Source organism: Pseudomonas sp. NPDC089530, assembly GCF_050280705.1.
In the GTDB taxonomy this organism is placed as follows: domain Bacteria; phylum Pseudomonadota; class Gammaproteobacteria; order Pseudomonadales; family Pseudomonadaceae; genus Aquipseudomonas.
This window is the reverse complement of record NZ_JBNNVU010000004.1, coordinates 115,344-165,573: the sequence shown is the minus strand read 5'-3', so window position 1 is coordinate 165,573 and position 50,230 is coordinate 115,344. Positions and strand designations below refer to the sequence as shown.

The window sequence follows — 50,230 nt, the reverse complement described above, 5'->3', positions numbered from 1 at the left end:
CCAACAGGACTACGACATCCCGGTGTCGATCAACCTGCCGACCCACCTGCTCAACAGCCATGACCTGGCGGATCGCCTGTTCGACTTCGTCCTGGAGCACCAGGGCATACCCGGGCAGATCTGCTTCGAACTCATGGAGTGCTCGGTGCCTCAGGACATCAGCAACTTCTATGCGGGGGCCTGTCGCTTGCGCATCAAGGGCTTCGGCCTGTCCCAGGACGACTTCGGCAAGGGTTACAGCTCCTACATGAACCTGGTTTCGACCCCCTTCACCGAACTCAAGATCGATCGCGCCCTGGTCCAGGGCTGCCACGCCAACGAGGAACTGACCAAGGCCTTGACCAGCATCATCGCCCTGGGCCGTCAGCTGGGGCTTACTGTGGTCGCCGAAGGCGTGGAAAGCGCCGAGGAGCTGGCACTGCTGCGCAAGATCGACTGCAGCCAGGTCCAGGGATTCCTGATCTCCCGCGCCGTCCCTCCCGAACAGTTCCAGGAACTGCTGGTCAACGATGGCCCGGCGGCCAGCTACTGACGACATTGAGTTCTCCCACCATCAAAAGACGGCAGTTCATCACTGACAAGGGGTCATTTATCGGTAAAATCCTGGCTTTTTTACGCTTTTCCGGACGACCAGCGATGAAACAGAGGGACATGCTTCTTGAGAACCTGACGCGCAGCTCGATTCGCCTGAGCAAGGGCTTGCTGGTTTTTCTCGGACTGACCCTGTTGCTGATCGGCATCAGCTACTGGTCGGTCCACAAGATGCTCAAGGAGCAATACAGCACCTTCGAGTTTCACTTCACGCGGCTCATGGAGAACATCCAGGAACATGAAGACTTTCTCCGCGGTACCGCCAGGTACAGCATCGCCGGGCAACTGAAGGCCGACCCGCGCCGCACCTACCAACAAACACCCCTGCCCGAACAAGGCCCGAATGTCTATGAAGGCCGCGAGTTCCCCTTTTCCATCCCGTTCAGACTGAACGCCGACCGGTTGCACCCAGGACCTGACGAGCTGGCGAAGATGCTCGCCCTTGGCGGCCATCTGACCGACTACTACAGCACCTTCTGGTCGATCTCCCACTATCAGTCGCCCCTGGTGTTGCTGTTCAACGCCGATGACAACTTCGATATCAGTATCCCGGCGGCCTGGCACTCGCGGGGCACCCTGGACGAGAAAAAAGTCCCTGCGCAGACATTCGTCCAGCATGTATTTGAAAAACTGCAGGCGGAAAAAACCGCGCACAAGGACCTGGAGCGGGTGCACTGGAATTCCTTCGAAGCGCCTTCGCCGGTCGACGCGCCCCTGCGCCTGATGGCCTACATGGACGTCAAGCTGGACCCGCAGCAGGTGCTGATTCAGGGCGCAGGCCAGGAAGTCAGTATCGTTTCGCTGCTCAACATGAATCAGGTCAACAACATCGAACGCATCATGGACTGGTCGCTCTACGACCATTTCACCCTCGTCTCGCCTTCGGGAAAATTGCTCATCGGCTCAGCGCAGCCGGATGCGGCGCTGCATGACGGCCTGAACATCGGCACCGCGGGCCTGGTATTCAAAGTGTCGAGCGACAGCGCCAAAGGCTGGACGGCGTTCTACAGCGTCACTTACCGGAACTACTTCGAATCCACCCTGTGGCCGATCCTGGCCTTGCTGGTGTTGCTGATCGGCATGCTCGGCGGTGGCTGGCGGATCAGCCGCTGGTACCGGTCGCGGATCGTCGCCCCCGCTTATCAGTCCCATCGACGTCTCGTCGAGAGCGAGGCGTTCAGCCGGGCGGTGATCGATAGCGCGCCCATCGGGCTCTGCGTGGTACGTCGCTCGGACTTCAAGATCCTGCTGGAGAACCAGAAGGTCCAGCAGTGGCCAGGCAGCACCCAACGACTGCAAGGGCTGTTCGAACAGAAGATGGCCGATACCGGCGAAACCTACCTGGATATCGATGGCGCACACCTGCAACTGGGGTTCGTGCCGACCCGCTATCAAGGCGAGGACGCCCTGCTCTGCGCCTTCAACGATGTAACCCGGCATATCGAGGGAGCGGCCGAGCTGGAGCAGGCCCGCCGCTACGCCGATGCCGCCAACGAAGCCAAGACCCTGTTCCTCGCCACCATGAGCCACGAAATCCGTACGCCGCTCTATGGCGTGCTCGGCACCCTGGAACTGCTTGGCCTGACGCGCCTGGATGCCCGGCAGCGCGAACACCTGCAGACCATCCAGCGCTCGTCGAGCACCCTGTTCCAGTTGATCAGCGACGTCCTGGACATCTCCAAGATCGAATCCGGGCAGATGGCGATCGAGTCCAGCTCGTTCTGCCCGCTGCAGATGATCGAGGACACCTTGCATACCTATGCCGCCTTCGCCGAACAGAAAGGCTTGCTGCTCTATGCCTGCATCGATACGGCGCTCCCCGACCTGCTGCTGGGCGACCCGATGCGGATCCGCCAGGTCCTCAACAACCTGATCAGCAACGCGATCAAGTTCACCGATAGCGGGCGCGTCGTGCTGCGGGCCAGGCTCCTAGGCTGCGAAAATGGCCAGGCCAGCCTGGAATGGCAGGTCACCGACTCCGGCATCGGCATTTCGCCGGCGCAGCAGGAGCGGCTGTTCGATGCCTTCTACCAGGTGCGCGATGCCAGCAGCGAAGCGGGTGCCGGTCTTGGCCTGGCGATCTGTCACTGGTTGGCCGACATGATGGGCGGCCAGATCCGCGTGGTCAGCGAACCTGGCCTGGGCAGCAGCTTCTCGTTCCAGCTGGGGTTGAAGGTCATGCCAGGGGTGTTGGCCGGCTGCGCCGATATCCTGCCGACGAAACACCCCGTGCTCGTGCGCGCTCCCGCCGCGGAACTGGCGCAAAGCACCTGCGACTGGCTCAACCGTCTCGGCGTCGCCGCCAAGCCGTTGCCGAACCCTGTCGAACCGGCGCGACAGGCAACCCTGCTGGTGGATATCCTGCCGTCGGACACCTCGCCCGCCTGGACCGGCCCCCGGGTCATCGGCCTTGCCGGCGATCACCACCTCGCGCCACTGCCGCCCGGAGACTGTGCGGTGGATGGGCATGACGTGCGCGCCATCGCCCGGGCCGTCTCGCTGACCTTGCACGGCAAGTCCACGACCAGGCCCGGCGTTGAAGCCGACGGGGGCAAGCGCCTCGATCTGCACATCCTGGTGGCCGAGGACAATGCGATCAATCAGGCGATCATCAAGGAGCAGCTTGAAGCCCTGGGCTGCCGGGTGACCACCGCCGCCAATGGCCAGGAAGCCTTGCAGCTCTGGCAGCCCCAACTGTTCGATCTGGTGCTGACCGATGTGAACATGCCGTTGCTCAACGGTTATGAACTGACCCGTGCCCTGCGCGAGCGGGACCGGCAGATCCCGATCATCGGGATCACCGCCAATGCCCTGCGCGAAGAAGGCAACCGCTGCATGGCCATCGGCATGAATGCCTGGATCGTCAAACCCTTGAGCCTGCAGACCCTGCACCACTACCTGTCGAACCTTTGCGCCAAGGCGCCTGCCCCGGATCCGGAACCGATGCCCCCAGAACTCCCTGCCTCCACGACCGGCGACACGATGATCGAGCTGTCGGCGAAAATGCGTGAACTGTTCATTACCACCATGCGCCAGGACGTCCAGAGCGTGACGGACGCACTCCAGGCCCAGGACGCGAAGAAGCTCGCCGAACGCTTGCACAGTGCCGCCGGGGCACTGGGTGCGGTGCAACTGGCGACGCTGGCGAAAAACTGCGCCGAGCTGGAATCCCGGATCCTGCAGGACGCCATTACCCCTTCCGTGACTGTCGAGGTGGAAAGCCTGATCCAGAGCTTGACGAATATTCTTAATGCACTTGACTGAGGCGCGACAAGATTTCATGAACGCAATCCCTTACTCTTCCTCCTCACCAACCGGCGCATTACGAGTGGCTAGACATGGAAAAATTTAAAGTAGTCATCGCCGACGATCACCCGATTGTGCTGCTCGGGGTTCGCGAGTTGATGGAGCGAGAAAAAAACTTCGAGATCGTCGGCGAAGCCATCAGTTCCCAGGGCCTGATCGAGCTGCTCGAACAACAGCCGGTCGATATCGTCATCACCGACTACAACATGCCGGGGGACTCGCCTTATGGTGACGGCCTCAAGCTGATCGAGTACCTGAAGCGCCACTACCCGCGCCTGCAGATACTGATCCTGACCATGATTTCCAACCAGTTGATCCTGACGCGTCTGCATGAGCTGGGTGTGGTCGGGGTGATCCAGAAAAGCCAGCTGCACAATGAAATCCAGGTGGCACTCAAGACCATCGTCGAACGGGGCTCCTATCAGAGCCTGGAGCCCGCGCCCACCTCGGTCATCGAGTCCAACGCCAGCATCGACGACCGGATCTCCATGCTCTCGCCCAAGGAGTTCGAGATTCTGCGCCTGTTCGTGGCCGGCAAGAGCGTCAGTGAGATTGCCCGCAGCCAGAACCGCAGCTCGAAGACCATCAGCGCGCAGAAGATTTCCGCCATGCGCAAACTGGAAGTCGAGAGCGATCAGGACCTGCTGACGTACTGCATCGGCCGCAACGTCTTCAATTGAGCCCTGCCCCAACCCGCCACGACACAAGGCCCGAACGTCGATGACAGCTGCTGACCTGCTTGACCTGCAACAACTTCAAGGTGCCTGGGAACAGGTAGCGTTCGAGGACAACGGGGTCATCGATCCACCCGACGAGCACGGCGCACCAGGAGCCCTGACCCTGATTTCGGGGCAAGGGTTCCGCGTGGTGACCCTGGAAGGCGAGCTGCTGCTCGCCGGGCGTTTTACCCTCGATGCCAGCACTCAACCCAAGTCCATTACCTGGGTCGACTCCATCGGCGCCGATAGCGGCAAGCACTTGCCCGCCAGCTATCAGCTGGAAGGCGATCACTTCGTCTTCATCGCCGCGGACGAAGGCCAGCCGAGACCCACCGTCTTCCGCACCGGCCCCGGCCAGACCCTGCGCCGGTTTATCCGCGCAGTGCAGGATGCAACCCCCTCCGACAACCGCTGAGAGCCACTCATTGGCCAGCGGGCCCGGCAGGTGCATCGAGCGCCCACCAGCCCGGTAGCAATTGCCGGACCCGGGGCTCGGCGAAGCGGTCGTCGATCAGCATCACCACGCCACGGTCCTGCTGGCTGCGGATCACCCGGCCCGCGGCCTGCACCACCTTCTGCAGGCCCGGGTACAGGTAGGTGTAGTCGTAGCCGGCGCCGAAGATCGCCGCCATGCGCCGCTTCAGTTGCTCGTTCACCGGGTTCAACTGGGCCAGGCCCAGGGTGGCGATAAAGGCGCCGATCAGCCGCGACCCCGCCAGGTCGATGCCCTCGCCGAACGCCCCGCCCAGCACGGCGAAACCCACCCCCTGGCCATCGGCGTCGAAACGCTCGAGAAAGCCCTGGCGTTGCCCCTCGTCCATCCCTCGGGACTGCTGCCACAAGGGAATCTCCGGGTGCCGTTCGGCCAGCAGGCTGGCCACCTGCTGCAGGTAATCGAAGCTGCTGAAAAACGCCAGGTAGTTGCCGGGGCGCTGGCGGAACTGGGTGGCGATCAGCTCGACGATCGGCGCCAGGGAGGCCTGGCGCTGGGCGAAACGGGTGGAGATGCGACTGACGATCCGCACCTCCAGCTGCTCCGCACTGAACGGCGACGCCACGTCCATCCACACCGTGTTGTCCGGCAGCCCCAGCAGGTCGCGATAGTAGTGCCAGGGGTTGAGGGTCGCCGAGAACAGCACCGTGCTGCGCGCCGCACTCAGCCGCGGCGCCAGGAACCCGGCCGGCACCACGTTGCGCAGGCAGAGTTCGGACAGGCTGCGCCGGGCATTGAGCTCGCGCTTGCTGATATCGAACAGGAACTGCCGGTCGAACAGCTCGGCCACCCGGGCGAAGTGCAGCGCCTCGAAATAGAAACCCTGCAGCCGACTGTCCACCCCCTGCGGGTGGTCGTTGAGGTAGTCGCCGATCGCCGAGAGACACAGCGTCAACGCCTTGAGCAGCGGTGCCGGCGCCTGGTCATAGGCCTGGTAGGGCCGCCGCTGCTCCTTGTGCAGGGCATTCCATTCCCGATTGAGTCGTTGCAGGGGGTTCTTCAGCGCCTGCGGCGCAACCTGGCGCACGCTGTCCAGCTGGTACTGATCGAGACTGGCGCTGTACATCGAGCGCCCCCGCTCCACCAGGTTATGGGCTTCGTCCACCAGCGCCGCGACTCGCCACTGGTTGGCCTGCGCCAGGCCGAACAGCAAGGCGCTGAAGTCGAAGTAATAGTTGTAGTCCGCTACCAGCAGATCGCTCCAGCGGGCCATTTCCTGGCTCAGGTAATAGGGGCACAACCCATGTTCCAGGGCGATCTCGCGCAGTGCCTGCTGGTCCAGCAGCGGCACCTGGCTCGCCGCCTGGCGTGCGGCCGGCAGACGATCGTAGAAGCCCCTGGCCAGCGGGCAGGACTCGCCATGGCAGGCCAGCTCCGGATGCTCGCAGGCCTTGTCCCGGGCCACCAGCTCCAGCACCCGCAGCGGCAACCCGGGGCTGTGCTCGAACAGTACCCCGGCGGCATCCAGCGCCAGTTTGCGCCCCGGGGTCTTGGCGGTCAGGAAGAACAGCTTGTCCAGTTGCTGCCCGGGCATGGCCTTGAACATCGGAAACAGCGTGCCCAGGGTTTTGCCGATCCCCGTCGGTGCCTGGGCCATCAGGCAGCGCCCGGTGCTCACCGCCTTGTACACCGACTCGGCCAGCTGGCGTTGCCCCGGGCGGAAATCGGCGTGGGGAAAGCGCAGCGCCGCCATGGCCTGGTCCCGGGCGCTGCGATGGGCCAGTTCCTGTGCGGCCCATTGCAGGAACAGGCTGCATTGGCGGTTGAAGAACTGCTCCAGGGCCTGGGCGTCGTGCTCCTCCACCAGTGAGGTCTCGGCCTCGCTGAGGATGTCGAAGTACACCAGTGCCAGGCGGATGCTGCGCAGTTGCAACTGCTGGCAGAGAAGCCAGCCATAGATCCTGGCCTGGGCCCAATGCAGCTGGCGGTGGTTGGCCGGCATGCGTTCGAGGTCGCCGCGGTAGGTCTTGACCTCTTCCAGCAGGTTGGCGTCCGGGTCGTAACCGTCCGCCCGGCCCTTGACCGTCAAGGCGCCGAAGCGGCCTTCGAGCGCCACCTCGCTCTGGTAGTTCGCGTTGCGCCGCGCCGCCACCGTGCGATGGCCCTGGATGCCTTCCAGCGCCGTGGGCGACGGGGTGAAGCGCAGGTCGAGGTCGCCGGCCTTGGCGGTGAACTCGCACAGCGCCCGTACCGCGATGCGGTAGGTCACCCCTGCGGCTCCGCCCATTGCACGTAGCAGACCGCCACCGGCATCTGGTGCTGCTGGCAGAACTCCAGCCAGCGCAGTTGGTTGTCCTGCAGGCGGTCGCCCGGGCCCTTGACCTCGATCATCCGGTAGGTCTTCTGCCGCGGCCAGAACTGGATCAGGTCCGGCATGCCGGCGCGGTTGGCCTTGATGTCCTGCAGCAGGCGCTCGAACCAGTGCCGCAGGTGCTGTGCCGGCAGGCAGGCCAGGGCCTGTTCCAGCAGCTCTTCGCTGAGGGCGCCCCAGAACACGAATGGCGATTGCACGCCCCACTTGTCGAGGTAGCGCTGGCGAATGGTCTGCCTGTAACGCCCGTCGTCCAGCTCCGCCAGGCAGGCCTGGAACAGATCGGCGCGCCGGGCATGGAAATCCTCGCTCAACAGGTCTGCCGGCCCGCGCTGGAACGGGTGGAAGAACGCCCCGGGCAGCGGCGCGAAGATCGCCGGCCAGCACAGCAGCCCGAACAGCGAATTGATCAGGCTGTTCTCCACGTAATGCACCGGCGCCTCGGCCTCATGGAGGTGGGCCTGGACGTGGAATTCCACCGACAACTCCGGGTCGACCCGCGGCAGCTCGAGGTCCAGGCGCTGCATCGGGCGCACACCGCCCCGTGGCGTGGCCGGGCCACCCAGTTTGCGCCGTAGCCGCGGCAGCACCCGCAGCAGTTGCTGCTGTTCGGCCGCACTCTGCGGGGCCAGTCCGGCCGCCTCGGCCAGGACCAGGGCCTGGGGGTAGTCGCCACTGCGCTCCAGCACCCGGATCAGGCGCATTCGCGCCCCGGGGTAAGCGCAGGCCCGGTAGATCGTCTCAGCCAGCGGCCAGTCGGCGAGCCGCTCGCAGTGCTGGCCCAGCAGGAACAGCAGCTTGGCCTGGCGCCGTTGCAGCCAGGGGTTGTCGCTGGCGAACGCCTGGATGCCCGCCAGTACCTCATTCAGCGCCGCGCCGCTTTCGAAGCGCTGCCGGCAGTCCTCCAGGTACAGGAAATCCTCGACGTCGGCGCGGCTGCGCAAGGCCCGGGCGTCGTCGCCCAATTCGACCTTCTCGTAGGTGAAGATGCCCAGGTCGGCCAGGACGAACTCCGACCAGTCCTGGTACAGGTTGCCGAAGAACATCAGGCGCAAGCGGTCGCACAGCGCCATGACGGTCAGGCTGTACACCCCGTCTTCGAGTTCGGGACACCATTGGCCCAGGCTGCGCGGCTCGTCGAACAACGGCGCCAGCGCCTCCAGCCAGTCGGACTTGCGGCCCTTGGGCTGATCGATCGCGGCGCGGAAGCCGTGGAGGATCTCGGCCTTCTGCAGCAGGCCGAACAGCTCTTCCAGGGTCAGCGGCGCCTGTTCGTCGACCCAGCCCAGGCGCACCAGCGGCGCCGCCGCCGTCCGGGTGTCACCAATTTCCTCATAGGCCAGCCGGGTCGTGCGAAAATGACAGCCCTTGCGCATGATCATGCGCACCAGCAAGGCCTGGGATGGCTCGGCCAGGGCCGAGAAGTCGGCGATGAACCCACGCTCTTCGGGCGACAGCACATCGGCATAACGCAGTTCGAGCCAGGCCAGCACCTGCTGGAAGTTATGCAGGTAATAAAGCGGGTTTTCCAGGGGGTTGGAAGTCACGGGACAAGGGCGCCACAGAGAGATTGATACTGGTTATGCATACAGATATCAGGTGCCCCCTGGCCTGGCAAATGGTATTGGATCAGCGGCGTCAGAGGTTTTGCACTAGTTTTTTTGCACTAGTTTCTGCACTACCTCAGAACTTTCTGACTCTTAACTACACCAACGGGCGGATAGCCGTATAGTTGCGAGCCGCCAAACGTGGGTGGACTCACAGGATTCCTGAAGAGAGATTTGTCTATGAACGTCAAAAACCTGGCCCTGCCGTTGGCCGTTGCAGCCTTCCTGGCGCTGGGCGGCTGCGCCACGCCGACCGTGGTGACCCTGCAGAACGGCACGCAATACCTGACCAAGGACATCCCTAAAACCAAGACCAGCGACGGGTTCTACGAATTCGTCGACATCTCCGGCAAGAAGATCCGCGTCAAGGCGGATGATGTCGCCACCGTCCGCCAAGAGGACTGAGCCCTCGAGCCTGGTCGTCCTCAGGGCGACCAGGGCGCCGGGTGCTGCCCCGGCACGCTGTCATCGCAGGAAATGTAGCGCTGCTCCCCCCGTCGCTGCAGTTCCCTGCGCACTTGCCGACAACGCTCGAACTCTCGGGCCGCCGCATTATCGATACTGATATTGCCGGTGGTTTCAGGCTGCTTGCCCTCCCCCAGCGTCACGTTCACCCAGGGCTGTTCGGCGTCGATACGAAAGCGACTGTCCTGCTCAGGCTCCGCTGCCTGGCCCGGCACCGCCGCCGGTAGCTGCTCAGGGGTCACACCGAAGCGCTGCAGAATCGACTGCGCCGGCAGGTCCTCGGCCATTGTGCTGCCTGCCGCCAGGACCAGCGCCAGACCGATGCCATACCTCGGGTTATCACTCACCTTGCCTTTCTCCTGCCAATCACTTGAGCCTCAGCCGCGGCCTGGGCAGCGGCTGCCTGTCTGGATAACGCGTGGCCGGCCGCGGACTTTAATCGCCACCGAACGCGCTCGCGCCATCGCGCCGCCTGGCCAGGGGCCGGTACTTATCGACCGGTGGGCCATGGGCGGACAGGTATTGGAGTCATGTGCAGCGTGCCAGGTCACCCTTCGGGCCCCTGTCGGGCGACTTGCCACAAAAGCGCAGGCAGAGAGGACGCCAGACCGCGCAGGACAAACGCCCCGCCCTACGCGGCCCCTCTTCAAGCGATGGTGATGTTCGCGCCGTTGAGGCTGTCCAGGCTGACGCCCACCAGGGTCACCGAATCGCCGCCGAAGGTCAGCAAGGTGTCGCTGCCCACGGTGCTGGCATGGGCGCGCAAATCGGTGTTCGCGCCGACGCCTTCGACGCCGAGGAACACCAGTTTGTCGCTGCCCTGGTAACCCAGCACGCGGTCATGGCCGAAGTCGCCGCTGAACAGGAAGGTGTTGCTGCCCCCGCCCGACTCCAGCAGGTCGTTGCCCGCGCCTCCCACCAGCACATCGTTGCCCCGGCCGCCGATCAGGTGGTCGTCGCCGTCCAGGCCGAACAGCCAGTCGCCGCCGGCGTGGGCGGTCAGGGTATTGGCCGCCGCGTCGCCCTTCACCGACGAGGCGTACTGGGTCAGGTTGCTCCCCGCCAGCAGGCCCTTGTCGGTAACGCTGTGGGTCACGTCGTCCTTGAACAGGCCCCAGAGCAAACCCGGCTCCTTGCTGACGATGGCACCGATATCCCGGGTGATGCTGATGCCGCCATTGGCATCGCGCACATACAGGGTGCCGGCGCCGTCGTTGGCGAAGCTGAAGTTGTGCACCGACTGCTGCAGGTCCAGGGTGTTGTGGCCCTGGCCGCCCAACAGGATGTTGTAGCCACCGGCATCGCGGAAGGTATCGTCGCCGGCGCGGCCCTCCAGGTAGTCGTTGCCCTGGCCGCCCTGGATCAGGTCGTTGCCGTCGCTGCCGATGATGAAGGTGCTGCCCTTGTGGGTTTCGGCGTTGCGATTGAGGTCCTGGACCCAGGTGGTGGCCCGCGCCGGGTCCGACAGGTTGGCGACGACGATGGTCGAATCCTTGCTGGTCAGGTCGTAGAACTTCGACTCGAGGATCCGTGTCATGCCGTCGCCGTAACCGGTGGGCAGGTGCGTCAGCCAGGTGGGCACGTTGACGATGGAGAACGGCAACGCATTCCAGATCGCCGAGGCGTAGTGATCGTTGAAACTGACGATGTTGTTGGTCGCCGAGGCCTGTGCCGTGTCATGCACGCCAAGGGTCGACAGGTTGAACGAGGAACCGTCGAGGGCACGGAACACCGGATCGTTCTCGTAGCCGATATTCAGCACCTTGTCCCCCGCGCTCTGGGTCGGCGAGGCATAGGCCACGTACTTGGAATCCTTGAAGAAGCCCGACCAGCGTTCGCCGCTCAGGTCCGCCAGGCTGTTGACCGCCAGGCCGCCTAGGCTGTGGCCGCTGACCAGTACGTCCTTGCCGCTCAGGCCATTGGCCCGGGCGAAGGCCGCGACATCGGCGAGCAGCGAACCGAAGGCTTCGCCAGCGTAGTTTTTCGCGTAGTCCTTGGGCCCCAGCGCCGCCATCAGGTCGTTGATCGCGTCGCCGATGGTGTCGCCGATCACCGACTCACGGGGTCCGCTGGTGCCGCGAAAGGCGATGCCGATGGAGGTCAGGTGGCCCTGGCTGTCGTACTTGCCGAGGACTTCCACCTGGGCCGTGGTGTAGCCGGCCTTCTCTCCGTAGTAGGTGCCCCTGAAGTCGGTCTTGCCGTCGTAGCCCAGCTGGGAGGCGCCGATGGGCGTCCAGCCGGCCTTTTTCACCGCCTCCAGGGCGGCCTTTTCCGAGTCGGGGTTCCACGGCAGCCCGGGAATCACCCCTTGGGAATCGCTGCCGCCGATCAGTGCCGTCACCAGCGTGGCCGGCAGGCCGAGGCCGAAGCCGTTGTGCTGGTAACCCGTGGCAAAGCCGTTGTCGAGGTTGTGATAGGAATACAGCGTGATCGCCAGGGCGTCGGAAAACAGCGCCTTGGAATCTTCTGTGCCGAAGTTTTTATAGTCATACACACCCATGGTATTGCCTCTCTCTTTCGTTGTTTGACCAGTCCGAGATAGCTCACGCGAACGGGGCGTCTTACGCCGACGCCCCGCCCTTAGTGCAATGCCTGTTGTTGCTCTCTATTTATGCAAAGACGATCCCCGTGCCGGAGAGGCTGTCCGGAGCGATCCCGACCAGCGTGACGGCGTAGTCGCCGACGCTGAGCAGGGTGTCCTGGCCGCTCTGTGTCAGGTGCTGGGTGTAGTCGTAGCCCTGCCCCGCGCCCGCCACGCCCATGAACACCAGCTTGTCGCTGCCCTGGTAGCCATGGATGCTGTCGAAACCGAAGGCGCCGCTGAACAGGAAGGTGTTGGCGCCACCGCCGTGGGAGTAGATGACATCGTTGCCGGCGCCGCCGACAAAGGTCACGTCGCTCTTGTCGCTGCGCAGCACGTCGTCGCCACCGTGCCCGAACAACCAGTCGCCATTGACGCTGGCCACCAGCGCATTGCCGTAGGCGTCGCCATTGAGCGAGTGGTTGTAGGCGGTCAGCTGGTTGCCGGCCAGCAGGCCCTGGTCGGTCACGCTGTGGGTCACTTCCTTGCTGAACAGGCCCCAGGCGAACCCCGGCTCCTTGCTCACCAGCGCGCCGATGTCCCGGGTCATGCTGATGCCACCATAGGCATCGCGCACATACAGGCTGCCGTCGCCATCGTTGACCACGCTGAATTGACTCAGCGACTGCTGCAGGTCGAAGACGTTGTGGCCCTTGCCGCCGAGCAGGATGTTGTAGCCGCCGTCATCGCGGAAGGTGTCGTTGCCGTCACGCCCCTCGATGAAGTCGTTGCCACGCCCGCCCTTGAGCAGATCGTTGCCGTCGGTGCCGAAGATGAAGGTGCTGCCCTTGTGCGGCTCGGCGTTGCGGTTGAGGTCTTCGACCCAGGTCTTGCCACGGCTGGCCTCGGCCAGCGTGGAGACGATCAGCGTCGAGTCCTTGCTGGTCAGGTCGTAGAACGCGGAGTCGACCACCCGGTTCAGGCCATCGGCGTAACCCGCGGAACCGTGGGCTTTCCACGACAGCGGGTTGAGGATGCTCTGCGGCAGCAGGTTCTCCAGGGTCGAGGCGTAGTGCTCATTGAAGTTGACGATGTTGTTGGTCGCCGAGGCCTGGGGCTGGTCGTGGGCCCCCAGGGACGAGGCATTGAACGTGGTGCCGTCGAGCACCCGGAACACCGGATCGTTTTCGTAGCCGATGTTCAGCACGTTGCCGCCCGCGCTCTGGGTCGGCGAGGCGAACGCTACATAACGGGCGTCGGCGTAGAAGCCGCCCCAGTCAGTGCCGCTCAGTTCCGCCAGGCTGTTGACCCCCAGGCCGCCCAGGCTGTGGCCGCTGACCAGCACATCCTGGCCGCTCAGCCCCTGGGCCGCAGCGAAGTCGGCGACACTCTTGAGCAGGTTGTCGAAGGCGTTCTTGCTGTAGTCCCGTGCATAGCCCACCGGCCCGACCGCCGCCAGCAGGTTGTTCTTGATGTCGCCCAGGGTATCGCTGAAGCCCAGCCCGCCGGTGCCGCGAAAGGCGATGCCGATCGACAGCAGCTTGCCGGCCTCATCGTAGCGCCCCAGCACTTCCACTTCGGCGCTGGTGAAGCCGTCCTTCTCGCCGAAGAAGGTGCCTTGCGCCCCGACCTTGCCCTGATAGCCCAGTTGCCCCGCGGAAATCGACGTCCAGCCCGACGCCAGCGGCTGCCCGGTGGGGGCGTAGGCGTAGAGCGTCAGCTCCAGGGCATCGGCGTACAACGCCTTGCCCGCCTCGCCCGTGAAATTCCGGTAATCAAATACACCCATGTGTATACCTCGCTTTTATGGTCATTGGCCTGTATCGGCCTCAGAACTGCCAGTCCAGGGTCAGGCCGACCCCATGACTCTTGTCCCGAGAACCCAGCAGGCCGTTGTAGTCCAGGTTTACCCGGGTATCGCGCCCCAGCAGCAGCCCGGCGCGCGCCCCGACCACAGCAGCGTTACGATCCAGCGCAACGCTCTGTATGTTGAACGAACTGCCATTGGCAAAAGCCAGGTGCTGCTCCGAGTTGATGTCGCTGAAGTTATGCTGCCAACCCAGGGTACCGGCCAGCTCCAGCTGCCGGGCCTCGGCCAGGGCGAAGCGTTTGCTGGCGCGCAGGCCAAGAGTCGAGAGCACCGCGTCGCGGTTGTCGTCGCCGCCCTTGAGCGCCGTTGCCCCGCCCTTTTCGTGGAAGCTGTCGCTGCCCACATGCACGTAGGCCAGGTTGGCGAAAGGCTCCAGCGCCACGCCGGGCAGCGTCACTTGCCACGCCGCTTCGGTGAACACCTGGGCGGTCTGGGCATCGCGCTTGACCTTCTGCCGGTCCGAGAACTCGCCGTATTGCAGGTCGCGCTTCACATCGATGCGACTCCAGCTGTAGGAACCGCCGACGCTCAGGCGCACGGCATCCAGCTGATGGCCCAGGTAGGCACCCAGGTGATAGCTGTCCACCGAGGCCGAGGAATGGGTGCCGTCGCCCATGCTCAGGGAGCTGTCGCTATAGCCGGTGAACAGCCCGAGGCGGGTGTCCTCGGCAACCAGCCCGTCGACACCGACCAGCAGGCCGCCGATCGAGGTGGTGTAGTCGGCGTTGTCATAACCGCCGTCGGCCTTGCCCCAGGCGCCAAGTGCCTTGAACCAGACGTTGTTGTCGGCGGTGGTCGGCGCCGACGAATCGAGCAGGCCGTCCTGGCGCAGGCGGTCGCCCACGGCATTGCGCAGTTGGCGGCTGTCGTTGATCAGCAGCGTGCCGATGGCTGGGTGGATTTCCCCGGTCAGTTGCTGGAAGGCTTGCTGGGCGCTGGCGGCGTCCGCCGACAGCAGCAGGCTTTCGTACACCGGATTGCCCGCGCCCAACTGCTCGGCGGCGGCCGCCACGGAACGCTGGTTCGGAGTCAGGCCGACCTCGCTGAAGGACGTCCCGTTGCGCTGCACCTGCAACTGCACGCCGCCCGCGCTGTAGTCGAGGTTGCCACCGAGGAACAGGTAATTCGGCGCGATCGACGCGAAACGCCCATCGATGCCACCGGCGGCCTGCAGGATGTTGTACTGCCGGCCCAACAGGCTGCGCGCCTCGCTGGCGCTGAGCAGGGTCGGGCTGTTTTCCAGGGCCAGGGTCACGTTCGCCCCGCCGATGGTGGCCTTGCCGCCGGCAACGATCTGGTCGCTGCTGGTGGGCGACAGCTCCACCGCGTAGGTCGAACCCGGCTGCAGGGTCACGTCGCCCGCCACCTGCAAGGTGCCGATGGAGTTGCCCGGGGCCACGGTACCGCCACGGTTGGCGGTCAGCGACGCGATGCGCCCGTTACCACCGAGAATGCCGCTGTCGTTGACCGTCACGTTGGAGGCCAGCGTGCCATTGACGGCCAGGCGTCCCTGGTTGACCAGGGTCGGGCCGCTGTAGCTGTTGTTGCCGGTGAGCACCAGGGTGCCGATGCCCTGCTTGGTCAGGCCGCCATGCCCGGAAATGTCGTTGCGCCAGGTATCCAGGCCGCAATGCACGTCGGTGCACAGCCGCTGGGTCGGCTTGCCGGCATCCACCACCGCGCCGATGCCGGGCAGGTCGGCCACGAACTGGCCGGAACCGTAGGCGCCCTGGATCCGGAACTCCTCGGGAATGTCCGCCTCGGTAATGAACATGCCCGGGCCGTCGATGCCCTTGCGCAGGTCGATCATGCCCCAGCCGTACAGGGCGTCGATGCCCGGAGCGCCCATGTCGGTGGCGGTGGTACGCAGCACCGTGGCGATCTGCGAGCCGCTCATGTACGGGAAGCGCTCCATCAGCACCGCCGCCGCGCCCGCCACATGAGGCGCGGCCATGGAGGTGCCGCTCTTGTTGCCGTAACCGACGGTCATGTTGTCCAGGCTGGTGCCGCCGATCACCGCGCTGTAGACCCGGGTCCCCGGCGCCGAGACGCAGAAGCTCGCGGTGTAGCCGCAACGCGAGGAGAAGGTGCTGAGGGTGAAAGGGTTGGGGCTGCTGGTGTCCGGGTTCTTCTGCAACGCCGCCACCGTCATCCAGTTCGGGGCGATTTCCGGAACGAAATAGGCCAGGCCGGCGATGGCGTCCGGGTTGTTCAGGTTGTAGTCGTTACCGGCGGCGAAGATGGTCAGCACGCCACCGCGGGCGGCATCGATCGCCCCGCTGTAGGCGCCGCCCTGGCGGGTGCCCAGCAGCGGCCGGATCTGGTCGAACTGCAACTGGGCGTCCTGCACCGTGAAATGCGGGAACGCCGGGTCGCGGCCGCCCTGGTCGAAGCGGTCGGTGATACCGATGCCCCAGCTGTTGTTGATGATTCGCGCGCCGCTGTTCACCAGGGCGTCCCAACCGGCCCGGTACACCGCGCCGTCGTTGCCGAGAATGATCCCGTCCTCCGGGCCCGGGTCGCCGTTGTCGGCGCTGATGATCTGTGCGCCGTAGGCCACGCCGTGCATCGGCCCGCCATCGCGGCTGCCGGCGGCGATACCGCCGACGTGGGTGCCGTGGGAGCCAAGCTTGCCGTCGGAGCCCACCGAAGGCGTGCCGTCATAGCGAAAGGCGTCGCCGGCTTTGACCGGGATGTAAGGGTCGGTGTATTCGCGAATGCCGCTGGTGACCAGGGTGATCACCTTGTCGGCGCCGCTGAATTCCGGGTGCTGGGCGTACACCGGCTGGTCGAAGATCCCCAGCTTGACGCCCTTGCCGCTATAGCCGGCGGCATAGGCGTCTTCGGCATGGATCGCCCCCAGCCCCCACTCGGCATTGAATTCGGCGCTGCGCCAGCTACCGGGATTGCCCGCCTGGCCGCTTTCCACATAAGGCGCGGCCTGGGCGCCGCCCGCCACGGCCAGGCCGCAGATCAAGGCGCCACACGAAGCGCGCACCAGGCTGTTGGCTGCCGGAGCAGCCGCCATAAAGCTGTATTTCATCCGTACCGTCCTTAGTTTTCCTGCTGATCTTGGTTTTCTTGTTAAACGCAGTGCGCCTGTAGCCGGCGCCTGTTGCTTCATCGAGCAGCCGGCCCGCCAATGGCGGCCCGCGCTGTGCCGATAGGGATGGCCCTGGCGCCGCGACCTTGCGACGCCAGGCTGCTGTCAAAGCGTGGGCTCAGAACTGCCAGTTGAGGCTCAGCCCTGCCCCGTGGTGCTTCTCGCCGCTGGCCAGCTGGCCCTGGTAATCCAGGCTCAGGCGCAGGTCCCGGCTCAGGGCCAGGCTGGCCTGGGCCCCGACCAGCGCCGCATTGCGTGCCAGGGACGTGCTTTCGACGCTGAACGGCGTGCCGCCGGCGGCGAAGGCCAGGTGTTCTTCGGCCCGGGTATCGCTGAGGTTGTGCTGCCAGCCCAGGGAGCCGGACAGGTCCAGGCGGGTCTGCCCGGACAGCTCGAGGCTCTTCACGGCGCGCAGGCCCAGGGTGCTGAGCACGGCTTCGCGACTGTCGCTGCCGCCCTGCAATGCCGCGGCATCGCCCTTCTCCTTGAAGCTGTCGCGGTGCAGGTGCACATACGCCAGGTTGCCGAAAGGCTCCAGGGCCAGCGCCGGCAGGTCCAGGCTATAGGCCGCCTCGCCGAACACCTGGCTGGTGCGGGCATCGACCTTGGCTTTCTGTTTGCCGCTGACCTCGGCCCATTGCAGGTCGCGCGTGACGTCGGCGCGATGCCAGCTGTGGGCCGCGCCCGCGCTCAGGCGCCAGGCGCCCAGCTCGTGGCCGAGGTAGGTGCCCAGGTGATAGCTGTCCACCGAGGCCTTGGAGTGGGTGCCGCCGCCCATGCTCAGGGAGCTGTCGCTGTAGCCGGCGAAGGCGCCCAGGCGCGTGCTGTCGCTGAGCGCGCCGTCGGCCCCCAGCAGCAGGCCGCCGATGGAGGTGTTGTAGGCCTCGGTGTCGTGGTCGCCGTCGTTCTTGCCCCAGGCGCCCAGGACCTTGAGCCAGGCATTGCCCTGGCCCTGGGCCGACGCGCCAGGCACCTGCAAGCGCTCGCCCACCGCTTCGCGCAGGTAGCGGCTGTCGTTGAGCAGCATCGAGCCCAGGGCCGGATAGATCTCCCCGGACAACTGCTGGAATCCTTGCTGCGCCACCGCCGCGTTCGGCGAGCGCAACAGGCTTTCGTACACCGGGTTGCCGGCGCCCAACTGCTCGGCGGCGGCCGCCACGGCGCGCTGGTTCGGGGTCAGGCCGACGCTGGCGAACGAAGTGGCGTTACGCCCGATGCTCAGTTGTACCGCGCTGGCCGAGTAATCGAGGCTGCCGCCGAGGAACAGGTAGTCGGGCTGCACCGCGCCGAAACGGCCGTCGATGCCGTTGGCCGCCTGGAGGATCGAGTACTGGCGGCCGATCAGGCTTTGAGTCTGCTCCACGCTGAGCAGTTGCGGACTGTTTTCCAGGGCCAGGGTGACCCCGGCGCCGTTCAGCGTGGCCTTGCCCCCGGCCACGATGCGGTCGCTGCTGGTGGGCGACAGTTCCACCGCATAGGTCGAGCCCGGCTGGAAGGTCACATCCCCCGCCACCTGCAAGGTGCCGATGGAGTTGCCCGGGGCCACGGTGGCGCCGCTGTTGGCCAGCAGCGCGCCGACCCGCCCGGAACCACCGAGGGTGCCGCCGGCATTGACCGTGACCGCGGAGGCCAGGGAACCGTTGACCGTCAGCAGGCCGGCGTTGACCGTGGTCGCGCCGCGATAGCTGTTGCTGCCGCTGAGAATCAGTTGCCCGGCGCCGGACTTGACCAGGCTGCCTTGATACACCCGTTGCGCCGCGGCAGCGTCCCGGGCCATGCCGACCGCATAGTCGGTCTTGTCCTGCTGGCTGGCGCCGGCGCCCAGGCCGTGTTCCCAGCCCCGGTCCTTGAGGGTCTGTTGCCAGGCCGTATGCTCGGCGGCGTCTTCGCCCTGGCGCTGCAACAGCGCCTTGTCCGAGATGTCGTTGCTCCAGAGGTCGCGCTGCCCGGCGCCCAGGTTGGCGTCGAACGTTCCCAGCAACTGCCCCGGCCCGCGCATCGCCCGCTCCAGGTTGGGCACGCCCCAGCCAACCCGGCTGGTGGGCCCTTCGGTGACCGAGCCGTCCAGTTGGGTGGCGGTGGTCAGCAGCACCTCCAGGGCCTGCTGGTTGTTCATGTAGGGATAACGCTCCATCACCAGGGCCAGGGCGCCGCTGGCATGGGGCGCGGCCATCGAGGTGCCGGACTTGGTGGCATAGCCGCCGCCGGGCACGGTGCTGGAGATCAGCCGCCCGGGCGCGGCCACACACCAGTACTTGGCCGCGCCGCACTGGTTGTAGCGCTGCTGGTTGTTGGCATCCAGGCCGGACACCGCCAGCCAATGGCCTTCCAGGTCCGGCTGGAAATACGGCAGCGCCGCGCGCACGCTGGCATTGGCATAGCCGCTGTTGCCGGCGCTGAATACGTTGATCACGCCCTGGCGCGAGATATCAGCGGCCGCGTCCAGCCAGGTGCCCTGGTCGTAATGCTGGGCGTAGGCGGCCTGCAAATCCCCCAGGGTCTGGTAGCTGACACCCGGCGGCTGGCTGCCCCAACTGTTGTTGATGGCCCGCACCCCGGCATCCGCCAAGGCGCCGTAGACCGCCCTGAAGTAACGCGGGTCCGGGGTCGGGCCGAAGAGGAAACTGTCGTTCTTGTTGGTGTTGCCGACGTAGAGCTGGGCGTTGAACGCCACGCCGTGCATGCCGATGCCGTCGCGGGCCGCGGCCATGGTGCCGGTGACGTGGGTGCCATGGCTGTCGTTGTTGCCGTTGAGCACCCCGGAGACGCTGAACGGCGTGCCATCGACATAGGTGCCGGTGGCGGTGACGCCGTGGAAGCGGTCGGGCGAGGCTTCGCCATGGCTGGCGTCGAACCCTGAGTCCAGGGCGCCGATCTTCACCCCGCTGCCGGTGATGCCGGCGGCGTAGGCGGCACTGGCCCCCATGCGTTCCAGGCCCCAATCCTGGTTGTATTCGGCCGACTGCCAGCTGGCCGGCGAGCCCGGCTGGCCCAGCTCCTGATACTGCGCCTGGACCGCGCCGGGCAGCGCAGCAGGCAACAGCAACAGGGTGGAACGGAGCAACAACGAGCGGCGACTCAGCGCCTTGAGCTGATAAAAACGTCTATCCATGTGATGACTTCTCGTTTTTTGTTTTTGTCGAAAATGTCAGGTCGGGCCGTCCGCGGCCGCCTTTGATGTCAGTTCATGAGCGGGGCCTGAAGGCCTCGTCGACCCGAGCCAGGTCGTCTTCGCGCAGGGTGCCTGCGTAGAAGTGCAACTTGGTCCAGGCCATCAGGTAGTCGTAGCGGGCCTGCGCCAGGTCGCGGCGGGTGGTGTACAGCTGCTGTTCGGCGTTCAGCGCGTCGAGGTTGACCCGTTCGCCGCCGAGGATGCTTTGCTTGGTCGAGATCACCAGCGCTTCGGCCGAGGTCAGCGCCTTCTGATAGGCCCGCAGCTTGCTGACCCCGGACAGGCAGGCGCTGAACTGGCGCCGCAGCTCGATCAGGGTGGTGCGGGTCTGAGAGTCCAGCTCGTACTCGGCCTGCTCCATGGTCCGGCTGGCCTGGCGGGTGGCCGCCGACACACCGCCGCCGGCGTACAGCGGCATGCTGATTTCGATGCCGATGGTGTTGGTGTCGTAGCGCTGGTTGTAGGTGTTGCCGCTCTCGGACTCGACCTTGCGCGAGGTGGCGTAGGCGCTGAGCCGCGGCAGATGGCCGGCACGGTTGCGCTCGACTTCGTAACGCGCCACTTCCACGGCCTGGCGCTGGGACGCCAGGTTCGGGTTGTTGCTGATCGCGAGTTCATGCCAGGCGTCGTAATTGGCCGGCGCCAGGGTGAAGGACTCGAACTGCTCGTTCAACGGCTCCAGGTCGCGGATGTCCACGGTCGGCTCGCCGATCAACGCGCCCAACTCGCGCAGCGCCGCGTCCTGTTCGTCCCGGGCCTCGATCTCCTCGGCGGTGGCCAGTTCGTAGCGCGACTCGGCTTCGAGAATGTCGGTCCGGGTGCCCTCGCCCTGGCGGAACATGTGTTCGTTCTGCTGGAACTGCTGCTCGAAGGCCTTCTTCTTGGCCTGGGCGATGTCGATCTGGTCCTGGGCGAACAGCGCCTGGGTGTAGAAGCTCAGCACCCGCACCAGCAACTCCTGGCTCTTGCCGCGAAAGTTCTCGTCGGCGAACAGCGCCTGGGCCACGCCCTTGCGGTAGGCGGCATAGGCTTCGTAGTCGATCAGCGGCTGTTGCAGGGTGAAGGTCGAACCGTAGCTGCCATAGTCGCGGTTTTCGTGCTGGGTGCCCGTGCGGGTATCGAGGAGGGTGACCTTGGATTTGTTCTGCGCCTTGTTGTAGCTGTAGCCGAGCTTCGGCAGCAGCCCGGCGCGGCCGATGATGCGGTTCTCGAGGCCCGCGTCGCGCTCCTTGATCGCCCCGAGGAACACCGGGTCGTTGCGCAGGGCCTGTTCGTAGACCTGGAACGGCCCCATGGCGGCGTGGGCGCTGGAGCATGCCAGCAAGGCGACTGTGGCTCCGAAGATGGAAAGCTGACTCATGCGACGGAACATCCTTATTCCTCGGTCAATGCGGAACCTGCCCGGTCGAGCAGGGGTTTGAACAGGTAGTTGAGCAGCGAGCGCTCGCCGGTGCGGACGAACATTTCCGCCGGCATGCCCGGTTTGATCACCAGGCCGTTGAGTTTTTCCATGGCCTGGTCGCTGACGCTGCTGCGCAGCACGTAATACGGCACGCCGGTCTTTTCATCGACCATCTGGTCGGCGGAGATCAGGCTGACCTCGCCGGACACCCGCGGCGTGCGGCTCTGGTTGAAGGCGGTAAAGAGAATGTCCACCGGCAAGTGACCGCCGACCTTGTCGATCAGGTTCACCGGCAGGTGCCCTTCCACTTCCAGGCGCGTGTCCTGGGGCACGATCTCCAGCAGGTTCTCCCCGGGCCGCACCACAGCGCCCTCGGTATGCACCCCGAGGTTGACCGCGATGCCGTCGGCGGGGGCGAGGATTTCGCTGTGCTGCAGGTCGAAACCGGCCGAGGTCAGCTGTTGCTCCAGGGTCAGGCTTTTCAGCTGGGCCTCGGCCAGCTGGCTGCGTACTTCCTTCTGGTACTCCTCGCCGTGCTGCTGCAACTTGAGCTTGGATTCGAGGATGCCCTGCTCCACCCGCCCGCTTTCGCCGGTGTTCTGCGCCAGCTCCTGCTGCACCTGGGACAGTTGGCGCTGGTACTCCATCAGCCGGTTGCGCGGGATATAGCCGTTGTCCGCCAAGGGCTGCAGGTTGGCCAGCTGCTGGCGCAGGGAATCGGCCTGGCTGTCGAGGTCGGTGCGGGCGCGGCGCATCCCGGCCAGTTGCGCGGTGGCGCCGTCGATACTGGCGCGGATCCCGGCCTGTTCGCGGGCGAAGGCCTCGCGCCGGCTGCTGAACAATTGCCGCTGGCCTTCCAGCACCAGGGCCAGGGCCGGGTCGGGGTTGGCGCTCAGGACCGGGGGAAACTCCACCTGCTTGAGGTTGTCGCGCTCGCTCTGCCAGCGCGCCAGGCTGGCCCAGGCCATGCGGTACTGGGCCTGCAACGACTGCACATCGGCCTCGACCTGGGTCTGGTCCAGGCGGAACAGCGGCTGGCCCTGCTTCACCGTCTCGCCTTCGCGCACCAGGATCCGGCTGACCACCCCGCCGCTCATGGACTGCACGGCCTTGCGCTTGCCCGAGACCACCACCGTGCCCTGCACCGGAATCCCCTGGTCCAGCGGCGCCAGGGCGGCCCAGGTAAAGAAGCTGCCGGCGCCGACCAGCGCCAGCACCCAGCCCATGCGCGCGAAAAACCGCGCATCGCGCTCGGGACGCTCCGGCGCGTAGCCTTGTTCGATCATCATTTCGCTGTCCTTGCTCATGCGCCTGGGTTCCGTGTCGGTGCCTGGTACTGGCGGCTCATGCTCAAGCCGGCCGGGGCCGAGTTTTTCTGCTGCTGTTGTTCATGGGAGTGAGACTGGGCTTGCGCCTGGGCGCCGCCGGACAGCGCCTTGAGCACTTCCTGGCTCGGACCGAAGGCCTGCAGGCGCCCTTCGTTCAACACCAGCAGCTTGTCGGCCTGGGCCAGGGCGGAGGAACGATGGGTGACCAGGATCACGCTGGTGCCCTGGGCTTTCATCTGCGCGATGGCCGATGCCAGGGCGCTTTCGCCCACGGTGTCGAGGTTGGAATTCGGCTCGTCGAGCACCACCAGCTTCGGCTGGCCGTACAGCGCCCGGGCCAGGGCCACGCGCTGTTTCTGCCCGCCGGACAGGCCGCTGCCGTCCTCCCCCAGCTGGGTGTCATAGCCCTGGGGCAAGCGCAGGATCAGCTCATGCACGCCCGCCTGTTGCGCAGCCTGCACCACCTTTTGCGGGTCCGTGTCCTGAAAACGCGCGATGTTTTCGGCGATGCTGCCGGAAAACAGCTCGATGTCCTGGGGCAGGTAGCCGATGTGGGGCCCCAGTTCATTGCGGTTCCAGCGATGGATATCGGCGCCGTCCAGGCGCACCGTGCCGGCCAGGGTCGGCCATACCCCCACCAGCACCCGGGCCAGGGTCGACTTGCCGGAGCCGGAAGCACCGAGCACCCCCAGCACCTCCCCCGCGCCGAGGTTGAAACTGACCTGCTGCAGGGTCGCCAGGCGCTTGCCCGGCGGGCCGGCGCTGACCTGCTCGAAACTCACCTGGCCCTTGGGCGCAGGTAACGACATGGCCGTGTCGCTCGGCGGGAAGGCCTGCAACAGCGAGTCCAGGCGCTGGTAGGCCAGCTTGGCGGAGCTCCATTGTTTCCAGACGGCGATCAACTGGTCGATCGGGCTCAGCACCCGGCCCATCAGGATCGAGCCGGCGATCATCATGCCGGCGGTCATGTCGCCCTTGATCACCAGCAAGGCGCCCAGGCCCAGCACCAGCGATTGCAGGCACAGGCGCAGGGTCTTGCTCAGCGAGCTGATGACCGCGCCAGTGTCGCTGGCCTGGTTCTGCAGGCCGAGAAAGCGCGAATGCACCTCGAACCAGCGCTTGCGCAGCGCGCCGAGCATGCCCATGGCCTGGATGGTTTCGGCGTTGTGCAGATGGCTGGTGGCCAGTTGCGTGGACTTCTGCGAATAACCGCTGGCATCGCCCAGGGGCTTCTTGGTCATGGCTTCGTTGAGAAAGGCCAGGGCGATCAGCAGGATCGCGCCCACCGTGGCGAAGACCCCGAGCCAGGTGTTGAACAGAAAGATCACGAACAGGTAGATGGGGAACCACGGCGCGTCGAAGAAGGCGAACAGCGCCGGCCCGGTGAGGAACTGGCGGATATGAGTCAGGTCGCCCAGGGACTGCCCCGCATGCCCTTCGCCACGGAACAGGTTGCGCTCGAACGCCGCCTGGTACACCCGCAGGTTGAAACGTCGTTCCAGCTGGCTACCGATGCGGATGACGATGAAGCTGCGCACCACCTCCAGCAGGCCGATGAACGCAAAGAACCCGACCACCATCAGCGACAGCATCGCCAGGGTGGTTTCGTTCTGCGAGGAAAGTACCCGGTCGTAGACCTGGAGCATGTAGATCGAGGGGACCAGCATCAGCACGTTGATCAGGGCGGTAAAGCAACCGACGCTGATCAGGATGCCTTTGTAATCGCCCAGTGCCTTGAACAGCGGTGCAGTGGTCTTCGCCATCTTCATTGGTCTTTCCTGAGCTGTATATCCGTGCCATGGGCACAGGACAAATAAACTGCCCGTACTTGAGTCGGGACATTATTGGATTAGTGGGGCGTACAGGCGAACGAACTCTACCGCCAGACGAAACCGAGTTCTAGTTGTTTAGTTGTCTTTTAATCGAACGACGGACATAGCGTATATGGAATTTCCTTATACGCTTATCCATACAGATACATTTGAAGATGCATACAGCCGCGATTATTCAGGGGGTGCGCTGCAATATAATCGTTGCCCCCGATTTCAACGTGCCTTGATATAAGCCTTCTTTCTGGCGACTTAGAAAGATGATCTTCGAGCCCTCTTTGCCGGTCACGGCAATACCGTCCGGCTCGGGAAACCAGCCGATGGCCGCATCCCCCAGCCAGCCGGAAAGGCACTCGGCGCCGGCGCCCAGGGTGCCGTTCAGCTCGAGGTCCAGCGCACACCGATTGGCCGGTTGCGCCGGCTGCGACAGTTGCCAGTGCCCGGCCAGTTCCGCGGGGTCCGCCAATCTCAGGGTGCTTGCCATGCTTGTCTCTCCATAGAACATCATCAGGGTCGCGATCAGGTACGCGCCGGCCCTGGCGATCCAGGCAGTTCGAATCATAGGGGGTCGCTCCGGGCAAAGCTCCAGGCCGTTCGCCAGTCGTTGCAGGATCAGAGGGCGGCGCCTGGGGCGCCGCCCTCCTTCTTTCTATTACTTTACAAGGCTAAATCAGGCGACGATATCGGTGTAGGCTGCCTGGCCGACGGTGCTGACCAGGAAGTCCGCCACGCCGTGCCCGGAGAAGTCCACCGACAGGGTGCTGTTGCCACCCGAGGTGCTGAGGATCGCATCGCCGGCGCTACCGGTGAACGCGTTCACGAAGTGCAGCCCCGCGCCCTTGGTGATGCCGGTCAGATCGATCTTGTCCAGGCCGCTGACAAAATCCAGGATCTGGTCGGCCGCGCCCGGCGCCGAGTCCGAGCTGGCGGCGAAGACGAAGGTGTCGGAACCCGCGCCGCCCCAGAGTTTGTCCGCCCCGCCGGCGCCGTAGAGGATGTCGTTGCCGGCACCGCCCTTGAGCTCGTTGGCCACGCTGTTACCGATCAGCAGGTCGTTGCCCGAACCGCCGATGGCGTTCTCGATGATGGCGCCCTTGGCGATGGACACGTTGCCCACCATGCCGCCAACGTCGGAGAACGATGCGTCATTGAGGTTGATCTTCTGGTTCTGGGTGAAGCCGGAGAAGTCCAGGGTGTCCTTGCCGCCCGCATCCCAGACCGAGAACACCAGCTTGTCCGCCGACGAGGTCGCGCTGAGGAAATCGCGACCGGTGTTGGAGTTGAAGCCGTAGGTGGTGTCACCGGTACGGGTGGTGGTATTGGCGCCGTAGAGCTTCTGGATCGCCGCGATATCGTCCATCAGCGGGCCGGACGAATAGGCTTCGACGCCGCCCTTGCTGAAGTTCTGCTTGGTATTGCTTTCGCTCCAGTAGCTCATGACGCTGTAGCCGCGGGTGTCCTCAGCATAGGTCACATCGTTATAGGTCGGGTTGCCATTCCCGGCGTTGTAGTTCCCAGGGTGAGCCAGGCCCAGGGTATGCCCGATTTCGTGGGTCAGCGTCTGCCGCCCGTAGTTGTTGAGGTCCGGGTTCTTGTTCTGGGTGTAGCTGCTGTTGATCAGGTACCAGGAAGTACCGTCGTAGCCCGCGCCGGTGCCCGGCAGGTAGGCAAAGGCCGCCGCGCCGTCCTGGCCGCCGCTGTAGTTGCCGAAGGTCATGTGGCCGTCACCGCCGGAAGCCTTTTCGGTGAAGGTGACATTGGCCACGTCGGCCCAGGACTGCATGGACAGCACGGCCTGGGCTTTCTGCTGGGCACTGAACTGGCTGAACCCGGAGATGCCATGTTTGTACATGGTGTTCTGGGAGGCCGAGGTCAGGAAGGTATAGGTCAGTTCGATCTTGCCGTTGCCGTTGAGGTCTTGATAGGAGGCACCGTCGCGCAATATCTGGGTGGCTGCCTGATCGACCGAGAAGGAGGGTTTGCCATTGACCGTCATATTGCCACCACGGTCATACTGATGGCTGAAGCTATTGATCTGGTTATACGCCGAACTTGCTGCAGCCAGTGGGACCAGCTGTTGTTCGGCAGCGACAATAGCGTTCTCTTTTACTTTCGACATAAACACACTTCCTTGTAATCAATGGAACAGTTTTTGTCCGATAGAGACGGTCCCTGGCGAGAGCGTCCTATCACTCGCCCCAGTTGGGCGTATGCAACCTGACACAATTCGAAATCGGGCGTCCACTACTTTTTTGGCGCCCGATTCCGCTGTTCCAGCAAACTCCCGTAAACAATGACCGGCAAGTCGAAAGATTCTTTAAACCCCCATTTCCACGTCCAACTGTCCGACAATCTCAAATTTAAATATTAAATAAAGGTAAAGACTGTTTTGCCGACTACGTCGCAGTTTTTTAGTTCATGAAAGTCTGTTCCACCCAGTTAGTTTCATGGCATTCAACAGGGTTTCGCCGGTCAGGGCCGGAACCTGCGCCCCGCTGTCGGAGGTCATGGGTTCGCCCGCCAGCAGCGCATTGACGATGGCCTCCTCCACCGCTTCGGCGGCCGCGCTGAACAGCGCCGAGATGTAATCGTTGTTGAGCATCGCCAGGGGGGTGCTCAGGGGCACGCCCTGGCGTCCGTAGGCGGCGGGCGGCAGGTCGCGGTTGCCGGTGGCGAACGCCAGGAAGATATCGCCGCTGGAGTCTTCGGTGCCGCCACCGGTACGGGCGATGCCAATGGACGCCCGCTGCGCCAGGCGCTGGCACTGGTGCGGCAGCAAGGGCGCGTCGGTGGCCAGGATCACCACGATCGAGCCCATGCCCGGCGTGCCGCGCTGGGCGAACGGCGACGGGATATCGGTCAGTTGCCGCCCCACCGGATAACCGTCGACCCGCAGTTCGGCCCGCTTGCCATGGTTGGCCTGCACCAGCGCGCCGACCGTGTAGCCGCCCTGCTCCGCCGACACCCGGCGCGAGGCCGTGCCGATCCCGCCCTTGAACTCGTGGCAGATCATCCCGGTGCCGCCGCCGACCGCGCCCTCCGGCACCGGGCCGGACTCGGCATGGGCCAGGGCCTCGCGCACCTGTTGCGGGCCGACATGCTGGCCCCAGATGTCGTTGAGCAGGCCGTCGTAGGTCTCCATCACCACCGGCATGCACCAGTAGTCCGCGGGGTCCGCCAGGCTCGCCCGCTCCTCGGCGATCAGCGCGTCGCGCACCACGCCCACACTGTGCGTGTTGGTGATGGCCAGCGGCGTGGTCAGCAGGCCCGCCTCGCGGATCCACTCAAGCCCAGTGGCATCGCCGTTGCCGTTGAGCACGTGGCAGCCGGCGAAACAGGGTTGCAGCCGGGCATGGCCTTCCCGGGGCTGGATCAGGGTGACCCCGGTGCGGACCTGCTTGCCGTCGACCGTGGTGCTAAGGGTGCTGTGGCCGACCCGCACCCCGGGTACGTCGGTGATGGCGTTGAAGGGGCCGGGTATGCCCAGGCCCAGGCTGATCCCCAATTGACGTGCGCGCATGACTTCTCCTTAGAGTTTCTGAAACGCCGGGCTGAACCGGCCGTTGGTGCCATACAGGAGCACCGACAGCGCCAGCAGCCCGACAATCACCATGATGTCCCTGAGCGAAGCGTCCAGGAACAGGTTGAACAACAGATAACCGGCGCCGAGCACCGCCAGCAGTGCCGGAACCGGCCACAGCGGCATGCGGTACGGGTGCTCGCGATCGCGCAGCAGCACCCGGCTCATCAGCGCACTGAGGGCGACGATCAGGTACACCAGCATGATCAGCAGCACGCTGAACGAGGTCAGGTCGGCCAGGTTCGAGCTGAAGCTGAGCACCGCCGAGGGAATGGCCAGGAACAGCGTGGCCAGCCAGGGCGAATCCCAGCGCGGATGAATCCGCGTGAACAGGCGGTTGACGGTCGGCGTCCATAGCGCATCGCGGCCGCTGGAAAACACCACCCGGCCGATCTGGATCACGATGGCGACGATGGCGTTGAACACCGAGAGGAAGATCCCGGCGCTGACCACCCGCGACAGGGTTTCGTTGCCATGGCTGGTGAGCAGGTAGCCGATGGGGTCGGGACTGGCGAGCATGGCACTGAGGGACGGCGCGCCGATCAGCAGCGCGGTCAGCGGCACCAGCTCGATGATCACCACCAGCACCAGCGACCAGAGCACCGCCTTGTGCACGCCCCTCCCCTTGCATTTCATGTCTTCGGCCAGCAGCACCGCCGGACCGTAACCGTTATAGGAGAACAGGCCGATGCCCACCGCGCCGATCACCAGGGCCCAGGGCGCCAGCTGCAGCACGCCGTTGTCGACGATCTGCGGTTGCAACAGGATGCTCACCGGTTGCGACGCGTTGCCGAACCCCAGGCTGACGATCACCAGCAACGCGGCGACCTCCAGCAGCAGGCAGGTGCCGGTGATCCAGGCATTGAGCTTGATATTGAGGATGCCCAGGGCATAACTGCAGATCACGATCACCAGCGCCACGGTCTGCGAGTCGAAATGCGTGCCCAGGGCATTGTTCAGGTAAGTGGCCGCGCCCGTGGCCAGCACCGGCGGGATGAACAGCAACATCACCAGCACCGTGAGAAAGGTCGCATAACCGGCCAGGCCGCCGAACACCCGCTTGGCGTACACATACTCACCGCCAGCGCTGTTGTGGGCCCGGCCCAGTTCGGCGTAACAGAAGGCGAACATCAGCGCCAGCAACCCGGCCATGACAAAGGCCAGGAACACCCCGCTGCCGGCCTGGTGGATGGCGAACGGGGCAATCACAAAGACCGAACTGGCCGGCGTCACGCCGGACACGGTAATGGCCACCACATCGAACACGCTCAGCGTGGGTTTCAGGGCGCCTTCCGGCGCGCAGGGAGAGCTCATATCGTTATCCTCGTGTTTATTGTTGGTGTGAGGCAGAAACGAAGAACGTCAGGCGAGTGCGCTCTGGGGCGCCTTGAATGAGGGCCACTGTAGGCAGCCCGGGGTAGCGGGCCAATTCCCCTATTGGGTTACTCCCCCTTGACGCGGCCGGGTAAATCGTCGAAACCGTCAGTCCAGCTGGCGCGCCGCAATGCGCCAGGCCACAGCAGCCTTCACGGGGAGCCCGCGGTTTGATCACTCTGTTCAGGGAAATCGGCATGCATGCCGGACTCGGCCGCACCGTCGCGCAGATCGGCGGCGAGCGCTTCTGGAAACAACTGGTGCTCCTGCTGCACCAGGCCCTGCCGTTCGATAACGCCCTGGCGATCTTCTACCCCCACAACGGCCTGCCCACGGCCCTGGAGGAATACGATGCCGAACCCTCGGACAAGCCGGCGTCGATGCTCACCTACCTCAACGGCCTGTACCTGCTGGACCCCTTCTTCCAGGCCTGTCGCGAGGGGTTTCCCAGCGGGGTGTACCGCCTGGAAGAGGTAGCGCCGGACCACTTCCGGCAGAGCGAGTACTTTTCCAGCTACTTCCACGACAACGTGCTGGAGGACGAACTGCAGTTCATCCTGCAGATCCCCGAGGCCGGCACCCTGTCGCTGTCGCTGGGCATGCAGCGGCCGTTCAGCGCCGAAGAGATCGGCCAGCTCACCACCTTCTCCACCTGGGTCCTGCCGCTGATGCAGCAGCACTGGCAACAGAGCCAGCAGCACCCGCAACCACCCGCGGCCCAGGAAATGGCCAGCCAGATCCGCGACGCCCTGAGCCATTTCGGCTGTGGTGTGTTGTCGGAGCGGGAAGTGGAAATCGCCCGGCTGATCCTCCGGGGCTTTTCCTCCAAGGCCATGGCCGAGCGGCTGAAGATTTCGCCGGAGACCATCAAGGTGCACCGGCGTCATCTCTACGCCAAGCTGGATATTTCCTCCCAGCCGGAACTCTTCTCGCTGTTCATCCAGTCCCTGGGGCATGACCTGGAGAACCCCTGAAGGGGGCTCTACTCAGGGCTCAGGCGTTCAGCGCCCGGGCCCGGTAGTCCCGGGGCGACTGCTCGAAATGCTTCTTGAAGGCGCGGCTGAAATGCGCCGAATCGCTGAAGCCCCACCTGAAGGCAATGTCGGTGATCGATTCGTGGCGCAAGCGCGGGTTGCCCAGGTCCGCCGCGCTGCGGTCGAGGCGCGCGCGCTGGATGAAACGGCAGACGCTGTCGCCCTGCTCCTCGAACAGCCGGTACAGCTGGCGCACCGAGATCCTCATCTGGCTGGCCAGGGACACCGGGGTCAGGTTGGGCTCGTTGAGGGACTGGTTGATCAAGTGCCGGGCCTGGCTGCGCAAGCAGCCGCCGTGCTGGCTGTCGTAGCCGCCCTGGGTCGAATCGGAGGTTTGCTGCAGGGTCGGGCCGAGCAAGGCGATCAGCGCTTCCTGCAACGCCTGGCCTTCCTGCCGGGCGGCGCACCCTTGCAGTTCGCCGCCGCAGATCTGCTCCACCAACAGGCGCATCAAGCGGCCGCTGGCGCACTGCTGGGACAGCTTGCCGAACTTGCGCTGCTGCGTCGGCAGATGGCGGTACACCTCGTCCCGGGACAGGTGCAGGGACACATGTTCGATCAGGCCGTGGGGGACGATTTCGCAGGCCCCGGCCGAGTCCAGCAAGGCCATTTCCCCGGGCGCCAGTTCGATGCGCTCGCCGCCCTGGCTGAGCTGGGCGTGGCCGCTGCGTTGCATGATCAGGAAGCAGTGCCGATCGTCCTCATGATCGACGCTGGTGCTCTTGCGCGAGATCAGGCCGGCATTGGTGCGGATCTGCGCCACCTCGAGGCCGGCGTAGTCCCGCAGCCCGACCTCACCGATGAACAACGCCGAATTCAGCGCCGGGCGTGCGTCGAACCGACCGCAGACACCCTGTAGTGCGCCGACCCAGGAACCGAAAGTATGCGAAGCAAGCACTGTGCACCTCCAGAAGCCGGTTGAGACCGCCATTGTTGTTATGGCGACATCATTAACATGTTATCTATTTGCCGGGCAAGGAAGCGCGACGCATGGACAGTCGGTCATGGTTCAAGCACGGGCTGTGCAGGCCCGTGGCAGGGGTTCAGTAATCGCCCAACAGTGAATGCAGGCGGACGAAAGCCGCGAGCAAGGCGTGACGCTGCTCGGCGCTCAGGCGGATATAACGGCGAAAACCGGGCAGCCGGTTGACCACCTCGCTGGCGCCGAAATGCTCCAGGCGCACCCACCAGCCCTGCTCGTCCCGTTGCAACTGCAGGCGCTTGAAGTCCAGCGGCAGCAATGCCGCCAGCAACTGCGGGTCGCTGGGCAACGATGCCAGCAGCCCGGACCACTGCTCCTGCGTACCCTGTTTCAGGCAGGCGGCGACGCCCTGGCGACGGAGCGCCCCGGTATGCCGCAGGTCGATCCGTGCCACGGGCCCCGGCCGGGTGGGAACCCGCAGGCGAAACTCGCAAAGCACCAGGTGCATCAGGAATTGCGCCTGGGGCAGCTCCTGGACCTCGAATCCGAATCCGCCCGCGGCCCAGGTGAACCGCGCCAGCCCCGGCGCCAGCGGGGTGCAGTCGAGCCCCGCCAGATCCCGGCGCAATTGGTTCAGGGTCACCCCCGGGCGATAGCCCGAAGGTGGCCGCCGCCAGTACTCAGAGAGGTTTTGTCGCCAGCTTGTACTGTTCATCGGGCTGCGCTCCGGGCTGATCCTGCGCTTGGGTTCCAGGTGTGGGCTCCAGGCTGAAGGCCTGTTCCAGCACCTCCTCCACCGGCACCGGACGGAACGGGTTGACCTTCTGCACGAACAGGGTCCAGACCAGCGCATAGATCGCCGTCAGGCCGAGCATGCTGCCAAAGGGCACATAGATGTCCCGCGGGTTCATGCCCGGCGGCGTGATGAACCACATGCCGAGCAGGATGCCGATGGACGAGACGATCTGCGGCAGCGGGAACCAGGGCGACTTGTAGGCCCGCGGCAGGTCCGGACGGCGGATGCGCAGCACCACCACCGCCAGGGTCACCAGCAGATAGGCAGTGCTCCAGGCACAGACCGCGGCCAGCACCAGGTGCATGATGTTGTCGGTGCTGCCCCCCAGCCACCAGGCGTGCAGGCACGGGATCAGCACAGCCACGGCGATGCACAGCAGCGGCGTCTTGAAGCGCGGGTGCAGGTAGGTGAAGGCCTTGGGCAACGCGCCATCCAGTGCCATGCCATAGAGGATGCGCGGCAGCCCGGCCATCAGGGTATTGATGGTCGCCGCCCCGGCGAACAGCAAGCCGACGCCGAGCCAGATCCGCCCGTACGGCCCCATCACCTGTTCGGCGAACTGCGGGATGGCCATGGGCGTATCCAGCAGGTGCACGCTGCCGTCCTCGCTCAGGGCGACGTTCGCCACCTGGCGCTTCATCGCCGCGCCGTAGATGAACATGCAGGTGGCCACCCCCACCAGCCCCAGGGCCATGGCCCGGGGAATGGTTTTCGCCGCCTTGCGCACATCCGGGGTCAAGGGGGTGACGAATTCGCAGCCGACGAACATGAACATGGCCATGCCCACCAGCGAGAGGATGGTCGTCAGGTCGGTGCCGACCATGGATTCGCCGAACCAGCCACTCAGTTCCACCGCCGGGGCCTTGAACACCCCGACCACGCCGAAAATGATCAGGGTGGTCCACATGCCGAAGGTCAGGATCACCTCGGCGCGGCTGAAAGCGGTGATGCCCACCGCATTCAGCAGGCCGAAGCAGACCACCAGCCCGACGCCCACCAGCCAGGCGCTGCTGCTCTGCTCCAGCAGGGTATTGAGGGATTCGAAGTTCACCAGGGCCATGATGCCGCTGAGAATGGTCTCCGCGGTACCGGCGAACACATGCACGATCAGGTAGGCGGAAATGGTCCCGGTGATGGCGAAGAAGCGTCCCAGGCCGCAGGCCAGGTAATCGTAGACCGAGCCGTTGGTGGGAATCATGCAGGCGGCTTCGGCGAAAGTCGTCGATTGCGCGAGCATCATCAGCATCGCGATCACCATGGCCGCGGCGAACGCCCCGCCACCGAGGCCGAACCCCGTGGTGGCGGTAAGGATCACCGGGCTGGCCATGATCAGGCCGACCGCGCTGGCCAGGGCCGTGGGAAAACCGACCACCCCCTGGTTCAGGTGGCGGGTGAGTCTGTCGTTGAAAGACATGGTGTTGGACCTCGAAAGCAATGCTGATGTTGTTGTTTTAGGCATTTCAAGGGCACGCGGGCGTGCTTGGTGCCGGGCTGTCTGTGCAGCCTCAATCGAGCGGACGCGGTTAAAACGCGATGCACACCGACTTGTTCTCGGTATACGCCTCTATCGCCGCGTGGCCCATCTCGCGGCCGATGCCCGACTGCTTGTAACCGCCGAACGGCATCGACGGATCGAGCATGTTGTGGGTGTTGACCCAGACCGTGCCGGCCTTGATCCGCGGGATCAGGTCCATGACCCGGGCCAGGTCGTTGGACCAGATACTCGCGCCCAGGCCGTATTGATTGTCGTTGGCCAGCGCCACCACCTCGTCGAGGTCGTCGAAAGGCGTGGCCACCACCACCGGGCCGAAGATTTCCTCGCGCACCACCTGCATGCCAGCGTGCACGTCGGCCAACACCGTCGGGCGCACATAGAACCCCTGGTCGCCAAAGGTCACCCCACCGCACAGCACCCGGGCACCGTCGGCTACGCCCTGCCCGATCATGTCCAGCACGCGCTTCTGCTGCTTGGCGGAAATCAGCGGGTTGATCTGCGCCTGTTCGTCCAGCCCGGGGCCGATGCTCAGGGAGCCGGCGATGGCTGCCAGGCGTTCCAGCACCTGGTCGAAGATGGCGCGCTGGATGTACAGGCGCGAGCCGGCGGTGCAGACCTGGCCCTGGTTGAAGAAGATCGCTCCTGCGGCACCGGCGGCCGCGACCTGGGGATCGCAGTCATCGAGCACGATCACCGGCGACTTGCCGCCCAGTTCCAGGGAGAACCGGGTCATGTTGTCCACCGCCGCATGGCCGATGACCTTGCCGATCTGGGTCGAGCCGGTGAACGCCAGCTTGTCGATGCCCTTGTGCCCGGACAGGGCGGCGCCAGCCTGGGCGCCACTGCCGGTGACCACGTTGACCACCCCGGGCGCGATCCCCGCCTCCAGGCACAGCTGGCCCAGGCGCAGGGCCGTCAGCGGGGTCTCGTCGGCCGGCTTGAGCACCACGGTGCAGCCGCAGGCCAGGGCCGGCACGACCTTCCAGATGGCCATCAGCAGGGGGAAGTTCCACGGCACTATGGCGCCGACCACGCCCACCGGCTCCGGCACCGTATAGGCCCGGTAGCGGGCGCCGGGGACGGCGGCAATGGACAGGTCCAGGCTCTTGCCTTCGATCTTGGTCGCCCAGCCCGCCATGTAGCGGGTGAACTCGGCGGCGGCGCCGACTTCCAGGGCCCGGGCCAGGTGGATCGACTGGCCGTTGTTGAGGGTTTCCAGTTGTGCCAGTTCCTCGCCGTGGGCTTCCAGCAGGTCCGCCAGTTTCAGCAGCAGGCGCTCGCGGTCCGCCGGCCGCTGCGCCGCCCAGGGCCCTTCGAAGGCGCGGCGCGCGGCGGCCACGGCCAGGTCGATATCGGCCTCGGCGCCAGCGGCCACGCGGGTCAGTTCTTCGCCGGTGGCCGGGTTGAACACCGGCATCTGCGCGCCGGACAAGGCCGGCTGGCTGCGCCCGTCGATCAACAGGCCGTGCTGGCTGTCGATAAAGGCGGCGACGCGTGGGTCGATGGCAATACTCATGGGCAATCCTCGTTAGTTGACCTCATGGGTCGAACTCTGGGACCAACGCCGGCCAGCGTCTTGATCCTGGCTGCCGCAAAACTTGCCACTGGCTGCCAGGGGAACCGCGACGCCACGCTTTTGTAGCTGCTGGCGCGTTTATCCAGATGTCCCGCGGACTCAGGATTTACGGTTGCTACGCAACCGATCGCAGCCTCGCAGGCTCGGCAGCGGCTACACAGGCCCCGCATTCCTCGTAGCCGCTGTCGAGCGCCAGCGAGGCTGCGATCGAGCGCAACGCGCTCGCAAAACCAGGCGACGCGGTTTTCCAGGTGGACAGTGGAATCAGAGTCACCGACTCGCTGGCAGCGGCGATCAAGAACCTGGCACACAGAGGCAAGCATCCCGCCGGCAAAGGGCGCACTACTATGTCCCACGCTGTCCGTGCGTTTTCAGGAGATTCAACGTGAGCGAACCAAGCCGCTTCTGGCATCCCATGCTGCACCCCAACGAAATGCAACAACGCGAGCCGATCCGCATTGTCCGTGGCGATGGCTGTTATGTGTACGACGACCAGGGCCACCAGCTGGTGGATGGCGTCGCCGGGTTGTGGAACGTCAACGTCGGCCACAACCGCAAGGAAGTGAAGGCGGCGATCACCGCCCAGCTGGACGAGCTGGAATACTTCCAGCTGTTCGACGGGGTCAGCCACCCTCGCGCCGAAGAGCTGTCACGGGTGGTAATGAACCTGCTGGAACCGGAAGGCATGCGCCGCGTGGCCTTCAGCTCCGGCGGCTCGGACGCCATCGAAACCGCGCTGAAACTGGCCCGCCAGTACTGGAAACTCGAAGGCCAGGCCGACCGTACCAAGTTCATCTCCCTGCGCCAGGGCTACCACGGCACCCACTTCGGCGGTGCCTCGGTCAACGGCAACACCGTATTCCGGCGCAACTACGAACCCCTGCTGCCGGGCTGCTTCCATGTCGACACGCCGTGGCTGTACCGCAACCCCTACAGCCAGGACCCGGAAGAACTCGGCAGGATCTGCGCCGACCTCCTCGAGCGGGAAATCCAGTTCCAGAGCCCCGACACGGTGGCGACCTTCATCGCCGAGCCGATCCAGGGCGCCGGCGGCGTGATCGTGCCGCCGGCCAACTACTGGCCGCTGATCCGCGAGGTCTGCGACAAGTACGGCGTGCTGCTGATCGCCGACGAAGTGGTGACCGGTTTCGGCCGCAGCGGCTCGATGTTCGGCAGCCGCCTGTGGGGCGTCAAACCCGACATCATGTGCCTGGCCAAGGGCATCACCTCCGGCTACATCCCCCTGGGCGCCACGGTGGTGAACGAGCGGATCGAGGCCGCGTTTGCGAAGAACGGCAACTTCACCGGCGCGATCATGCACGGCTACACCTATTCCGGGCACCCGGTGGCCTGCGCGGCGGCCCTCGCCAGCCTCGACATCGTGGTCAAGGAAGACCTGCCGGCCAACGCCGCGAAGATGGGCGCCTACATGCTGGACAAGCTGCTGCCGTTCGCCGAGCGCTTCGACAGCGTCGGTGAGGTGCGCGGCCAGGGCCTGATGATTGCCCTCGACCTGGTGGCCGACAAGACCACCCGCGAGCCCATCGACCCCATGGGTGGCTATGCCAACCAGGTGGCGCAGATCGCCCGCGACAACGGGGTGATGGTGCGTCCGGTGGGGACCAAGATCATCCTGTCGCCGCCGCTGGTGATCCAGCCGCCACAGGTCGACGCCATAGTCTCGGCCCTGGAACTGGGCTTCACCCAGGCCCGTCGCTGAGGCCATGACCGCCGCTGCCGCGTTCCTCGCCTCCCGGAACCGGCAGCGGCTGCTACCCTTCCTTGCCTCGCCCGGGAGCCTTTCGATGATCAGTACCCACAGCAGCCCCTTACCCAACGCCCACGAACTCGGCCAGCGCTGCATCGGCGCCTTCACCCGGGTGGTGCCGGCGACCCTGTGCGCCTTCTACCGCATCGACGCCCAACTGCAGGCCGGGCATTTCTCGCTGTATCACATGAGCCAGCAGATGCATGACGCCTACCTGCAACGCTACCGCCACTACGACCCGCTGCGGCCGTGCAACTGCGTGGCCGCAGGCACTCCGGTGCTGTCGCTGCGCATGGGCATGGCCCAGCAGGGGCGGCATGAAACCGAGGTCTACCAGGGCTTCCTGCAACGCCACGGGGTGCTGGATGTGGTGGAAATCCTCGCCCGCGATGCCGGCGGCCAGCCGATTGCCGGCCTGTCCCTGCTGCGCGACGCCAGCCTGGGAGCCTTCCAGCCCGACGAACTGCACACCCTGCAGTGCCTGCAAGGCCTGCTGGAGATCGCCGCCCAGGCTCCGTACTCACGGCATGACGAACGCCTGGACGCCCTCACGCCCCGTGAACGGCAGATCGCCTGGCTGCTGCGCGACGGCGCCTGCAACAAAACCATTGCCCAGCAGCTGGCACTGGGGCTGCCGACGGTCAAGACCCACCTGATCAACCTGTTCCGCAAGGTCGGGGTGAACAACCGCACCGAGCTGGTAAGCACCCTGTTCCTGTAAAAAAACACCTCGCCTCAACCATCCGGTTGATGGGCAACAACGGCTTGCGCGATGAACATGAGGTTCTCCTTCATCCGACAAGGCCCGTCCCCATGACTCGCGATCAGCACCCGCAACCCGAATGGATCACCGTTGGCGCCCTGGCCGAAGGTTTTGCCGCCGACAACCATGTCCTGCCCGGCCGCGACGACCTGGCCGGCCGTAACCTGACCCTGCACTTTGCCAATGGCGGGCGGATCGAGCACCACTTCGGCGCGCAGTCACTGCGCTGGCAGGACAACACCAACAACGCCAGCGGCGAGAGTAGTTATCGAGCAACATCAATACGTTCCGGCATTTATCTGGTGGACTTTCTCAAACCGGCGAACCAGCAGACTCACTCGGTGAGCCTGATCCTCGACCTGCCGCGGAATATCTTCACCGCGGTCATCGGCCAACTGCCGAGCCAGGCCGAAACCCGGGTCGATCTGTTCAGCCGCGCCCTGGCCGGCAGCGAGCTGACCAGTGTCAGGGCGCAGTTCCTCCACGGCAGCATCGACGCCCCGCCAAGCGCCGACAGCCCGCAACACGGGCCAACCGAAGAGCTGGTGGGCCTGCGCAACCAGTATGTCTACAGCGCCACCGAGGCCTACGAGCACGTCTACCTGAACCGCAATTTCTACAGCTGGCAGTGCCTCAAGGGGGTCGAGCAGGGCCTGGCGGACACCGACCGCTGTCATTACTACAAGATCGCAGAACAACTGTACCTGTTCGTCTGGCGCGAGAAGATCGTGCCGACCCTGGGCCTGGTGCTGATCGACCTGCAAGCGGGCCGCACCGACGGCAAGATCTTCGGCTACCAGGGCACCGACTTCACGACGCCCAGCAACTTCCCGGTGGGCGCCCTGGCCCATGTCCTCAACCGCACCACCCACCCCTGATACCACCTGTAGCCGCCCGTAGCCGTTGCCGAGCGCCAGCGAGGCTGCGATCGGCAACGCAGTTGCCGCAAAACCTGAGCTCGCGTTGTGTCAGGCAGAACAGGCTGCCCGGATTGCGACCGCTGCGCGCTCGATCGCAGCCTCGCTGGCGCTCGGCAGCGGCTACCCGGCCCCGTGCTCCCTGTAGCGTCTCCTTCAACCCCCACAGGACTCCGACCATGACCCTTGGCCTCGATCTCGACCGTGTCGCCCGCCACTACCAGTCCGAGCTGCAACTGTTTGCCGAGCGCCACCCACGCTCCGCCGGCTTCTACCGGGAAAACCTCAAGCACTGGCTCTACGGCGCCCCGCTGCACTGGATGCAGCAGTGGCCGGGGCTGTACCCGATCCTGGTAGCCGACGCCCAGGGCGCAACCCTGACCGACTGCGATGGCAACCGCTACGTCGACTTCGCCCTGGGCGACACCGGGGCCATGTTCGGCCATGGCCAGCCCGCCGTGGCCGCGGCCATCGCCCACCAGGCCCGGCACGGCTCGACCCTGATGCTGCCGACCTCCGACAGCCTGTGGGTCGGCCAGGAGCTGGCGCGGCGTTTCGGCCTGCCGTTCTGGCAGGTCACCACCTCCGCCACCGATGCCAACCGCTTCGTGCTGCGCCTGTGCCGGATGCTCACCGGCCGGGACAAAGTGCTGGTGTTCAACTGCAACTACCACGGCAGCGTCGACGAGTCCCAGGTCGAGTTCGACGCCGACGGCCAGATGATTCCCCGGGAAGGCGTGCACGCCAATGGCCTCCGGCACGACGCCACCACCCGCCTGGTGGAGTTCAACGACCTGCCGGCGCTGGAGGCGGCCCTGGCCCAGGGTGACGTGGCCGCGGTGCTGACCGAACCCTTCATGACCAACGTTGGCATGGTCCCGCCCGCCCCCGGCTTCCATGACGGCCTGCGCGCGCTGACCCGGCGCTTCGATGTACCGCTGATCATCGACGAAACCCACACCATCTCCTGCGGCCCGGCCGGCTACAGCGGCGAACACGGCCTGCAGCCGGACTTCTTCGTGCTCGGCAAATGCATCGCCGGCGGCATCCCGACCGCGGTCTGGGGCGCCAGCCAGGCCATGGCCGAGCGCATCTGGCAGGTGCTGCCGCACTTCCAGCCCGGCCAGGCGATCAACCACTTCGGCTTCGGCGGCACCCTGGCCGGCAACGCCCTGCAGATGGCCGCCATGCGCGCGACCTTCAGCGAGGTCATGAGCGAGGCCAACTACGCCCACATGATCGCCCTGGCCGAACGCCTGCGGGACGGGGTCCAGGGGCTGATCGACAAGCACCGCCTGCCCTGGCACGTGACGCGGATCGGCGCGCGGGTCGAGTACCTGTTCATGGACCACGCGCCGCGCAACGGCGGCGAAGCCCACCACGCCCGCCACGGCCTGATCGAGGCCTACCTGCACCTCTACCTGCTCAATCGCGGCGTACTGCTGACGCCCTTTCACAACATGGCGCTGCTGTGCCCGGCCGCCAGCATCGAGGACGTCGACCTGCACAACCGCCTGCTGGACCAATGCCTGGCCAGCGTCCTGCCAGGAGCACAGCGATGAACACCGAGCTGACTGGCCGCATCGCCCTGGTCACCGGTTCCGGCCAGGGCATCGGCCGCGCCATCGCGCAACTGTTTGCCGCCCGCGGCGCCAAGGTGCTGCTCGCCACCCGCAGCGAGGCCTCCGGCGCCGAAACCCTGCGCCTGATCCGCGAGGCCGGCGGCCACGCCGAACTGCAGGTCCTGGACCTCGGCACCCGGGCCGCCGCCAACCAGGCGGTAGCCGCCACCCTACGGGCCTTTGGCGGGCTGGACCTGCTGATCCACAACGCCGCGGTGTTTCCGATGGACAACCTCTGGGACCTGAGCGACGACATTCTGGAGACAACCCTGGCGGTGAACCTCAAGAGCTGTTTCTGGCTGACCCAGGCGGCGCTGCCGGCATTGCGCCGGGCCGAGCATCCGCGCATCGTCATCACCTCCTCGGTGACCGGGCCGCGCACGGCGATTCCGGGGCTGTCCCACTACGCCGCGTCCAAGGCCGGGGTCAACGGCTTCATCCGCGCCGCGGCCCTGGAGCTGGCCAGCTACCGGATCACCGTCAACGGCGTCGAACCCGGCCTGATCGCCACCCCGGCCCTGGCCAACCTGGGCGACTCACCGGCCCTGGCCGCCGGCATTCCCCTCAAGCGCCTGGGCACCCCGCAAGACATCGCCCACGCCATGCTGTTCCTGGCGTCCGAGCAGGCCGGCTACATCACCGGGCAGACCCTGGTCGTCGATGGCGGCGCCCTGCTGCCGGAAAATACGCAGTTGAGCTACTGACGATAAACCGCTGAAAACAGCCGCTCCCCAGTATCGGGGAGCGGCTGCAACGCCCACCGGCCTGCTCAACTGCCAGTACGGATCTTGTTCCACAAGCGGGTGCGGATCCGGTCGATATTCAGTGGCATGGCCTCCAGGGCGAACAGCTTGTCCAGCATCTCCGGGCTCGGATACACCTTGGTGTCGTTCTTGATCGCCGGGTCGATCAGGTGGTCGGCCTGCTCGTTACCGTTGGCGTAGTGCACGTAGTTACTGATCTCGGCCATCACTTCCGGGCGCAGCAGGTAGTTCATGTAGGCGTAACCGGCCTGTTCGTCCGGCGCATCCTTGGGCATGGCCACCATGTCGAACCAGATCGGCGCGCCTTCCTTGGGAATCGCGTAGCCGATTTCCACTCCATTATTAGCCTCCTTGGCCCGGCTTTCGGCCTGCAGCACATCGCCGGAGAAGCCCACCGCCACGCAGATGTCGCCGTTGGCCAGGTCAGCGGTGTACTTGGAGGAATGGAAGTAGCTGACATAAGGCCGGATCTTCAGCAGCAGCGCCTCGGCCTTCTTGTAGTCCTCCGGGTTCTTGCTGTGGTGCGGCAGGCCCAGGTAATTCAGCGCCGCCGGCAGCAGTTCGGGGCCATTGTCGAGGATTGCCACCCCGCACTTCTGCAATTTCTGCATGTATTCGGGCTTGAAGACCAGGTCCCAGGAGTCCACCGGCGCGTTGTCCCCCAGCACCGCCTTGACCTTGGCGACGTTGTAGCCGATCCCGGTGCTGCCCCACAGATAGGGAAAACCGTGCTCGTTGCCCGGATCGTTGACCTGCAGCGCCTTGAGCAACACCGGGTTGAGGTTCTTCCAGTTCGGCAGCTGGCTCTTGTCTAGCTTCTTCAACGCCCCGCCCTGGATCTGCCGGGCCATGAAGTGGTTGGAGGGAGACACCACGTCGTAACCGGAACGGCCGGTCATCAGCTTGCCGTCCAGGGTTTCATTGCTGTCGTAGACGTCGTAGCTGAAACCGATGCCGGTCTGCGCCTGGAAGCGCTTCAGGGTGTCCGGGGCGATGTAGCTCGACCAGTTGTAGATCTTCACGGTCTCGGCCGCCTGGCTGAAGGAAGCAACCAGCAGCAACGGCGCGAACAGCGATAAAACCGGTGTTTTACGGGGCATGGGGCGATTCCTGTAGGGGTTGTTGTTATTGGCAGGCAATCAAGGGATCAGAAAATCAACACATAGGTCTTGCGCACAGTTTCCTGGATGTCCCAGATTCCCGTGCTGTTGGCTGGCAACATCAGGGCATCGCCGGCAGCTATGGACAGCGGTTCACCGTTGTCCGGGGTGAAGGTGCAACGGCCCTGGATGAAATGACAGAACTCCTGGGCGACGATCTGCCGGCGCCAGCGCCCGGGCGTGCATTCCCAGATGCCGGTTTCGACACCGTCCTGGCGCTCGACGCAGGTCACCGACGTCACGGCGACCGGGTTGCCCAGGGGCACGGCCATCGGGGCCGATTGCTCCAGAGGAGCGTAGGCGGTGTTCTTGAATTGAGTGATGCTCATGGCGCTACCTGTCGCTGGAAAAAATCGAGATGAACCCGCGGTTCAGTGCATCAGCCCTTCCATGAAACCCGCGACCCGGCTGGCCAGCCGGCGGCGCCAGGGCGGCGTGGCCGGGTTGGCCAGGGTCCGGTCTTCATGGACGAAGCTGCGAATGATCGCGTTGTAGCCCAGCCAGCGGCACGGCTCCGGCTCCCAGGCGCGCAAGGCGTCGAGGCCGCCTTCGGGGATCACCCAGGGCTGGCGCGTCAATTCGTTGTTGCTCTGGAGAATCAGGGCGGCCAGGGTCCGACCGCCCAGGTTGCTGGCGCCGACCCCTTCGCCGCCGTAGCCGCCAGACAGCGCGATACCACGCTGGCGGTCGCAGAACATGTGCGGCCTGAAGTGCCGGGACATGCCCAGGTTGCCGCCCCAGGAGTGGGTGATCCGGACATTTTTCAGCTGCGGAAAAAGCTCGCTGAACAGATAGCGCCGCAGCTCGACTTCGCTGCGGGTCAGGTCGAAGTCGTGACGCAGCTGGCCGGCGAAACGGTAGCCGCCGCGGGCGCCGAACACCAGGCGGTCGTCGGCGCTGCGCTGGCCGTAGGTGACCTGACGACTGCTTTCGCTGAACGCCTGGCCCTGGCTCAGGCCGATCTCATCCCAGGTCGCGGCCGACAAGGGCTCGGTGGCCACCAGCAGGCTTTGCACCGGCAACTGGTAACGGCCCAGGGGCGGCAAGGTCACCCCATAACCCTCCACCGCCGGCACCAGCCACTGGCAACGCACCCGGGCCTTGGCGGTTTGCAGGCTGCCGGATTGCCAGTGACTGACCGGGCTGTTTTCGTAGATCGCCACGCCCAGGCGTTCGACCGCCCGTGCCAGGCCGCGCACCAGTTTCGCCGGCTGGATGGTCGCGCAATGGGGGGCGTAGATGCCACCGTAGGCGTTGGCCACGCGGATCTGCTGCGCCAGTTGCTCGGGGCTCAGCCAGCGGTAGTCGCGCTCGTCGAGCCCCTGACTGTAGAGCTGCTCCAGGTAGCGGCGCTGGCTGGCTTCCTGCTCGGGATAACGCGCCGCGCAATACAGCACCCCGCCCTTGCGGTAATCGCAGTCGATGCCTTCACGTTCGAGGACGCTGGCCACTTCATCGGGAATGCCGTGCAGCAGATCGAAGGAGGCACGGCGCTGCTCGGCGCCGAGCCCGGCCAGCAGCCGGTCCTCCCCCAGCAGGTTGCCCATCAGCCAGCCGCCGTTGCGCCCGGAGGCGCCGAAACCGGCGGTCTGCGCCTCGACGATGGCGATGTTCAGGCTCGGCGCCAGGCGTTTGAGGTAATAGGCGGTCCACAGCCCGGTGTAACCGGCACCGATGATCGCTACGTCGACCTCCAGATCCTGCTCCAGCGCCGGCCGTGCCAACAGCGGCTCGTCGAGCTGATCCATCCACAAACTGATACTGCGCCACGCTGGCATACCCGGACTCCGCAACCCGAACCTCGATGGCGGCGATCCTAGTGCCTGGGCTCAGGGGCTGTCTTGCGCGCGTGCACGCAAAGAAATTTGCCTGGCATAGGCCTTGGGCGACAGGCCGGTGTGCTGGCGGAAACAGCTGTAGAAGGCCGACAACGAGTTGAAACCGGCGGCGAACGCCAGTTCGTCGATGCGCACTGGCGGCGTCGCCTGGTCCAGGGCCGCCAGCAGATGCTGCAGGCGCGCCTGGTTCACGTAGCGGTAGAAACTCTGCCCCAGCACCTGATTGAGCAGGTAGGAGATCTGGTTGCGGCTGTAGCCGCACTCCTGCGCCACCCGCTGCAGGTCCAGCTCCGGGTCCAGATACGGCTGCTGGCCCTCGAAGTACTGCTGCAGGTCCTCGGCCATGACGCCCAGTTGCCGGGGCGACAGGCCCAGGCGGCTGGCCGCCGGCCGCGCGCGCCCCCCGGCCTGGCTCGGCGCCGGCTCGCGCACCAGCGAGGCGTATTCGTTGACGCGCCAGATCAGGCCGTCGCGCACGGTGATCGCCTCGCTGGCGCGAAACGACACCAACCCCTGCCCGCCGCGCAGGGTCACCTGGTACTGAATGAACGCGGTATCGCCGTCCAGGCGGATGCGGTCGCTGTGTTCCAGGGCTTCGTCGGGGGCGCGCGGCATGCTGTTGCGCACGTACTCGCGCAACTCGTCCAGCCCCAGGGTGCGGTTCTGGAAAAAGTCGTTGTACTGGATCTGCGGGTGATACAGCGCCATGACGCCATCGAGGTCGCGGTGCTTCCAGCACAGGTGATAGCGCATCACGGTCTCGCCGGTGGCCTGGGTTTGCGCCGGGCCATCATCGAAGGCAGACATAGGGTACTCGGAGGACGGAAAGGCGCAGCTTGCCGAAGATCGCCCAAGGCTTCAACGGCCAGTGGATCGCCCACCAATACTGGCGTTTTGCCGAAACCGGCGTCGGAAATGACCTGCAGCAAAAAAATGTGAGGCAATCGCCAAACGGCCTGAAAAAAAACGCTGAGTGTCACAACCCGGTGCTATTTTTAAAAACTCCACAGGTTGGGCCAGCGACGGCCTTTCCATCACCTACCGTGAGCACAGGGACGCGCTCAACGAACCAAGGTGGGCACCCTATGAGTAGCGTCTCCTCCAGCAAAGTCACCTTTCCCAACGCCTGCCAGTTGATGCGCTGGCATTTTCACCCGATAGGCTTCGAAGCCAGCATGGATGCGCCCGGCAGCATGATCGCCCGGCTCTTCGACCGCGCCAGCGGCGAAACCATGATCGCCATCGCCGGCATCCCCTGCGCCACCGTGATGAACGCCACCGATGTCGAACGCATCATCGAGGCCGTGGAAGACGAGCTGGAGGCCTTCATGCCCCCACTCGCACTCAAGGCCTAGGGCACTCAAGTACCCCTGGTTGTTTTCAAGCCCGCCTTGCCGCGGGCTTTTTCATGCCCGCAGATCGGCGAAGAACGGCTTGTCCCCGGCAATCCGGTCCGATGCCTTGGGCGCATTGGCGGCCTGGGTGTCCGGGCGATCCACATACCAATAGCAGTGTTTCACCGCCCGGGTGATGCCGACATAGGCCAGGCGCAGGGTCTCGTCCTTCTGCGCGCTGTCGTAGGGCTCGCTGTCGCCATCCTTGCCCAAGCCGGCCATGCGATAGACCTGGTTCTTGTAAGGCGAACTGGTCAGGTGCTGGCAATCGCCCAGCAGGAAAACCGCGTCCGCCTGCAAGCCCTTGGAGCTGTGATAGGTCAGTTGCTTGAGGCGTCGGCTCTCTGCCGGCAACCTAGAATCAACATTAACTATTGGATAAATATGTTCTTCAATCAATGACTTATCGCTACTTTTTCGAAATAGCATCAAGATCGAATCGCCATTGCGGTAGTGCTCCGCCAGCCGCGCCGCCAGGCCCTGGTCGTCACGATCCAGGACATTCACCGGCAACGCCTCCTTGGGTTCGCCGCTGGCCTTGGCCTTCTTCCCGGCAATCGCCGGCGCCGCGCGGACGATATGCTCCGCCGCGTCGATGATATGCTGATGGCTGCGGTAGTTCTCGCTGAGCATCACCCGGCTGGTCGCCGGCGACGGGAACTCCTGGTTGAATTCCATGAAGTACTTCGGCGAACTGCCGCGCCAGCCGTAGATCGACTGCCAGTCATCCCCCACGCAGAGCAACGACGAGCGCTGCGCACCGCGCCCGACATGCATCGCCGGCCCGCGGCTGCGGATCTCCCGCAGGCTGGCGCGGATCCAGGAGACGATCTGCGGCGAGACGTCCTGGAACTCGTCGATCATCAGGTGCGACATCGGTCGCAGGCGCTCGTCGCTGAGCAGCTTGAAGTTCTCCGGGGTGTTCTCGCCGAACAACGCGAACATGCGGTTGTAGCTCATGATCGGTGGCGACTGATCGAGCAGATGATCGTCCAGCGCCCGCCAGAACAGGCTCAGGGCCTCGAAGAAGTAGCGATCCGGGTCGTCCCGGGGGAACACCATCTGCCCCACGGCCACCGCCACATCCAGCCCCAGGTTCTCGATAAACCCGGCCGCGGCGACAAAACAGTCCAGCAGCGGCGCCGAAGCCAGCTCGCCCTTGACCTTGTAATCGAAGCCCGGCCCGGCACTGGCATCGCCGGCCAGGGACGCTAGAACGCGCTTTGCAGAATCATAACTATCCAGCCAAATCATAGGCTTACGACAGAAAGCTTGAAACAGGGTGCGTTTTACCGCCCATTCCGCGCGCACCGAAAGCTTCGAGCCGGGGCGACTCAGTTGCGGGTTTTCCCGCGGGTCGAACCCCAGCACCACCCAGGCATCCAGTTCAGGCGCGTAGCCATGGCAATGGAACTGCGAGCCGTTGATCTCGAACGTCTGCCGGTTCGGCTCGATGCCCTTGATCGGCCAGGCCCCGGCGCGAAACCACAGGTCTTCCAGGGTGTCGCACAGCTCTTCGTCACGCTTGGCCGCCAATTCGGTCACGGCCATGCGCTTTTGCACATCCGGGTGATCGCGCTCCAGCTCCCTGAGTTGCAGGGCATGGCGCAACAACGGCTTGATCGCCTCGCGGAAACGCCCGTCGCGCTGGTGCAAGGCGTGATAGCAGGCATTCAGGTGCTGGCGCTGGGCATCGTTGATCCGCAGGTCGAACGGATTGCTGTCGGCCTCCAGATCCCCCGTCGCCGCACGATCGCTGAGGTTCTCGAACGCCTGCAGGCGCTCGAAGCCCGGCAGGCTGCGCACCATCGGCAGAATGCGCGAATGGAAGGTACGCACCAGGTCCCGCGCCGCCTTGAGGTCAAGCGGCCGCCCCCAGAGCGCGAACACCTCCAGCAGCTTATCGATGAAGTCCTTGCGCGACTCCCGGGTGAAGGTCACCACGGTCATCGAGTCGAGTTCGAAGCCCAGGTAATGAGTGAGCAGCAGGATGCGCAGGACCAGGGAGGTCGACTTGCCGGCCCCGGCGCCGGCGATCACCGAGGTCGACGGTGTTTCGCTGAAGATCATCTTCCATTGCGCGGCGCTGGGCTGGGCGTGGGCCGGCAGCAGGCGGCCGACGTCGGCCTTGATGCGCTTCTTCAGCTCGGCGTTCAGGGGCAGGTGCCAGTCGTCGAACAACAGATCGTCGACCCCGGGCGCCGGATGCTCGGTGCTACGGCTGTCACGGATCAGCAGCACCTGGCGGCCCTGCTCCAGCCCCTCGGCCATGCCCTCCCGGTAACCGTACTCCACCCCGGCGGTATGCCCGCTGCGGAAACCGTCCGCCTGGCCGTGCAGCCAGGAAGCGCGATGCTGGGCGCGCAGGCGGCTCAGGCCGAGACCGAAGAACCTCGCCGCCAACCGCTTGAACAGCGGCATGTCGGCCAGGGGCAAGAGTTCGGGAGGAAGATCGGGGGTGTGTTGCGGCACGCTGACTCCAGGGTGTGGGGCTGTGTGGGGGCGGCAGAGAAATGTGGCGCCTATGGTCGCCGCATTTGCCGAGCAGTTCTAGCTAAATGCTTACAGGTCATTCACTTAAGCGATGAACTGAAGGTAGAACCCTCAAATTAATATCAATTTATTAGATTGGATTACGGCATTTTTTGCGCTTTTTATCGATGATTGGCTGATAGATGATGCTCGCCATCAATCACCGGTCTCGTGCTGCGGCCTCCTGGAATGGGCCCCATGACGAACCCTGACAGGAGACGATCATGCTTGAACTCAGACCCTTCAAATCCCTGGGCGGCGCCCATCATGGCTGGTTGGATGCCCATCACCACTTTTCGTTCGCCGAGTACTACGACCCCAAACGCATGAACTGGGGCAACCTGCGGGTGTGGAACGACGACGTGATCGCCCCCGGCAGCGGCTTCCCACAGCACCCGCACCGGGACATGGAGATCATCACTTACGTCCGCGAAGGGGCCATTTCCCACCAGGACAACCTGGGCAACAAGGGCCGCACCGAGGCTGGCGATGTGCAGGTGATGAGCGCCGGTACCGGGATCGCCCACAGCGAGTACAACCTGGAGTCCAGCGCAACCAAGATCTTCCAGATCTGGATCATCCCCAACGAAACCGGCACCGCGCCGTCCTGGGGCGCCAAACCGTTCCCCAAAGGCCTGCGCGAGGGATTCGTGACCCTGGCCAGCGGCAAGCGCGGCGATGACCAGAGCCTGCGGATCCGTGCCGATGCGCGCCTGGTGGCCGCCAACCTGAAGGCTGGCGAGTCCGCCGAGTACGCGCTGGATGCGGGGCGCCGCGCCTACCTGGTGCCGGCCACCGGGGTGATTGAAGTCAATGGCTTGCGCGCCGAAGCCCGCGACGGCGTTGCGGTGCAGGATGAACGCCTGCTGCGGGTCACCGCCATCGAGGACAGTGAAATCGTCCTGGTGGATCTGGCTTGAGATAGCACCAATAAAAAAGGGGGCGACCGTCTGGTCGCCCCCTTTTTTTGTCCAGCCTGTCGGATCAGCCGCTGATCGCGCCATCCACCAGGGTCTGGGCTTCCTGCACCAGTTGTTTCAGGTGATCGTCGCCGATAAAGCTCTCGGCGTAGATCTTGTAGATGTCCTCGGTGCCCGATGGACGCGCCGCGAACCAGCCGTTCTCGGTCATGACCTTGAGGCCGCCGATCGCCTGCTCGTTGCCCGGCGCATGGCTGAGGATCTTCTGGATGGTCTCGCCGGCCAGTTGGGTCGAAGTCACCTGCTCCGGCGACAGTTTGCCGAGCAGCGCCTTCTGCTGCGGATTGGCCTTGGCATCGACCCGCACCGAGAACGGCTCGCCCAACTCGTCGCACAGGGCGCGGTAGGCCTGGCTCGGGTCGCGGCCGGTGCGCGCGGTCATTTCCGCGGCCAGCAGGGCCGGAATCAGGCCGTCCTTGTCGGTGCTCCAGACACCGCCGTCCTTGCGCAGGAACGAGGCGCCGGCGCTTTCTTCACCGCCAAAGCCGAGGGAGCCGTCGAACAGACCGTCGGCGAACCACTTGAAGCCCACCGGCACTTCATACAGGCGACGCCCCAGGCGCGCGGCCACACGGTCGATCAGGCCGCTGCTGACCACGGTCTTGCCCACGGCCGCGTCGGCGCGCCAGTGCGGACGGTTCTGGAACAGGTAGTCGATGGACACCGCCAGGTAGTTGTTCGGCGCCAGCAGGCCGCCGCTCGGGGTCACGATGCCGTGGCGGTCGTGGTCCGGGTCGCAGCCGAAGGCCACGTCGAAACGGTCCTTCAGGCCGATCAGGCCTTGCATCGCATGGGTGGAGGACGGGTCCATGCGGATCTGGCCGTCCCAGTCGACGGACATGAAGCGGAAGGTGGCATCGACTTGTTTGTTGACCACCTCCAGGTCCAGGCGATAGTGCTCGGCGATCGCCGACCAGTAGCGCACCCCTGCTCCGCCCAGCGGATCGACGCCCAGGCGCAGCTTGGCGTTGCGGATCGCGTCCAGGTCGATGACGTTG

37 protein-coding genes (1 of these 37 running past the window's edge) are annotated in these 50,230 nt (G+C 65.1%); 13 read left to right on the top strand and 24 right to left on the bottom strand.

What is annotated here, in order from left to right; genetic code table 11:
- The 4 genes from ACQKQA_RS03230 to ACQKQA_RS03215 form a co-directional block, all read left to right on the top strand.
- Nucleotides 1–532: EAL domain-containing protein (locus ACQKQA_RS03230; protein WP_427553437.1), on the top strand; the 532-nt coding region annotated here is incomplete at its 5' end.
- Nucleotides 533–636: 104 nt separating this feature from the next.
- A complete protein-coding gene (locus ACQKQA_RS03225) occupies nt 637–3,855 on the top strand; it encodes a response regulator (protein WP_427553434.1) in 3,219 nt (1,072 codons plus the stop codon).
- A 74-nt stretch (nt 3,856–3,929) separates the two neighbouring features.
- Complete coding sequence (locus ACQKQA_RS03220) at nt 3,930–4,577, top strand: response regulator (RefSeq protein ID WP_427553432.1); 648 nt, start codon at nt 3,930–3,932, stop codon at nt 4,575–4,577.
- A gap of 40 nt (nt 4,578–4,617) precedes the next feature.
- On the top strand, nt 4,618–5,031 hold the full coding sequence (locus ACQKQA_RS03215) for a TIGR03067 domain-containing protein (RefSeq protein WP_427553430.1): 414 nt from the start codon (nt 4,618–4,620) through the stop codon (nt 5,029–5,031).
- Nucleotides 5,032–5,038: 7 nt separating this feature from the next.
- Here ACQKQA_RS03215 and ACQKQA_RS03210 read toward each other — a convergent pair whose 3' ends face one another.
- Both ACQKQA_RS03210 and ACQKQA_RS03205 read right to left on the bottom strand, forming a co-directional pair.
- Nucleotides 5,039–7,318 carry an ATP-dependent DNA helicase gene (locus tag ACQKQA_RS03210; protein WP_427553428.1) on the bottom strand — a complete coding sequence of 760 codons (2,280 nt, stop codon included), beginning with the start codon at nt 7,316–7,318 and terminating at the stop codon, nt 5,039–5,041.
- A complete protein-coding gene (locus ACQKQA_RS03205; RefSeq protein ID WP_427553425.1) occupies nt 7,315–8,967 on the bottom strand; it encodes a VRR-NUC domain-containing protein in 1,653 nt (550 codons plus the stop codon). Before ACQKQA_RS03205 ends, ACQKQA_RS03210 begins: the two co-directional genes overlap by 4 nt.
- Nucleotides 8,968–9,207: 240 nt before the next feature.
- On the opposite strand from ACQKQA_RS03205, the gene ACQKQA_RS03200 reads away from it, so the two are divergent.
- Nucleotides 9,208–9,432, top strand: coding sequence for a YgdI/YgdR family lipoprotein (locus ACQKQA_RS03200; protein ID WP_427553423.1), 225 nt, complete (start codon nt 9,208–9,210; stop codon nt 9,430–9,432).
- 20 nt (nt 9,433–9,452) lie between these two features.
- On the opposite strand, the gene ACQKQA_RS03195 is transcribed toward ACQKQA_RS03200, so the two are convergent.
- From ACQKQA_RS03195 to ACQKQA_RS03140, 12 genes are all read right to left on the bottom strand, one after another.
- Entirely contained in the window at nt 9,453–9,839 is a 387-nt protein-coding gene (locus ACQKQA_RS03195) for a hypothetical protein (RefSeq protein ID WP_427553420.1), read from the bottom strand.
- 299 nt (nt 9,840–10,138) lie between these two features.
- Complete coding sequence (locus tag ACQKQA_RS03190) at nt 10,139–11,992, bottom strand: polyurethane esterase (RefSeq protein ID WP_427553418.1); 1,854 nt, start codon at nt 11,990–11,992, stop codon at nt 10,139–10,141.
- A gap of 109 nt (nt 11,993–12,101) precedes the next feature.
- Nucleotides 12,102–13,802, bottom strand: coding sequence for a polyurethane esterase (locus ACQKQA_RS03185; RefSeq protein WP_427553416.1), 1,701 nt, complete (start codon nt 13,800–13,802; stop codon nt 12,102–12,104).
- A 40-nt stretch (nt 13,803–13,842) separates the two neighbouring features.
- Nucleotides 13,843–16,911 carry an autotransporter domain-containing protein gene (locus ACQKQA_RS03180; protein WP_427553447.1) on the bottom strand — a complete coding sequence of 1,023 codons (3,069 nt, stop codon included), beginning with the start codon at nt 16,909–16,911 and terminating at the stop codon, nt 13,843–13,845.
- A 193-nt stretch (nt 16,912–17,104) separates the two neighbouring features.
- Nucleotides 17,105–20,098 (bottom strand): autotransporter domain-containing protein, encoded by a 2,994-nt coding sequence (locus tag ACQKQA_RS03175; RefSeq protein ID WP_427553414.1) that lies wholly within the window; start codon nt 20,096–20,098, stop codon nt 17,105–17,107.
- 73 nt (nt 20,099–20,171) lie between these two features.
- Complete coding sequence (locus tag ACQKQA_RS03170) at nt 20,172–21,530, bottom strand: TolC family outer membrane protein (RefSeq protein ID WP_427553412.1); 1,359 nt, start codon at nt 21,528–21,530, stop codon at nt 20,172–20,174.
- Nucleotides 21,531–21,532: 2 nt separating this feature from the next.
- Entirely contained in the window at nt 21,533–22,849 is a 1,317-nt protein-coding gene (locus ACQKQA_RS03165; protein ID WP_427553445.1) for an HlyD family type I secretion periplasmic adaptor subunit, read from the bottom strand.
- Nucleotides 22,850–22,863: 14 nt separating this feature from the next.
- Nucleotides 22,864–24,657: a type I secretion system permease/ATPase gene (locus tag ACQKQA_RS03160; RefSeq protein WP_427553408.1), complete on the bottom strand. Its 1,794-nt coding sequence runs from the start codon at nt 24,655–24,657 to the stop codon at nt 22,864–22,866.
- Nucleotides 24,658–24,895: 238 nt separating this feature from the next.
- Complete coding sequence (locus tag ACQKQA_RS03155) at nt 24,896–25,279, bottom strand: AprI/Inh family metalloprotease inhibitor (RefSeq protein WP_427553406.1); 384 nt, start codon at nt 25,277–25,279, stop codon at nt 24,896–24,898.
- A 108-nt stretch (nt 25,280–25,387) separates the two neighbouring features.
- Nucleotides 25,388–26,836, bottom strand: coding sequence for a serralysin family metalloprotease (locus ACQKQA_RS03150; protein WP_427553404.1), 1,449 nt, complete (start codon nt 26,834–26,836; stop codon nt 25,388–25,390).
- Nucleotides 26,837–27,133: 297 nt separating this feature from the next.
- The gene (locus ACQKQA_RS03145; protein WP_427553402.1) at nt 27,134–28,237 is read right to left on the bottom strand and encodes a P1 family peptidase; all 1,104 of its coding nucleotides are present in this window, start codon (nt 28,235–28,237) and stop codon (nt 27,134–27,136) included.
- Between the two features lie 9 nt (nt 28,238–28,246).
- Entirely contained in the window at nt 28,247–29,611 is a 1,365-nt protein-coding gene (locus ACQKQA_RS03140; RefSeq protein WP_427553399.1) for an APC family permease, read from the bottom strand.
- 230 nt (nt 29,612–29,841) lie between these two features.
- On the opposite strand from ACQKQA_RS03140, the gene ACQKQA_RS03135 reads away from it, so the two are divergent.
- Nucleotides 29,842–30,645: a helix-turn-helix transcriptional regulator gene (locus ACQKQA_RS03135; protein ID WP_427553396.1), complete on the top strand. Its 804-nt coding sequence runs from the start codon at nt 29,842–29,844 to the stop codon at nt 30,643–30,645.
- A 19-nt stretch (nt 30,646–30,664) separates the two neighbouring features.
- Here the strand turns inward: ACQKQA_RS03135 and feaR are convergent, their stop codons facing one another.
- The 4 genes from feaR to ACQKQA_RS03115 all read right to left on the bottom strand — a co-directional run bounded on the left by feaR (nt 30,665) and on the right by ACQKQA_RS03115 (nt 35,434).
- Nucleotides 30,665–31,603 carry a transcriptional regulator FeaR gene (gene feaR, locus ACQKQA_RS03130; RefSeq protein WP_427553393.1) on the bottom strand — a complete coding sequence of 313 codons (939 nt, stop codon included), beginning with the start codon at nt 31,601–31,603 and terminating at the stop codon, nt 30,665–30,667.
- A gap of 145 nt (nt 31,604–31,748) precedes the next feature.
- Nucleotides 31,749–32,342: a DUF3156 family protein gene (locus ACQKQA_RS03125; protein WP_427553391.1), complete on the bottom strand. Its 594-nt coding sequence runs from the start codon at nt 32,340–32,342 to the stop codon at nt 31,749–31,751.
- The gene (locus tag ACQKQA_RS03120; protein WP_427553388.1) at nt 32,308–33,837 is read right to left on the bottom strand and encodes an APC family permease; all 1,530 of its coding nucleotides are present in this window, start codon (nt 33,835–33,837) and stop codon (nt 32,308–32,310) included. Before ACQKQA_RS03120 ends, ACQKQA_RS03125 begins: the two co-directional genes overlap by 35 nt.
- A 109-nt stretch (nt 33,838–33,946) precedes the next feature.
- Nucleotides 33,947–35,434, bottom strand: a complete 1,488-nt coding sequence (locus ACQKQA_RS03115; RefSeq protein ID WP_427553386.1) for an aldehyde dehydrogenase family protein — start codon at nt 35,432–35,434, stop codon at nt 33,947–33,949.
- 445 nt (nt 35,435–35,879) lie between these two features.
- Between ACQKQA_RS03115 and ACQKQA_RS03110 the strand changes: the two genes are divergently transcribed.
- The 5 genes from ACQKQA_RS03110 (at nt 35,880) to ACQKQA_RS03090 (ending at nt 41,268) form a co-directional block, all read left to right on the top strand.
- A complete protein-coding gene (locus ACQKQA_RS03110) occupies nt 35,880–37,214 on the top strand; it encodes an aspartate aminotransferase family protein (RefSeq protein ID WP_427553384.1) in 1,335 nt (444 codons plus the stop codon).
- An 85-nt stretch (nt 37,215–37,299) separates the two neighbouring features.
- Nucleotides 37,300–37,983, top strand: a complete 684-nt coding sequence (locus ACQKQA_RS03105) for a response regulator transcription factor (protein WP_427553382.1) — start codon at nt 37,300–37,302, stop codon at nt 37,981–37,983.
- A 92-nt stretch (nt 37,984–38,075) separates the two neighbouring features.
- A complete protein-coding gene (locus ACQKQA_RS03100) occupies nt 38,076–38,903 on the top strand; it encodes a molybdenum cofactor biosynthesis F family protein (protein WP_427553379.1) in 828 nt (275 codons plus the stop codon).
- A 218-nt stretch (nt 38,904–39,121) separates the two neighbouring features.
- A complete protein-coding gene (locus ACQKQA_RS03095) occupies nt 39,122–40,504 on the top strand; it encodes an aspartate aminotransferase family protein (RefSeq protein WP_427553376.1) in 1,383 nt (460 codons plus the stop codon).
- On the top strand, nt 40,501–41,268 hold the full coding sequence (locus ACQKQA_RS03090; RefSeq protein ID WP_427553374.1) for an SDR family oxidoreductase: 768 nt from the start codon (nt 40,501–40,503) through the stop codon (nt 41,266–41,268). Before ACQKQA_RS03095 ends, ACQKQA_RS03090 begins: the two co-directional genes overlap by 4 nt.
- 65 nt (nt 41,269–41,333) lie before the next feature.
- Here the strand turns inward: ACQKQA_RS03090 and ACQKQA_RS03085 are convergent, their stop codons facing one another.
- Genes ACQKQA_RS03085 through ACQKQA_RS03070 form a run of 4 tightly spaced genes read right to left on the bottom strand, consistent with a single transcriptional unit; the run spans nt 41,334 to nt 45,133 of the window.
- Entirely contained in the window at nt 41,334–42,428 is a 1,095-nt protein-coding gene (locus tag ACQKQA_RS03085) for a polyamine ABC transporter substrate-binding protein (protein ID WP_427553372.1), read from the bottom strand.
- A gap of 47 nt (nt 42,429–42,475) precedes the next feature.
- Nucleotides 42,476–42,817: a cupin domain-containing protein gene (locus ACQKQA_RS03080; RefSeq protein ID WP_427553370.1), complete on the bottom strand. Its 342-nt coding sequence runs from the start codon at nt 42,815–42,817 to the stop codon at nt 42,476–42,478.
- 42 nt (nt 42,818–42,859) lie between these two features.
- Nucleotides 42,860–44,266, bottom strand: coding sequence for an NAD(P)/FAD-dependent oxidoreductase (locus tag ACQKQA_RS03075; protein ID WP_427553368.1), 1,407 nt, complete (start codon nt 44,264–44,266; stop codon nt 42,860–42,862).
- A gap of 51 nt (nt 44,267–44,317) precedes the next feature.
- Entirely contained in the window at nt 44,318–45,133 is an 816-nt protein-coding gene (locus ACQKQA_RS03070) for a helix-turn-helix domain-containing protein (protein ID WP_427553366.1), read from the bottom strand.
- Between the two features lie 278 nt (nt 45,134–45,411).
- On the opposite strand from ACQKQA_RS03070, the gene ACQKQA_RS03065 reads away from it, so the two are divergent.
- Nucleotides 45,412–45,681 carry a DUF1652 domain-containing protein gene (locus tag ACQKQA_RS03065; RefSeq protein ID WP_427553364.1) on the top strand — a complete coding sequence of 90 codons (270 nt, stop codon included), beginning with the start codon at nt 45,412–45,414 and terminating at the stop codon, nt 45,679–45,681.
- 51 nt (nt 45,682–45,732) lie between these two features.
- Here ACQKQA_RS03065 and ACQKQA_RS03060 read toward each other — a convergent pair whose 3' ends face one another.
- Complete coding sequence (locus ACQKQA_RS03060) at nt 45,733–48,192, bottom strand: UvrD-helicase domain-containing protein (RefSeq protein ID WP_427553362.1); 2,460 nt, start codon at nt 48,190–48,192, stop codon at nt 45,733–45,735.
- Nucleotides 48,193–48,476: 284 nt separating this feature from the next.
- On the opposite strand from ACQKQA_RS03060, the gene ACQKQA_RS03055 reads away from it, so the two are divergent.
- Entirely contained in the window at nt 48,477–49,172 is a 696-nt protein-coding gene (locus tag ACQKQA_RS03055) for a pirin family protein (RefSeq protein WP_427553360.1), read from the top strand.
- A gap of 64 nt (nt 49,173–49,236) precedes the next feature.
- Here the strand turns inward: ACQKQA_RS03055 and pgm are convergent, their stop codons facing one another.
- A protein-coding gene (gene pgm / locus ACQKQA_RS03050) for a phosphoglucomutase (alpha-D-glucose-1,6-bisphosphate-dependent) (RefSeq protein WP_427553358.1) crosses the window boundary here: on the bottom strand, nt 49,237–50,230 show its 3' portion. Its footprint extends 650 nt past the window's final position; the window shows 994 of its 1,644 coding nt (coding positions 651–1,644); its start codon lies beyond the right edge, outside the window; it ends in the stop codon at nt 49,237–49,239.

Excerpts from the sequence above, each read along its gene's own strand:
- ACQKQA_RS03225 (WP_427553434.1), top strand. The coding sequence starts at position 637 with ATGAAACAGAGGGACATGCTTCTTGAGAACCTGACGCGCAGCTCGATT.
- ACQKQA_RS03220 (WP_427553432.1), top strand. The coding sequence starts at position 3,930 with ATGGAAAAATTTAAAGTAGTCATCGCCGACGATCACCCGATTGTGCTG.
- ACQKQA_RS03215 (WP_427553430.1), top strand. The coding sequence starts at position 4,618 with ATGACAGCTGCTGACCTGCTTGACCTGCAACAACTTCAAGGTGCCTGG.
- ACQKQA_RS03200 (WP_427553423.1), top strand. The coding sequence starts at position 9,208 with ATGAACGTCAAAAACCTGGCCCTGCCGTTGGCCGTTGCAGCCTTCCTG.
- ACQKQA_RS03190 (WP_427553418.1), bottom strand. The coding sequence starts at position 11,992 with ATGGGTGTGTATGACTATAAAAACTTCGGCACAGAAGATTCCAAGGCG.
- ACQKQA_RS03185 (WP_427553416.1), bottom strand. The coding sequence starts at position 13,802 with ATGGGTGTATTTGATTACCGGAATTTCACGGGCGAGGCGGGCAAGGCG.
- ACQKQA_RS03180 (WP_427553447.1), bottom strand. The coding sequence starts at position 16,911 with ATGGCGGCTGCTCCGGCAGCCAACAGCCTGGTGCGCGCTTCGTGTGGC.
- ACQKQA_RS03175 (WP_427553414.1), bottom strand. The coding sequence starts at position 20,098 with ATGGATAGACGTTTTTATCAGCTCAAGGCGCTGAGTCGCCGCTCGTTG.
- ACQKQA_RS03170 (WP_427553412.1), bottom strand. The coding sequence starts at position 21,530 with ATGTTCCGTCGCATGAGTCAGCTTTCCATCTTCGGAGCCACAGTCGCC.
- ACQKQA_RS03165 (WP_427553445.1), bottom strand. The coding sequence starts at position 22,849 with ATGATGATCGAACAAGGCTACGCGCCGGAGCGTCCCGAGCGCGATGCG.
- ACQKQA_RS03160 (WP_427553408.1), bottom strand. The coding sequence starts at position 24,657 with ATGAAGATGGCGAAGACCACTGCACCGCTGTTCAAGGCACTGGGCGAT.
- ACQKQA_RS03155 (WP_427553406.1), bottom strand. The coding sequence starts at position 25,279 with ATGATTCGAACTGCCTGGATCGCCAGGGCCGGCGCGTACCTGATCGCG.
- ACQKQA_RS03150 (WP_427553404.1), bottom strand. The coding sequence starts at position 26,836 with ATGTCGAAAGTAAAAGAGAACGCTATTGTCGCTGCCGAACAACAGCTG.
- ACQKQA_RS03145 (WP_427553402.1), bottom strand. The coding sequence starts at position 28,237 with ATGCGCGCACGTCAATTGGGGATCAGCCTGGGCCTGGGCATACCCGGC.
- ACQKQA_RS03140 (WP_427553399.1), bottom strand. The coding sequence starts at position 29,611 with ATGAGCTCTCCCTGCGCGCCGGAAGGCGCCCTGAAACCCACGCTGAGC.
- ACQKQA_RS03125 (WP_427553391.1), bottom strand. The coding sequence starts at position 32,342 with ATGAACAGTACAAGCTGGCGACAAAACCTCTCTGAGTACTGGCGGCGG.
- ACQKQA_RS03120 (WP_427553388.1), bottom strand. The coding sequence starts at position 33,837 with ATGTCTTTCAACGACAGACTCACCCGCCACCTGAACCAGGGGGTGGTC.
- ACQKQA_RS03115 (WP_427553386.1), bottom strand. The coding sequence starts at position 35,434 with ATGAGTATTGCCATCGACCCACGCGTCGCCGCCTTTATCGACAGCCAG.
- ACQKQA_RS03105 (WP_427553382.1), top strand. The coding sequence starts at position 37,300 with ATGATCAGTACCCACAGCAGCCCCTTACCCAACGCCCACGAACTCGGC.
- ACQKQA_RS03100 (WP_427553379.1), top strand. The coding sequence starts at position 38,076 with ATGACTCGCGATCAGCACCCGCAACCCGAATGGATCACCGTTGGCGCC.
- ACQKQA_RS03095 (WP_427553376.1), top strand. The coding sequence starts at position 39,122 with ATGACCCTTGGCCTCGATCTCGACCGTGTCGCCCGCCACTACCAGTCC.
- ACQKQA_RS03090 (WP_427553374.1), top strand. The coding sequence starts at position 40,501 with ATGAACACCGAGCTGACTGGCCGCATCGCCCTGGTCACCGGTTCCGGC.
- ACQKQA_RS03085 (WP_427553372.1), bottom strand. The coding sequence starts at position 42,428 with ATGCCCCGTAAAACACCGGTTTTATCGCTGTTCGCGCCGTTGCTGCTG.
- ACQKQA_RS03080 (WP_427553370.1), bottom strand. The coding sequence starts at position 42,817 with ATGAGCATCACTCAATTCAAGAACACCGCCTACGCTCCTCTGGAGCAA.
- ACQKQA_RS03075 (WP_427553368.1), bottom strand. The coding sequence starts at position 44,266 with ATGCCAGCGTGGCGCAGTATCAGTTTGTGGATGGATCAGCTCGACGAG.
- ACQKQA_RS03070 (WP_427553366.1), bottom strand. The coding sequence starts at position 45,133 with ATGTCTGCCTTCGATGATGGCCCGGCGCAAACCCAGGCCACCGGCGAG.
- ACQKQA_RS03065 (WP_427553364.1), top strand. The coding sequence starts at position 45,412 with ATGAGTAGCGTCTCCTCCAGCAAAGTCACCTTTCCCAACGCCTGCCAG.
- ACQKQA_RS03055 (WP_427553360.1), top strand. The coding sequence starts at position 48,477 with ATGCTTGAACTCAGACCCTTCAAATCCCTGGGCGGCGCCCATCATGGC.